At 64.5% G+C, this 52,848-nt stretch carries 60 protein-coding genes and 1 pseudogene; 49 read left to right on the top strand and 12 right to left on the bottom strand.

The window, feature by feature from the left end; translation table 11 throughout:
* Positions 1–330: 330 nt before the first annotated feature.
* A complete protein-coding gene (locus U1708_RS18560) occupies positions 331–576 on the top strand; it encodes a hydroxyisourate hydrolase (protein ID WP_254687249.1) in 246 nt (81 codons plus the stop codon).
* Positions 530–706 carry a hydroxyisourate hydrolase gene (locus U1708_RS18555; protein WP_254687248.1) on the top strand — a complete coding sequence of 59 codons (177 nt, stop codon included), beginning with the start codon at positions 530–532 and terminating at the stop codon, positions 704–706. Before U1708_RS18560 ends, U1708_RS18555 begins: the two co-directional genes overlap by 47 nt.
* A gap of 257 nt (positions 707–963) precedes the next feature.
* Here the strand turns inward: U1708_RS18555 and U1708_RS18550 are convergent, their stop codons facing one another.
* The 6 genes from U1708_RS18550 to U1708_RS18525 all read right to left on the bottom strand — a co-directional run bounded on the left by U1708_RS18550 (position 964) and on the right by U1708_RS18525 (position 6,331).
* Positions 964–1,512, bottom strand: a complete 549-nt coding sequence (locus U1708_RS18550; protein WP_151992012.1) for a GNAT family N-acetyltransferase — start codon at positions 1,510–1,512, stop codon at positions 964–966.
* Between the two features lie 210 nt (positions 1,513–1,722).
* Positions 1,723–2,778: a patatin-like phospholipase family protein gene (locus U1708_RS18545; protein ID WP_332747556.1), complete on the bottom strand. Its 1,056-nt coding sequence runs from the start codon at positions 2,776–2,778 to the stop codon at positions 1,723–1,725.
* Between the two features lie 104 nt (positions 2,779–2,882).
* A complete protein-coding gene (locus U1708_RS18540) occupies positions 2,883–3,329 on the bottom strand; it encodes an acyl-CoA thioesterase (RefSeq protein WP_165954596.1) in 447 nt (148 codons plus the stop codon).
* Between the two features lies 1 nt (position 3,330).
* Positions 3,331–4,476: a Dyp-type peroxidase gene (locus U1708_RS18535; RefSeq protein ID WP_332747553.1), complete on the bottom strand. Its 1,146-nt coding sequence runs from the start codon at positions 4,474–4,476 to the stop codon at positions 3,331–3,333.
* Positions 4,477–4,703: 227 nt separating this feature from the next.
* The gene (locus U1708_RS18530) at positions 4,704–5,399 is read right to left on the bottom strand and encodes a hypothetical protein (RefSeq protein WP_133192355.1); all 696 of its coding nucleotides are present in this window, start codon (positions 5,397–5,399) and stop codon (positions 4,704–4,706) included.
* Positions 5,400–5,422: 23 nt separating this feature from the next.
* Positions 5,423–6,331, bottom strand: coding sequence for a catalase family protein (locus U1708_RS18525; RefSeq protein ID WP_332747549.1), 909 nt, complete (start codon positions 6,329–6,331; stop codon positions 5,423–5,425).
* A gap of 18 nt (positions 6,332–6,349) precedes the next feature.
* Between U1708_RS18525 and U1708_RS18520 the strand changes: the two genes are divergently transcribed.
* The 3 genes from U1708_RS18520 (at position 6,350) to U1708_RS18510 (ending at position 8,247) form a co-directional block, all read left to right on the top strand.
* Positions 6,350–6,529: a hypothetical protein gene (locus U1708_RS18520; RefSeq protein WP_332747546.1), complete on the top strand. Its 180-nt coding sequence runs from the start codon at positions 6,350–6,352 to the stop codon at positions 6,527–6,529.
* A gap of 76 nt (positions 6,530–6,605) precedes the next feature.
* The gene (locus tag U1708_RS18515) at positions 6,606–7,247 is read left to right on the top strand and encodes a TetR/AcrR family transcriptional regulator (RefSeq protein ID WP_254687245.1); all 642 of its coding nucleotides are present in this window, start codon (positions 6,606–6,608) and stop codon (positions 7,245–7,247) included.
* 355 nt (positions 7,248–7,602) lie between these two features.
* A complete protein-coding gene (locus U1708_RS18510) occupies positions 7,603–8,247 on the top strand; it encodes a recombinase family protein (protein WP_133192378.1) in 645 nt (214 codons plus the stop codon).
* Between the two features lie 23 nt (positions 8,248–8,270).
* Here the strand turns inward: U1708_RS18510 and U1708_RS18505 are convergent, their stop codons facing one another.
* The gene (locus U1708_RS18505; RefSeq protein ID WP_240699135.1) at positions 8,271–9,704 is read right to left on the bottom strand and encodes a transposase; all 1,434 of its coding nucleotides are present in this window, start codon (positions 9,702–9,704) and stop codon (positions 8,271–8,273) included.
* A 345-nt stretch (positions 9,705–10,049) separates the two neighbouring features.
* Between U1708_RS18505 and U1708_RS18500 the strand changes: the two genes are divergently transcribed.
* From U1708_RS18500 to U1708_RS18485, 4 genes are all read left to right on the top strand, one after another.
* Positions 10,050–11,234 carry a tyrosine-type recombinase/integrase gene (locus U1708_RS18500; RefSeq protein ID WP_151992504.1) on the top strand — a complete coding sequence of 395 codons (1,185 nt, stop codon included), beginning with the start codon at positions 10,050–10,052 and terminating at the stop codon, positions 11,232–11,234.
* Between the two features lie 640 nt (positions 11,235–11,874).
* A complete protein-coding gene (repC, locus tag U1708_RS18495; protein ID WP_151992016.1) occupies positions 11,875–13,227 on the top strand; it encodes a plasmid replication protein RepC in 1,353 nt (450 codons plus the stop codon).
* A 240-nt stretch (positions 13,228–13,467) separates the two neighbouring features.
* Entirely contained in the window at positions 13,468–14,298 is an 831-nt protein-coding gene (locus U1708_RS18490) for a replication initiator protein A (RefSeq protein WP_332747538.1), read from the top strand.
* Between the two features lie 92 nt (positions 14,299–14,390).
* The gene (locus U1708_RS18485) at positions 14,391–14,666 is read left to right on the top strand and encodes a hypothetical protein (protein WP_151992018.1); all 276 of its coding nucleotides are present in this window, start codon (positions 14,391–14,393) and stop codon (positions 14,664–14,666) included.
* Here U1708_RS18485 and U1708_RS18480 read toward each other — a convergent pair.
* Positions 14,633–15,580, bottom strand: coding sequence for a lytic transglycosylase domain-containing protein (locus tag U1708_RS18480; protein ID WP_328799505.1), 948 nt, complete (start codon positions 15,578–15,580; stop codon positions 14,633–14,635). The two genes, U1708_RS18485 and U1708_RS18480, sit on opposite strands and share 34 nt — an antisense overlap.
* Before the next feature lie 188 nt (positions 15,581–15,768).
* Between U1708_RS18480 and U1708_RS18475 the strand changes: the two genes are divergently transcribed.
* The 12 genes from U1708_RS18475 to U1708_RS18420 all read left to right on the top strand — a co-directional run bounded on the left by U1708_RS18475 (position 15,769) and on the right by U1708_RS18420 (position 28,470).
* Entirely contained in the window at positions 15,769–16,446 is a 678-nt protein-coding gene (locus U1708_RS18475) for a ParA family protein (protein WP_151992019.1), read from the top strand.
* A gap of 351 nt (positions 16,447–16,797) precedes the next feature.
* A complete protein-coding gene (locus U1708_RS18470; RefSeq protein WP_151992020.1) occupies positions 16,798–17,634 on the top strand; it encodes a DUF7146 domain-containing protein in 837 nt (278 codons plus the stop codon).
* A gap of 59 nt (positions 17,635–17,693) precedes the next feature.
* Positions 17,694–21,935, top strand: a complete 4,242-nt coding sequence (locus U1708_RS18465; RefSeq protein WP_159513011.1) for a strawberry notch family protein — start codon at positions 17,694–17,696, stop codon at positions 21,933–21,935.
* A gap of 137 nt (positions 21,936–22,072) precedes the next feature.
* On the top strand, positions 22,073–24,154 hold the full coding sequence (locus U1708_RS18460; RefSeq protein WP_159513027.1) for a ParB/RepB/Spo0J family partition protein: 2,082 nt from the start codon (positions 22,073–22,075) through the stop codon (positions 24,152–24,154).
* A 101-nt stretch (positions 24,155–24,255) separates the two neighbouring features.
* Positions 24,256–25,218 (top strand): ArdC family protein, encoded by a 963-nt coding sequence (locus U1708_RS18455; RefSeq protein ID WP_159513010.1) that lies wholly within the window; start codon positions 24,256–24,258, stop codon positions 25,216–25,218.
* Between the two features lie 24 nt (positions 25,219–25,242).
* Entirely contained in the window at positions 25,243–25,731 is a 489-nt protein-coding gene (locus U1708_RS18450) for a hypothetical protein (protein WP_159513009.1), read from the top strand.
* Positions 25,728–25,922 (top strand): hypothetical protein, encoded by a 195-nt coding sequence (locus U1708_RS18445; protein WP_236559358.1) that lies wholly within the window; start codon positions 25,728–25,730, stop codon positions 25,920–25,922. The genes U1708_RS18450 and U1708_RS18445 overlap by 4 nt, the downstream gene beginning before the upstream one ends.
* 65 nt (positions 25,923–25,987) lie before the next feature.
* On the top strand, positions 25,988–26,632 hold the full coding sequence (locus tag U1708_RS18440; RefSeq protein ID WP_159513008.1) for a hypothetical protein: 645 nt from the start codon (positions 25,988–25,990) through the stop codon (positions 26,630–26,632).
* 5 nt (positions 26,633–26,637) lie between these two features.
* Positions 26,638–27,075: a hypothetical protein gene (locus U1708_RS18435; protein ID WP_159513007.1), complete on the top strand. Its 438-nt coding sequence runs from the start codon at positions 26,638–26,640 to the stop codon at positions 27,073–27,075.
* A 26-nt stretch (positions 27,076–27,101) separates the two neighbouring features.
* Positions 27,102–27,716 carry a DUF6927 domain-containing protein gene (locus U1708_RS18430; RefSeq protein ID WP_183937785.1) on the top strand — a complete coding sequence of 205 codons (615 nt, stop codon included), beginning with the start codon at positions 27,102–27,104 and terminating at the stop codon, positions 27,714–27,716.
* Complete coding sequence (locus U1708_RS18425) at positions 27,713–27,958, top strand: hypothetical protein (RefSeq protein ID WP_311725881.1); 246 nt, start codon at positions 27,713–27,715, stop codon at positions 27,956–27,958. The genes U1708_RS18430 and U1708_RS18425 overlap by 4 nt, the downstream gene beginning before the upstream one ends.
* Positions 27,955–28,470: a thermonuclease family protein gene (locus U1708_RS18420; RefSeq protein ID WP_159513400.1), complete on the top strand. Its 516-nt coding sequence runs from the start codon at positions 27,955–27,957 to the stop codon at positions 28,468–28,470. The genes U1708_RS18425 and U1708_RS18420 overlap by 4 nt, the downstream gene beginning before the upstream one ends.
* 66 nt (positions 28,471–28,536) lie before the next feature.
* Here U1708_RS18420 and U1708_RS18415 read toward each other — a convergent pair whose 3' ends face one another.
* The gene (locus tag U1708_RS18415) at positions 28,537–29,058 is read right to left on the bottom strand and encodes a hypothetical protein (RefSeq protein ID WP_159513399.1); all 522 of its coding nucleotides are present in this window, start codon (positions 29,056–29,058) and stop codon (positions 28,537–28,539) included.
* Between the two features lie 76 nt (positions 29,059–29,134).
* Here U1708_RS18415 and U1708_RS18410 point away from each other — a divergent pair, with 76 nt between their 5' ends.
* Positions 29,135–30,442 (top strand): DUF8535 domain-containing protein, encoded by a 1,308-nt coding sequence (locus U1708_RS18410; RefSeq protein ID WP_159513398.1) that lies wholly within the window; start codon positions 29,135–29,137, stop codon positions 30,440–30,442.
* Here U1708_RS18410 and U1708_RS18405 read toward each other — a convergent pair.
* A complete protein-coding gene (locus U1708_RS18405) occupies positions 30,417–30,671 on the bottom strand; it encodes a hypothetical protein (RefSeq protein ID WP_159513397.1) in 255 nt (84 codons plus the stop codon). The genes U1708_RS18410 and U1708_RS18405 overlap by 26 nt on opposite strands.
* 89 nt (positions 30,672–30,760) lie before the next feature.
* Between U1708_RS18405 and U1708_RS20755 the strand changes: the two are divergent.
* From U1708_RS20755 to U1708_RS18355, 11 genes and pseudogenes are all read left to right on the top strand, one after another.
* A pseudogene (locus tag U1708_RS20755) lies at positions 30,761–30,835 on the top strand (hypothetical protein); the annotation flags it as partial.
* A gap of 31 nt (positions 30,836–30,866) precedes the next feature.
* Complete coding sequence (locus U1708_RS18400; RefSeq protein WP_159513396.1) at positions 30,867–31,403, top strand: DUF7007 domain-containing protein; 537 nt, start codon at positions 30,867–30,869, stop codon at positions 31,401–31,403.
* A 71-nt stretch (positions 31,404–31,474) separates the two neighbouring features.
* Positions 31,475–32,053: a hypothetical protein gene (locus U1708_RS18395; protein ID WP_236559425.1), complete on the top strand. Its 579-nt coding sequence runs from the start codon at positions 31,475–31,477 to the stop codon at positions 32,051–32,053.
* Positions 32,054–32,077: 24 nt separating this feature from the next.
* Entirely contained in the window at positions 32,078–33,751 is a 1,674-nt protein-coding gene (locus U1708_RS18390; RefSeq protein ID WP_159513395.1) for an ATP-binding protein, read from the top strand.
* Positions 33,748–34,683 (top strand): hypothetical protein, encoded by a 936-nt coding sequence (locus U1708_RS18385; RefSeq protein WP_183937790.1) that lies wholly within the window; start codon positions 33,748–33,750, stop codon positions 34,681–34,683. Before U1708_RS18390 ends, U1708_RS18385 begins: the two co-directional genes overlap by 4 nt.
* Positions 34,684–34,714: 31 nt before the next feature.
* Positions 34,715–35,074 (top strand): DUF3768 domain-containing protein, encoded by a 360-nt coding sequence (locus U1708_RS18380; RefSeq protein ID WP_159513394.1) that lies wholly within the window; start codon positions 34,715–34,717, stop codon positions 35,072–35,074.
* Positions 35,074–36,129 carry a deazapurine DNA modification protein DpdA family protein gene (locus tag U1708_RS18375; protein ID WP_159513393.1) on the top strand — a complete coding sequence of 352 codons (1,056 nt, stop codon included), beginning with the start codon at positions 35,074–35,076 and terminating at the stop codon, positions 36,127–36,129. Before U1708_RS18380 ends, U1708_RS18375 begins: the two co-directional genes overlap by 1 nt.
* 68 nt (positions 36,130–36,197) lie before the next feature.
* Positions 36,198–38,597 carry a DNA cytosine methyltransferase gene (locus tag U1708_RS18370; RefSeq protein WP_159513392.1) on the top strand — a complete coding sequence of 800 codons (2,400 nt, stop codon included), beginning with the start codon at positions 36,198–36,200 and terminating at the stop codon, positions 38,595–38,597.
* Positions 38,585–38,884, top strand: coding sequence for a hypothetical protein (locus U1708_RS18365; RefSeq protein ID WP_159513391.1), 300 nt, complete (start codon positions 38,585–38,587; stop codon positions 38,882–38,884). Before U1708_RS18370 ends, U1708_RS18365 begins: the two co-directional genes overlap by 13 nt.
* Positions 38,878–39,684 carry a Mom family adenine methylcarbamoylation protein gene (locus tag U1708_RS18360; RefSeq protein WP_236559424.1) on the top strand — a complete coding sequence of 269 codons (807 nt, stop codon included), beginning with the start codon at positions 38,878–38,880 and terminating at the stop codon, positions 39,682–39,684. The genes U1708_RS18365 and U1708_RS18360 overlap by 7 nt, the downstream gene beginning before the upstream one ends.
* A 57-nt stretch (positions 39,685–39,741) precedes the next feature.
* On the top strand, positions 39,742–40,380 hold the full coding sequence (locus U1708_RS18355) for a hypothetical protein (protein WP_332747521.1): 639 nt from the start codon (positions 39,742–39,744) through the stop codon (positions 40,378–40,380).
* A 16-nt stretch (positions 40,381–40,396) separates the two neighbouring features.
* On the opposite strand, the gene U1708_RS18350 is transcribed toward U1708_RS18355, so the two are convergent.
* Positions 40,397–41,158, bottom strand: a complete 762-nt coding sequence (locus U1708_RS18350; protein WP_332747519.1) for a hypothetical protein — start codon at positions 41,156–41,158, stop codon at positions 40,397–40,399.
* Positions 41,159–41,161: 3 nt separating this feature from the next.
* Positions 41,162–42,886 carry a PDDEXK family nuclease gene (locus U1708_RS18345; RefSeq protein ID WP_332747517.1) on the bottom strand — a complete coding sequence of 575 codons (1,725 nt, stop codon included), beginning with the start codon at positions 42,884–42,886 and terminating at the stop codon, positions 41,162–41,164.
* A gap of 393 nt (positions 42,887–43,279) precedes the next feature.
* Here U1708_RS18345 and U1708_RS18340 point away from each other — a divergent pair, with 393 nt between their 5' ends.
* From U1708_RS18340 to U1708_RS18265, 16 genes are all read left to right on the top strand, one after another.
* Positions 43,280–43,570 (top strand): hypothetical protein, encoded by a 291-nt coding sequence (locus U1708_RS18340; protein ID WP_159513387.1) that lies wholly within the window; start codon positions 43,280–43,282, stop codon positions 43,568–43,570.
* 52 nt (positions 43,571–43,622) lie between these two features.
* The gene (locus tag U1708_RS18335) at positions 43,623–43,940 is read left to right on the top strand and encodes a hypothetical protein (protein WP_159513386.1); all 318 of its coding nucleotides are present in this window, start codon (positions 43,623–43,625) and stop codon (positions 43,938–43,940) included.
* 100 nt (positions 43,941–44,040) lie between these two features.
* Positions 44,041–44,550 (top strand): hypothetical protein, encoded by a 510-nt coding sequence (locus tag U1708_RS18330; RefSeq protein ID WP_159513385.1) that lies wholly within the window; start codon positions 44,041–44,043, stop codon positions 44,548–44,550.
* A 30-nt stretch (positions 44,551–44,580) separates the two neighbouring features.
* The gene (locus tag U1708_RS18325; protein WP_159513384.1) at positions 44,581–45,285 is read left to right on the top strand and encodes a hypothetical protein; all 705 of its coding nucleotides are present in this window, start codon (positions 44,581–44,583) and stop codon (positions 45,283–45,285) included.
* A 61-nt stretch (positions 45,286–45,346) separates the two neighbouring features.
* Positions 45,347–46,660 carry a hypothetical protein gene (locus tag U1708_RS18320; protein WP_159513402.1) on the top strand — a complete coding sequence of 438 codons (1,314 nt, stop codon included), beginning with the start codon at positions 45,347–45,349 and terminating at the stop codon, positions 46,658–46,660.
* Between the two features lie 133 nt (positions 46,661–46,793).
* A complete protein-coding gene (locus U1708_RS18315; RefSeq protein ID WP_159513383.1) occupies positions 46,794–47,078 on the top strand; it encodes a hypothetical protein in 285 nt (94 codons plus the stop codon).
* A 40-nt stretch (positions 47,079–47,118) separates the two neighbouring features.
* Positions 47,119–47,634: a hypothetical protein gene (locus U1708_RS18310; RefSeq protein WP_332747513.1), complete on the top strand. Its 516-nt coding sequence runs from the start codon at positions 47,119–47,121 to the stop codon at positions 47,632–47,634.
* 26 nt (positions 47,635–47,660) lie between these two features.
* A complete protein-coding gene (locus U1708_RS18305) occupies positions 47,661–48,248 on the top strand; it encodes a hypothetical protein (protein WP_159513381.1) in 588 nt (195 codons plus the stop codon).
* Positions 48,249–48,375: 127 nt separating this feature from the next.
* Positions 48,376–48,849: a hypothetical protein gene (locus U1708_RS18300; protein WP_159513380.1), complete on the top strand. Its 474-nt coding sequence runs from the start codon at positions 48,376–48,378 to the stop codon at positions 48,847–48,849.
* Between the two features lie 96 nt (positions 48,850–48,945).
* Entirely contained in the window at positions 48,946–49,464 is a 519-nt protein-coding gene (locus U1708_RS18295; protein ID WP_159513379.1) for a DUF736 domain-containing protein, read from the top strand.
* Positions 49,465–49,741: 277 nt separating this feature from the next.
* Positions 49,742–50,182 (top strand): hypothetical protein, encoded by a 441-nt coding sequence (locus U1708_RS18290; RefSeq protein WP_159513378.1) that lies wholly within the window; start codon positions 49,742–49,744, stop codon positions 50,180–50,182.
* Positions 50,179–50,565 carry a hypothetical protein gene (locus U1708_RS18285; RefSeq protein WP_159513377.1) on the top strand — a complete coding sequence of 129 codons (387 nt, stop codon included), beginning with the start codon at positions 50,179–50,181 and terminating at the stop codon, positions 50,563–50,565. The genes U1708_RS18290 and U1708_RS18285 overlap by 4 nt, the downstream gene beginning before the upstream one ends.
* Positions 50,565–50,696 carry a hypothetical protein gene (locus tag U1708_RS18280; protein WP_268893599.1) on the top strand — a complete coding sequence of 44 codons (132 nt, stop codon included), beginning with the start codon at positions 50,565–50,567 and terminating at the stop codon, positions 50,694–50,696. The genes U1708_RS18285 and U1708_RS18280 overlap by 1 nt, the downstream gene beginning before the upstream one ends.
* Before the next feature lie 46 nt (positions 50,697–50,742).
* Positions 50,743–51,060, top strand: coding sequence for a DUF7673 family protein (locus U1708_RS18275; RefSeq protein ID WP_159513376.1), 318 nt, complete (start codon positions 50,743–50,745; stop codon positions 51,058–51,060).
* A 446-nt stretch (positions 51,061–51,506) separates the two neighbouring features.
* On the top strand, positions 51,507–51,800 hold the full coding sequence (locus U1708_RS18270; RefSeq protein ID WP_159513375.1) for a hypothetical protein: 294 nt from the start codon (positions 51,507–51,509) through the stop codon (positions 51,798–51,800).
* Between the two features lie 54 nt (positions 51,801–51,854).
* On the top strand, positions 51,855–52,076 hold the full coding sequence (locus tag U1708_RS18265; protein WP_159513374.1) for a hypothetical protein: 222 nt from the start codon (positions 51,855–51,857) through the stop codon (positions 52,074–52,076).
* Positions 52,077–52,848: the final 772 nt, after the last annotated feature.

Raw genomic sequence — 52,848 nt, 5'->3', positions numbered from 1 at the left:
CTTCAGCTGCTGGCCCGGCAGGCCGCGCCGGCCTGATACGCGGCGCATCCTCCGGTGTCCGGCGTCACCAAACATCCGCCACGCCGATTTCGCGCAGGCCTTTTTCAACGGTCTCGATGAGTTTGGATACCGCCCCGCCACGAAACACAGGCGACGGAGCGGTACCAATTGCCGAAATACGCCGGCGTCCCCTTCTCGCAGACGAACCTTGGCAGCGTGCAAGTGCCTCAAGGGTGTCCCACCACCACCTTCGAGAGAGAAGGTGTTGATCGGGTGAGGTGTAAGCGGGCAGACGCCAAAAGCCAAGCTTCAGGCCCTTTGCGGCGCTCCGTGACTGCCGCGGAAATCTCGACACATGTGCTCGACCTCGCTAGCGTTATCGGAAAGCGTGACGTGCCGATGGTTCTGCTCAGGAAAAGCGACAAAGGCCGGTGGGATGAGACCAGGCTTAGCCGGACTGACGAGAACGGCCGCTCCCGCTCGTTCGGCGGGCCGTCGCGGTTCGCGCCCGGCACCTACAAGCTGCGATTTGAGATGTCGGGCTACCCGGACGCGAAGGCGGCGCCATTTTCTTAAGATAGATCTCGTATTTCGCGTCAACGACCCCGCCGCGCACTACCATGTGCCCGTCATGGTCAGCCCCTGCGGCTATTCCACCCTGGCAACCGACGAGCGATCACGCCTTGATCGCTGCTTCCGAACTTAGGCCCGATAAGTTCGTTCTCGAGCGAGCACAGGTAGTCGACCACGATGCCGGAATCGTAGCCGAGCATCGCAATGAAGTGAGCGCCCATGTCGCCGTATACGCGACCACTATCAGGAAGGGAGTGCCCATGATCACAGGACCGCAATGTAACGCGGCGCGTGTGCGGGTCGTTATCTGGCGCTCCAACGAATGGAACAATCAGGTATACGGGACGCCATGGGAGAGAGCGAGAGTAAGTCGGGGCAAATGTTACCGCATCAATTTGCAAGATTCTTGTCATGTTTCGGAGACAAGTCTGAGATGCTGCGGGTCATCCACCGCGCCTCGGGGCCATAGGTGGCGATCTTGAGGGATAGCTCGGGCGAGACGGGTTCTTCTGCAAAGCCGAGAGCGCGCCAATACCCAGCAGCCTTCTCTACGGCGATCAATTCCGCCTGAAGAAGTCCGTCGCGAGCCGCCGATGCGACCGCGTGCCAGACAAGGGCTCGCCCGATGTTCAAGCCCCGGCCGGCGACCGAGACTGCGAGGTCATGGACGAACAGCACCTCGCCAGCCGTATCGGAGAGGACGCTTCCAACCGGCGGAGGTGACTGGCGGATCCAACCATGAGCCAGAAGGTACGCGATGACTGCACCGTCACGCTCAGCCACAAAGCAGTAGGATGCACTTAGCCTGAGGCGACTGGCGAACGCTTCGGCGTCCTCGTGCAGAAACGCTGGGTACGAAATCGCTTGGAGGATCAGCCCGGCGGGCAGGTCGCTTGGCTCGAACCGTCGGATAGCTGGACGGGAAGGAATGCGCTGCATGCGTAATTGTACCTTCAGCGGCCATGTGAAAAGAAAGCAGGTAAAGCTTCAGGAAACGAGCCTTCCCGAGAGCGCAATTAGCAATGAATATCAGTCCTATTGGCGATGTCCCCTACTTCGCATTGCGGAGCCTATCTGGCGATTATCTTCACGCCTGCTATCTCGATCTTACGCTACTTCAGACGGACGATCCATACCGGCATAATGCCGCTAGCGATGATCGGGATGATCTGCGATGAGAAGATCGGCCGTTGTGGGCGGTGCTTTCAGCCACGTGCCGGCGCGTCCTCGCTCCACCCCATAAGCATACAGGCGGCGCATGTACCCCCTCTCGAATAACTTGTCGCTTGGCGCGACGTCGTTCCCGATGAACGTCACGTTCCAGTCGATGCCATGGCGATGCGCATAGACGTAGCTGGTATCCGCCAGCGTCAGCAGCGCCGCCTGCTGGTTGAGCGCGAAGGCGCGTTTCAGGATCGGGACGAGCCGGGGCTTCACCATCTGAAAATCGCCACCGAGCCGGCTGTTCATTAGCAGGTAGACATGCATGCGGGCGGCATCGTCGATGGGTACATCGCTTACCGCAAGGTGCGGCGGGATCGCAAGAATACCTGCGGTGGTCCCGCCATCGGCGTGAAGCTCGCGCACGTGTGCGCCACCTGCGGACGCGTCAATCACCACCGGCGGGAACACGACCGGGATGGACGATGAGGCAAGCAATACCTGGCGGAACAACGCCACCTTGTTCGGCAGCGCGCTGGAGGCGATGGCCCCCATGTCCCAGATAACGCTGCGTTGCGCATCGAGATTGGCGGTAGCGACAAACAGGCGTCGGCCCTTCGCCTGCTCCTCGGCGATGCGCGCCACAAGCTCCGGCGTCACCTCACGGGCGATCAGCTTCGCAAGCGGAGCGGTGGAAGCAACACTGGTAGAACCCGGGATCGCAAGCGGGAAACGGGGGTGAAATATGTCCTTGGCGGATACGCTAGTGTAGAAACGGGCGATCGAGGCATCGCCTTCCTTGCCCAAAAAGGCAAAGGGAGCGATCAGCGCGCCGGTGCTGACCCCGGTGACGATGCTGAACGCCGGACGCGTACCGCTCTGTGTCCAGCCGTTGAGCACGCCGGCGCCATAGGCACCCTCGTCCGCGCCGCCTGATAGTGCCAACATCGTCACTGGCTGCCCTGCCGACACGTCGGGTCGCATCCGCTGCGCGGCGTCCGGCGCATCCGCCCAGAACCGGGCTTGCGGCGCACCAGCGATCATGGCTGTGGCGCTTTGCGCTGCGGTGAATGGCGCACGGTCGAGTGTAGTGCACCCTGCGACGAACGCCAATGCGGTGATCGCGTTGGAGCGGAGGAACAGCCGTATCATGATGTGGCTCCAGCGGTCGCGACCGCTTCGTCTTTGAAAAGACGGAAATGGCGGGCAAGATCGGGGCGGATACACTTGAGTTGTCCCGACGCACGATCAACGCATATCATCGTGGATTTAATCATTGCCACGCATTTCCCGTGACGCTCGAAGCGAGTTTCCAACTGAGCGCAACAGCTTTGATAGCCGGTCACGCGCACCACAGCGATGAGCAGGTCGTGCAGCACAGCCGGCCGGTTGTATACCACGTCATGCCGGTGCGCGACCCAGGTCAGTGCTTTCACCTGCCCGAGAGGGGCCGTTTTGCGCCACAAAGCACCGATCGCCTCCTGCATCCACATGAGGTAAATGGCATTGTTCACATGAGCGAGATTATCGATTGCGCCTGGACCCGCCCGGATGGGATGGGGGTACTCGACATAGTGGCCGGTATCCTGCTCCATGTCAGTTCCACGATTCCGCAGCAATCCACCGCAAGGCGGTGAGCGAAGGCATGAACATATACTCGCCGCCACGCAGCCGGTTGAAGGTGGTAACGCCATCGATACGACTACGAGCCGGCTCGGCAGGAATGGTGAAGCGACCCGGCTCGTCGTGTAGGCCAACGATGGGATCGCGCTCATCGCCCAAGTCGATGAAATTACCGCGATTGATCCATTCCTGCTGCAGGAATTCGATCGTATCGAACGCACGGGCAGAGATGAAGATGAAGAAGATGCCGCGATCGTCCCGACTATCATCTGCGGCGGTCAAGTCGGCCGACCATCTCGGTCCGAAGGTCGAGGAACGGCGAATGATCCTGTGAATGTTTTCGTCTGTCAGAATCGTCAGCCGCTCGCCACGTGGATTAAGGCGTCGCATGTGCGCGCCGTGCGGGCACACAGTTCCGGACTTGTCGCCCGAAAAGTCGAATTCATTACGCCGCGATGGATCGGCACCCAGCACTTCGTCGTCGCGAGTCGGCGACAGGATCAGCGGTGCACCCGATCTCCAGCGGCCGAACATCTTGGCGGCCAACAGCTCCTGCGCCGCCTCATCCTTTGCGTGGCCGCGCACGAAATCGTTGAACGCCCCTGGGCGACTGTCGTACTTACGCAGCACGACATAGGAACCGTTTCGCCCCAGCGCGTCAGGATGAGGTATCTGCAGCGGCGCTCCCGTTTCGCTGTCCTCGCCGAGGATAAACTCGCCCGGCGCGATTGCGCGTTCCTGTCCCGGCTGTGGATCGACCCCGGCTCCCGCGACGGTCGGCTGTGACACTGAGTCACGAAAGCCGAATGGGTTCTTAGCATCTGCATCAGCTCCGAAGCGGTGCGTTCCGATCAGCGTCACGCCGCTCGACGCATGATATTCGGACATCGCCCGGTCGGTCGCTTCGTCGAGCCGGGCCTGATCGGACGCGAAGATGGTGAGCGCGATGTGGCACTGATCGTGGCGATAGGCTTCCTCCCACTGCTCGGGAGCATTTTCGCCCGCGTCGCGCAACTGGTCCGCGCGCGCCGCCATCCCTTGGCGGAACGACAGGGGAAAGCTGGCGAGCGAAGCATTGGGCACCCCAAGCGCCTTCAAACCGGCGTGGCTGATCGCCACGCCGGTCCATGCAGTAAGTTCTTCGGTCCAGTCTGCTGCAGCGGGGATATGCGGCGCGAGCCGTCGTAAGAGATCGCGACCACCCGCGGCGTCGTCGACGTGGAGCATCGCATGTATGCCGACATAAGGTTCAGGTCGCGCACGTAGGATCAACGCTTGGATGTCATCCAGTTGGAGCGTCACACGGTCAGGGCGGAAGCGGTCCTTGAGGTGCTGGAGGATACCCATCAGTAATCCACCCCGTGGGGCACCGACACCTGGTTCGACAGCAGGGCCAGCGCGTCCCGTGTCGCAGGATCCGCGGCGGTGTTGCTAGCCATAGAATCGAGGAAGGCATCAAGCGCCGTCTCCATACGCTGGAGGCGCCGCACGTCCACGACCGTCACCTGCGGGTTGGCAACGAACCAACCGGCTGCGTCGATCTGGTGATCGGCGATAAAATCCTTGACGGCGGCCGATGCAATACCGGGCCACCCTTCGATATTGGCGAACAACAGGTCCATCAACTCAGGGATCTTCGTCGCGAAGTCGTTGATATAGGTATCCCAATCACCGTCGTACGCCGTGGCGAACAGGATGCGCGTATCATCATCAAACAGGACGAAGCGCATGTCGTGAAGCGTGGACACCTTCTGCGCGCCGTCGAAATTGCCGCCGGTCAGGTTAAAGATGCGGCGCAGCCGGTCGGCGCCACCGGGCTTCAGCGTCGCGATTGCTGTCAGTTCGGACACGTTGCCCGATTGCCGCCCGGCTCTCCCCGCCGACCCGGCAGTACCCTTCAACAGCGGATTGTGATTGCGGATCATGCCCTCGATCGCAATTCGGGCGAGTGTCGGGGCATCGGCAGCTATTTCTGCAGCGACGCGACGAAACTCTGCAAGACGACTTTCGTCGTCGAGCCGGGGATCTGTGGTGTCGGCCATGGATGATGTCCTTTCGATACGAATCAATCCGGAATTTCATCGAGCGAACGCGGTTCGCGTCGAGCCACGGCATTCAGTCTGTGCCGCTGGCCCGAAGATGATTCGTACGCTGCCTTGCGGATCCGCATGATGCCGCCGAGCGGCCGGTGCGTTGCAACTCCGTTCCACGGATTGAAGGCGAGGTGATCGTCCCCGTGCACCTGCCTAGCCGGGGCGTAGGCATCCTGTGGAGGGAAGGTCAGTGTCGCGATGGCGCGATGCGGCGAGAGGGTAGCATCCCAAAGGACTGCCGCGTCCTCGACTGGCATCGTATTCGGATCGACGCAGAGTTGCGCGCGTAGTTCATAGGTGGCGCCGGCGTGGCGGAAATGGTCGACCACGGCGTCGCGCATGGTCGAAAAGCCCGCTTCGACTTGCCGTCCGGTCAGTTCGGCCACCGCTCCAACCGGTGCCAGCGACAGCTTCGCAACATAATCGCCGTAGCGAATAGCCGCCTGCGTGTGGAATGTCTCGCCCAGCATGTGCGCGTGGTCGCGCGCCAGTCCGTCGAGCGTGGCACCGGGGGAAGCACCCAGTGCTTCCAACGCGCCCTTTACGCCGCGGGCGGCAGCGGCGATCAGCCTCTGCGCCGCCTCAGGCGCATCCGCGTTCTTTTCGAGCAGGCCTAGCATGACCTTGTATTTGGCAATCGTACCGAAGGCGAGAGTCGGAAAATTGACCATCAGGAAATCCTGATTGGCTCCGCCGAGATCGGGCGTAAGGCGCTCGCCCCCAACGCCAATGACCTTGAGCGCGAAGCCACGTGGTGCTGGCACCGAATCGCTGTGAATATCGCCCGGTGCCGATGACAGCCGGGCCACGATCTCATGTTCGCAAGGGTGGGCGAAGATGCCTTGGGCCAGTTCGGCCGGGAGGTCCGGATGAACCGTCATCTGCCCTTTCAGGATTGCATGGCTCTTCGCATGTGCATCCCGATGCGCATGACGATGCCGCTCCGCATGGGCAGCCTGCGTCGCCGCCATCTGAGCCACGATCTCTCGCGTCAGCGCAGCCTCGTCCGGCTGCTCGACCTCAAGATCGTCGCGATAGGCAATGGGGCGGCTGGGTATCACGCGTGGCAGCTTTCCTAGACGAGAATGCCTGTAACATATCACCTGATATATTAGTTGCAATGCCGGCGCGGCTGTTGCCCTCGGACCTAACAGATTGCATTCCGGTCTGGTGGAATACGAGGCAACACTAACGACGCGGGGGATGCCAGGCCGCAGGAAGCGTCCCGAGATGCGGATGGAGACGCGGGCGCGACTGCTAGACGCCGCGATCGGGCTGATCGTCGCGAGCGGGGTCGCAGCCGCCTCGATCCGCGGCATCTGCGAACGCGCTGGCTTCTCGCAGGGCGCATTCTATTCGTATTTCGCCAGCAAGGACGATCTTCTCTTCACGCTGGTCGAAGAGCACATGGCGAGCCTGGCCCGAAAGCTCGACACGTTGGTGGCGGATACCCGTCATCAAACCGCAGAGTCCATCTTGGATACGATCGGGCGCAGCCTGGATGCCCTGTCCGTTGATGCGCGTCATTCCGTACTGATGGTTGAGCTTCACCTTCACGCACGACGCAATGCGCCATTCCGCACGCGCTTCGAACCGGTCAAGGTCGCGTACGAGGCCGCCTTCGCCGACGTCACCTCCCATCTGTTGAGGCGTACCGGCCTGACGCCAGCGATGCCGAGCATCCAACTGGCGCGCATCCTTCTCTCGCAGTGGTCCGGTTCGATCCTTCAAGAAGTGCACGATCCCTCTCCCTCGACCCAGATGCGTGAAGTGTTTGCCGCACTTGTGAGAAACTGACGCCGAACGTCCCCGGCCTGAAGGGCCGACAGGATATGACAACTTGTCACTCACGATCAGGGTCTGCCTCGTCCACGGTGCCACGGCAGGATGGCAGCAGGGCAACCCGCAGATCAAGCCGAAGCGGTTGGAGGCTGCTTCCGGTCCGGGTACGCACTCCCGAAGCAGACCCCAACCGCGCATTGCAATGACGCGCAGGCGCTCATCGTGATTGTCACTGGGCAACAAGAAAAACGACCGGTTTTCTGGCGGTAGCAGCTTTTGCCTCGATGGCGCCCCCTGGAGATCGGAAAACCCGTTGCGGAAACCACCAACACATTGCAGGGTGGTGGATATCTTTTCTGGCGGGGTAATGATGCTCATTGGATATGTGAGGGTGTCCAAGGCTGACGGATCGCAAACACTAGCGCCGCAGCGCGATGCGCTGCTCGCCGCTGGCGTCGATCCCTCACGCATCTATGAAGATCTCGCTTCGGGCCGCCATGATGCGCGTCCCGGCCTGACTGCCTGCCTCAAGTCGTTGCAGCCCGGTAATACACTGGTCCTCTGGAAACTGGATCGTCTCGGGCGCGACCTGCGGCATCTGGTCATCACTGCCGAGGCGCTGCGCGAGCGTGGCATTGGCTTGAAGGTCCTCACGGGTGCCGGCGCGCAGATCGACACTACTACCGCCAACGGTCGCCTCGCTTTCGGCATTTTCGCCGCCTTTGCCGAGTTCGAGCGCGAACTGATCGCCGAGCGCACACAGGCGGGCCTTGCCGCGGCGCGTGCCCGGGGGCGGATGGGTGGACGACCCCGCAAGATGGATAAGGCGACGCTGGCGATGGCGATGGCCGCAATGTCCGATCGCAATGCGATCGCAGCCGATGTCGCACGGCGTCTCGGGATGACGACGACGACGCTCTATATGTACGTAAATGGTGACGGCACTCCCAAGGCGCCGGGCCAGGCGCTGCTTGACGGTGTACCGTACCGCAAAGAACGACTGCGCGCCGCGTGATGAAGCGGATCGTGCCTCAGCAATCAGGAATATCGCCGAGCTGGCGGGACGATCACGTCGTGTTCGATCGATCGGGCCGAGATTGCAGCTGGGGTCAGGGCCGCGGGAACGCAGGCACCCCGGCGTGGCTTGCCCGTCAGCCGGTGTGGACGCGCCAGAATCATAAGGTTCATCACCGCCGCGCCGATCAGGAACTCTTCTTCCGCTCCGCGGATGCCGCGCAGGTGAAGCCGCCTCATGCCGTGCTTGCCCTTGGCGTCAGCGAAGAACCGTTCCACCCCGCGCCGCAACCGCATCGACCGCTTGTAGAGGCCGGTTTCTACCTCGGCTCTGGCAAGATCGCGGACGTCCTCATCATCCAGACGGACCAGAGTACGACGCCGCGCCGTTGTGCATTTCTTCCGAAGCACGCACGTCTCGCAGTCTCGGGCATCGGCGGCATAGCGATGCACGCCGGTGGGCAGATGGAAGGCGTGGTGCGGGAGCGGCTTGCCAGTCGGGCAGATAAAGCTGTCGGTATCCCGATCATAGGTGAAGGCTGTTCTTGGCAGCTTGCCCTTGGTCTGCTGCGTGCGGTCGATCACAGGGATGTGCGGGATTGCACCGTGGTCCCGCACGAAGCCGAGGAAGTGGGCGCTGCCATAGGCCTTGTCGGCCGCAACCCGCTTGGGGTGGTAATCGAAACGATCGGCGGACCGCCCGAGCATGACGCGGCCGGCATTGACCTCTTCCGCAAAGCGAGCGGGCGTGGCCTCGATATCGAGCGCTACGCCGCTCGGGGTGTCGACGAGCGCGTTCAGTGCATAGCCGAACCGCGCACGGCCCGGTCGCGCCGACCAAGCTGCAGCCGGGTCGGTCCGCGATACGCCGTCAAAGTCTTTGGAGCCGCGCGGCTTCGTAACAACACTGCTCTGATCGCTCAGCCACTCACGGACCGGGCGACCTGCGTTGGCCACGTAAGGCAAGTAGCCGGGAATCGTCTTGCGCTGCCAGCATGCGTCAGCCTCGATGAACGAGGCGTCGATTGCGGCATCCTTACCGCCAACAAGACCTTCGCCGATGCAGCGTCGAACCGTGCCCTCGAACAGGGTCCGGAACACGCCGGCGTCGCGGAAGCGACCGTGCCGGTTCTTGCTGAATGTCGAGTGGTGCGGAACCTTGTCTCCTGGTGCGAGGCGGCAGAACCAGCGGTAAGCCAGATTATAACGCAACTCCTCACACAGACGCCGCTCGGATGGGATCGCGTAGATACGACCGATCAGCGTTATCCGGATGAGGAGTTCCGGGTCGATCGATGGTCGTCCCCGCGTGCTGTAGTGACCAGCCAGCGCTTGCCTGAGTTCGCTCGTCTCAAGACATCGGTCTATGCGACGCAGCAGGTGGTCTGTGGGCAACATGGCTTCTATGGTGCGGCAGGACGCCCCTTCCCGCCCACCGCGACAGGTTGGTCCCATCATGGCGCTGCTCCTCTGAGTAGGGTCAAAACGAAGGAGCAACCCGGCATGTCCCGCATTTTTCAACAGGCCCGATCGTTTGCGAGAGATGCGGCTGCGCTCGCGCAAAGGGAGCCGCGCGGCTCAATCGGCGCCCATGGCTGACTGCGAGCATGTCACGAGTGGGTTAGATGGCTCCGTCGCCCACTATTTTAGGTGCAAGTCCACCGTCTCAGGTGACGATCGCACGGTGCAGAACGTCCACCCTATTAGGGAAACCGACAGCTGTTCGGCTACTGATTCAGGATCGAACCAGGACCGATCGACCAGAACGAGCGAGCCTGATCCACTTTGCGAGGCGGCGCAGTGATGGTCACAGATAGCGAGCCTGCGTACCACGACGATGAGATCGTCGCATCGTTCTTGGTCACGGCTGCGAACGAACCGGCAGGCCCAACACCCAAGGATGATCGTCCGGCCGATCTCGACGCGATCATCAACGGAGCACTCACTGTCCTCGACCGCGTCGAACCTCAGGACCTCTACCTTCCCGATCTTGCGCCCGACGACCAAGAGCGCGTCGACCAGTTCCTGCGCCGCGGCCGCGCCGAGGCGACGCTGCAATCCTATCGATCTGACTGGGACCTGTTCCTCGCCTGGTGCACTGAGCGCCGCTACCGTCCGCTACCGGCAACGCCGGCAACCGTCGCCGCATTCCTGACGGAGCTCGCCACGTCGGGCTTCGTGCCGGCAGCTGACCAGTTCACCAAGACGGGCAAGCTTCGTATGCGGCGGGTGCCGAAGCCGCTGACCAGGGCGACAATCGACCGCCGTCTGGCGGCGATCGTCTTCGCGCACCGGATGGCCAAGATCGAACCGCCGACGTCGCAGCCCGGCGCGGGCGACCTGGGATTGGTCGTCGGCGGCATCCGCCGAACCAAGAAGGACGACGAGATCAACAAGAAGCGCGCGGCCGATGGCGACATCCTACGCGACATGCTTCGCAGCATCACCGGCGACGATCTGCGCGCACACCGCGATCGCGCGCTGCTTGCGATCGGAATGGGCGGAGCGTTCCGCCGTTCGGAGTTGGTGGCGATCACCGTCGCCCGCGTAACACGCGACGCCGAGGGGCTGACGATCCAGGTAAAGTCGTCCAAGACCGACCAGTTCGGCGAAGGCCAAGGCGTCGCCGTGCTCGACGGACCGAGGCTCGAGCCGGTGCGACACTATGAAGCATGGCTCGAACAGGCCGGAATCACGTCCGGCCCGGTATTTCGCAAGCTCACCCCACAAGGTCGGCTCACCGATAAGCCGATGAGCACCAAAGGCGTGGCGCTGGTGGTCAAGGCGGCCGCGGCCGCTGCTGGTTATCCGGCCGAGCTCTTCTCAGGTCACTCGTTGCGGGCAGGCTTTCTTACCGAGGCGGGACGCCAGAACGCCAACCTATTCAAGATGAGGCAGCATAGCCGGCATGCCTCGATCGACATGGTGGCGGAATATGTTCGGGACACGGAACGCTACCGCGATCACGCTGGGAAAGGCTTCATGTGATGAGGGGCCGGAAGACCCGGGTGGTTGTTCGCCGGTACTGGCGTCGGATAGCCGAATTTACAGAAATCACTTTCTGCAGCCGATAGATGGTTGGATCATGGGCATCATGACGATGCTCGTGACGTGGTCGGGCTTCCTTCAACCTGCAGTACCGCTACTCGCGATGAGCCTAGCGAGATAGATGTACTGAAAGCACGAGCCACGCATAGCGCCCGCGAATCCGGAGCCGCAAACGCTCGCAACGGTGTGTAATCGGGTTACACGCCCCCTTTCAGCCCCCTTGCCCGTCCCTCGCGCCACATAGAAATACTGAAAGCACGAGCATTTCTGGGATAGATTAACTGAAAGCACGAGCCACCGTGCAGGACGAGCAGCGATCGCGCCGTTTACGCTGCTCACGTCGTCCGCGTCTGGTCAGTTCAGGCTCGCTGCGGCCCCGCGATCACCCGATCGCGTGTCACCAAAAAGGGGAAGCCGTGCAGAAAAGAAAAACCCGGCACTAGGCCGGGCTTTTCGGAACCTCGGAAAAGGTCGTGTTGCAACGTCCCCTTAGCCGAGTCCCAATGACGCAGCAATAAGAAAGCGCAGTTCGCGCCACGGACTTCTGCGTCCGCACGGCATCCCAAAGGGGATTTGCCGAATGAACTCCTATGCTTACGCTCCGGGCGCCGGCCATAGGCGTCTTGATGAACGCACAGCTGCAACAGACCAGCTTGCGCAGCAGTTCGAGGGACTGCCGGAGGACGTCAGCCACCGGCAGGTCCTTACCGTCTTCAAGCGCGCAGCGCCTTACATCGGCATCCCTCCCCGCCTAGTCCACGCTGTCGACACGCTGATGAGCTGGTCGCGCTCGATCGATTGGGCGGACGGTCAGCGCCCGATCGTCTTCCCGTCCAACGAGAAGTTGACGCAGAAGCTCGGCATAGGTGTGCGTCAGGTGCAAAAGATGCTCGGCGCTGCGGCACGCCTCGGCCTAATCACACACCGAGATAGCGCGAACGGCAACCGGGTCGGTGCTCGTGGGAAGGACGGCCGGCTAATCTACGCCTACGGCATCGACCTCAGCCCTCTTGGCTTGCGATACGAGGAGTTCATGGCGGCCGCTACCAAAGGCGCCGAGGCGGATCTCCGAATTAAGGTGCTTCGCCAAAGACTGGCTGCGGCGCGGCGTCGTATCAGGACGCTTGCTCAGCTCGTTGATGACGAGCGGATCGACAGCATCGACGCCAGAACGGCTGTCGAGATCTCGCTTCTCGCAACAAGCCAGATGCGCCGCGTCCGTGATGAGGAGCTGTTGAGCGCTTGCGTCGACCAGATGGAGGCCCGGGCCGATGATCTTGCGAAGGCCGTCGCAGTCGCAACGCAGGGCTTTCCTGACCCTTTGATTCCACAAAAAGATTCGCCCTCGGGCGACTCTGACGACGCCCCCATTACAACTACAAAACAACCTAAAACTGCTAAAGCAGCTTACAGTAATGGCTATCCGGAAAAAAGTAGCAGAACGGAGTACGACGTCCGTTACCAGCAACCTCAAACCGAAGTTGAGGCCGACTTGGCGAAACACGGTGTTGATCCCGAGTTCATCGCCGCCGTCATCCCGGAGTTCATGCTTACCACCACGTCGAGACCGACTTGGGGTGATCTGATCAACACAGCAGAGCGATTGGTCGATCAGGCGGCGATCCACCGAAACGTGTGGCACGAGGCCTGTCGCCTTATGGGTCAAAAGGGCGCTGCAGCGTCGGTGATTGCAACCGCCCACAAACACATGCGGGGAGATGTCGATCGCCCAGGCGCCTACCTTCGAGGGATGAACAAGCACGCTGCTTCCGGGCAGCTCAACCTTGGCAGAACCTATCACGGGCTGAAGGACAGCGTCCGATCCGAAGGAATGCGGTCACTTGCGACAGGGTCGGATTCACGCTCGATTGGACAGCTTGCCGCGGCGGCGCTGGGCCTCGCTCGGGCCGGCCGCACTCAACGCTTGCTATGAGAAGATAGAAATACTGATAGCACGAGACGTGCCCCCCTGCCCCACTCTCTTAAGAGGGCGCGGCGATGTTAGCCGGGGCCACGACCGTGCAATCCTCGTGCTTTCAGTATATCTATGTCCTTCTGGGGTGATCGATAGCGCGAGCCGGGGTATGATCCTTCAGGAACTTGGAAGGGAGCGACGATGGCCAGGTCGAAAGCCATGCCGCAGCAAATCTCGCTGTTCGACATGGATAGCCCGTTGCACGGCAAGGTCCGCGGCGAGCGCTCCATTATGCACTTTCCATTTTTCGTGCTGTCGAAGAACCCCCACATGGAGCGCATCGAGTACCGTCGCGATAACGTGACGATCGAGATCCGCCCGAGCGACACCGGCGTTGCCACCATGTGGGACAAGGAGATCCTGCTCTACGTTGCCTCGCTGATCGCGCAGTCGATCGCTGACGGTCAGCCAGCCCAGGAAGAGGTGACCTTCGCAGCGCACGACTTTTTCCGGATCACAGGGGTCGAGCGTCCTTCGACTCGCGACTATAAGCGGTTCGCGGAAGCCTTGGAGCGGCTGCAGGGGACGCAGATCAAGACGAATATCGAGACCGGTTCCAAGATCGACCGGGGCTGGTTCTCATGGCTCGCTGAGGCTCAGGTCGAGTACGAGAAACTAGCCAACGGTGAGGAGGCGTTGCGGTATGTCCGTATCCGCCCCTGTAACTGGCTTTTCCGTGCGATCCAGCGCGACCAGCGGATGTACCACTACCACCACGACTATTTCCGGCTCGGTCCAATTGAGCGGCGCATGTACGAGATTGCGCACTGCTCGGGCGAGCCGATCGAAATGACCATCGAGGAGTTGCATCAGCAGGTCGGCTCGATGGGGCCGATCTCGCGGCTGAAGAGCCTCGCAAAGGAAATCCAGGCGGAGAACCGGCTCCCGGATTACGACGTCACCGTTATCAATACGATCACGGGCGAGCGCGTCGATGCGGTCGGTCGAACCCGCAAGACCAAAGGCATGGTAATCCAGATGCGGCCCAAGCACCGCACCGCCACAAAGCCCCAAGCGCTGGTGGCCTAGGCCCCCTCTCCTGTCCCGCAGAACGTTACGCAACGGGAATCGCTTCTCCTCCGTTAAGCCGGTGCCAAGGGCGTTGACGTTAAGGAGCGCTTATGTCGCAAGCTACCCTCGACGCCTGGATCTCACTCTACGCCGCAGTCGGACTGCTCGTCGCGATGTGCGCGATCATTGCAGGGATCAAAACGGTCCACGACTATCGCTCGGGAACCAGGACCCTGGCCACGACCACGGTGATGGACAAGGTTCTCGCGGCTCCCCGCGTTTGGGTTCGTTGGCAGCTCAATTACCTGCTCGGTGCGCCGGCGATACTCGCGATCGCCATGCTTTACGCCAATCACCTCGGGTTCGCGACGCTCGTCGACGTGTAGTTGAAAAGCTGGGCGCCGCGGAAGGTCGGCACACTAGTCGATAGTGACGCCGTCTGGATCGTGGCCGTCCTGAACGCGCTCGCGCTCCAGCCCCGCGTGATCGCTGAGACGTAGCCGATCGTCTCGCGAAACGGCGGGATACGCCCGTTTAGACGAACCCGACCCGGTCCTGCGTTGTAGGCCGCGAGCGCCAAGTCCACCCTCTTGAACTCGTCCAGATGCTCGCGAAGGTAGCGGGCCCCTCCCCTCAGGTTCTGCAGCGGATCGCGGGAGTTGAATACGCCAAGGTAAGCCGCGGTGCCCGGCATCAGCTGCGTAAGGCCCACCGCACCTTTCGGCGAGACGATCTGCGGATTGTACTGGCTCTCCTGCGCAACGAGCGCATCGAACAGCCCGACGGGAACCCCTGCCTCGCAGGCGACGGCCGAGATCAGCGGGTAATAGCGTGCGCGCCGCTGCTCGAGGTACATGGGTAGGTCCCCCCGGGGACGGTACGGTGAAATCGAACACGCGGCCGGGCTGTAGAGATACGGTGCCACCGCAGCCGCAGCCGCGAGACCCGATGTCGTCACCTTTCCGGTCCTCATCCAAAGGGGCACCGGGATGGACGACCGCTCGACTGGAGCCATTGCGATCGCCGGCGCGAACGACGGAGGCGGCGCCATGCCCGCGAAGTCCTGAGCAAGCATTTCCGCCGAGAGCGCCGTCGCCTCGTTGGGAAGAGCAGCCGGGATCTCGATACCAATTGGCTTCTTGCCCACCTCGATTACGACACCGTCACCGACGTTTCTGAACGGCACCAGCTCGACCTGCTGAGCGGCAGCGCTGGTGATCGTCGCTGCGCCGGCAGCGACGCCGATCAGTAAGTTCGCAACAAAGGTCAGCCTGTTCGCCATGGCGGCAAGGGACCACACCCCTTCAGGCCTGACAACGTGGAATATTTTTACACCATTGCAGTGCAGAGCGCATTACACAGCGCGGCGCAAATCAATGTGTAGTGCGATTGTGCTTGCAAGGTGTAGCTCGCTTCGCCAATCACATGCAAAGACGCATGCAACGCGCATTGCACTGTAATGCTGGTTAGCAGTACAAAGGGACCGTCATGGCTGTCATTCTCGTGGGATCCATCAAAGGCGGAGTCGGCAAGTCCACCACCGCGCTCGCGCTAGCCTCCGAAATCAGGTCTGCGGGGCAGACGGTCTACGTCATCGACACGGACCCTCAGCTCTCCCTCTATCGCTGGTACGAGGACTGGAAGCTGAAGGATGGGATCGTGGTCGAGGACGGCCACAAGATGACGCAAAAGCAGCTGGAGACAGCCGTTTACGACGCATCGCAAGATTACCCGTTCGTGATCCTCGACGTGAAGGGCGCGATCAACGAGCAGGTGATGTACGCCACCCTGCAGGCGAACATGCTCATCATTCCTCAGCGCGCGTCGGCCGCGGACCTTGAGCGCTCGATCGAGTTCCTGGACCGCCTCGAGTTCATTGAGCGCGCCCGGCAGAGGCCCCTCCCCCATCGCATCCTGTTCACCCAGCGCACGACCGCGATCACCTCGCGAGCCGAGCGCGAGATCATGGAGCAGACGCGCCAGGCGGCGCCGGTCTTCTCATCAGAGTTGTTCCTGGGCGACGCCTATCGCGCGATGTTTCTCTACCGAATGACGTTGGAGGAACTGGACGCCCATAACCTCGCGCGGACCGAGCGCGCCCGCCAGAATGTTCAAAGCCTCCTTCGGGAGATCGTTGCAATCATCACATCCGAGGTCAAAGCATGAGCGAAGCACCAGAACCCAAGAAGTTCGGCCGCGCCGCTCGTGAGCCCGCTGCTAGCGGTCTCGATCTTTCAGCAATGCGCCCTACTCCCGCCCCTCGCCCCAGCGCTGCCCCAATGGAGTTGCCCGACGAATATCAATCAGCGCCGACGGCGCGACGCCGTAGGGTGCGCGAGACGAAGAGCAAGTCCGTGACCATGAGGATTACCCCAACCACCTACACCCGCTTCAACGAATATTGCGACCGCGAGCAGCTATCCTACCCTGACGCGCTCGATCGGCTTCTGGCGCTGGCTGAAGGCGCCAAGGACTAGGAGGGAAGGGGGTGAGGTGCATCATGAGAAAGGATGCACCATGACCCTAGTCGCCCTCAAACCCACTCAGCAGGTAGTCAATATCGTAGGTGCCCTGGGCGGCACCTGGCGCGGCTATCTCGCGATGTGCCCCTGCCCTGCCCACCAGGACAAGACGCCGAGCCTCTCGGTCCGGCAGGGCAATGAAGGGATCCTCGTTCACTGCTTCGCAGGCTGCGACGCGGACGATGTCCTAAGAGAGATCTCCCGGCTGAGGCCCGGCCAACGTTACGAGCCGCCAAAGGCGGCACCGCTCGGCCGACAGCCGAATGTCGAGCGGCTTTGGAGCGAGGCCGTCCCGGTCGCCAGCACGCCTGCGGAGGCGTACCTGAGGCGGCGCGGGATCCGCGACGGGTTCGACGACCTCCGGTTTCACCCCCGATGCCCTTGGGGACCGAAGCCTACCACCCGGTTCCTCCCCGCGCTGATAGTCGCCGCCAGAGAAGGTCGAGCCCTACACGCCGTCCAGCGGGTCTTCCTCGACCTCGAACACGGAGGGTATCTCGAAAAGGTGATGCTGGGGACCCCGGCTGGCGCGAGTTGGCAGGGCATGCGCGTGACGGACACGCTGGCGCTTGCCGAGGGTTTCGAGACGGCAGCAATGTTCACGCAGCATAACGGCATCCCGTGCTGGGCGACGCTTGGCGCCGCGAGGCTCGACCGCGTCCACATCCCGGACTCAGTCAGGACGTTGATCTTCGCCGAAGACAACGATCCAGAGGGACGCCGCGCCCGTCGGAAAGCGTGGGCAGCTTACCGTCCGCGTGGCTTGAATCTCCGGCGAATGCCGCCTCCGAGGCAATTCGGCGACTGGGCCGACGTCAGAACCGGAGCATAGAGGGGAGGGGGACTGGTCTGGTGAGCTGCGTCGTGCAGCCACAGAGCCAGGAGATCCCCATGAACGACCTGTTCGACGCCGCACGCGATCGTGCGTCATGTTGCACCGCTGCGGCGATGCGGCTCGTTCCCAGCCTTGAGGGCCAGGACAAGATCACGCGCGCCTTGCTCAACGAGGCGATGACGACCGCCTTCGGCGGTTCCGACGCCGACGGCCGCTGGACCCAGCGCGAGAGCTTCGAGGTACTTGAGCTTGCACTTGCACTTGCAATGCGAAATCGCAGTACAGATCGCTTGCACGTTGCACATGATGATGTGCTGCAAGCTGCAGTGCTGCTCGATCGGCTTCCAACGCAAACCGTGAGAAGCGAGGAGCAGATCGAGTGGCAACAGTTCTCGACACCCCTCGACCTAGCTGCTGTCGCCCTGATCCTGGCGGCTCCCATGCCCTCCGACATCGTCCTCGAGCCGAGCGCTGGCAACGGCTTGCTGGTGGCCCAGCTTCCCACGGTCACGGCCCTCCAGCTCAACGAGATCGACCCTGCCCGGCGCGCCCGGTTGCAGGCGGTCTTTCCAGAAGCGCCAATCTCGGCTCATGACGGCGCAACGATCGGCAGCGCGATGGCAGCGTCGACCCGCCCGACACTGATCATCATGAACCCGCCATTCTCGCGCTCGATCGGGCACGGGACGGACTCGCTTGCCGCGGTTCGACATCTCCAGGCAGCGATCCGGCGCGTCCGCCCGAACGGCCGCGTGGTGGCGATCATGCCCGACTGGTTCACGAACTCCGCGCGCATGGGCCAGATCTGGACGACCACGCTGGAGCAGGTGACGGTCAGGACCTCGATCCGCCTCACCGACGCATACGGCAAGCACGGCACCGGCGTCGCGGTCCGCCTCTACGTTCTCGACAAAGCGGTCGGCCAGAGCAACAACGTGACGATCCAGCGAGGGACCGTGCGCGAACTCCTCCCGGAGATCAGCGTACCCGAACGCCTGGAGTTCTCGGACGAGGTCGAGAAGCCTGCCGCTGCGAGGGGAGGGGCCGTGTCCCTCTTCCGAAGCGTCCGATCGAAGCCCGCGACCGCGCCTCGCGTCTTCCGCGCGCGCGCCCGGAACGAGGTCGCGCCCGTGACGTACCAGGTCCTGGAAACCCCGGCACCGCTTGCGGAGCAGACGGGCGTCTATCTGCCATACCGGCCGAGCCGCATCGTCTTCGACAGTGCCGGCGAGCACCCGACCGCACTCGTTGAATCGGTCGCTATGGGCTCGATCCCCGCGCCGATCCCCACCCACGTCCCGGCGTTGCCGGAGCGGACGGTCAAGGACCGCCTCCTGTCCTCCTCGCAGCTGGAAACCGTGGTGTACGCCGGTCACGCGTGGACGCAGTTCATTCCCGGCCGTTTCCGTCCCGATCCCGAAGGCGTCGGCCTCATCATTGACGAGAACGGCAGCCGGTATCGCAAGGGCTTCTTCTTGGGAGACGGCACCGGCGCGGGCAAAGGCCGCCAGGTCGCGGCCGTGATCCTCGACAGCTGGCTCGCCGGGCGTCGCCGCGCCATCTGGGTGTCGAAGAACGAGGCCCTGCATGCCGACGCGATCCGTGACTGGACCGCACTTGGCGGGCTCGCAGCCGATGTCCAGCCGCTCTCCCGCTGGAAGATCGACGAGCCGATCGCGATGAGCGAAGGTGTTCTCTTCGTCACCTACCCGACTCTGCGCTCCACACGGGGTGATGCGAGCCGGCTCGAGCAGATCATCGCTTGGGCTGGCGACGACTTCGAGGGCGTGATCGCATGGGACGAGGCCCACGAGATGGGCGGCGTCGCGGGCGGCGAGGGGAGCATGATCGCTAAAAAGGGCTCCCAGCAGGGGATTGCCGGCGTCGTGCTGCAGAACCGCTTGCCCGGAGCGCGTGTCCTGTACGCGTCCGCAACCGGCGCCTCCGAGGTGAATAACCTCGCCTATGCCGTGCGGCTCGGCCTGTGGGGTCCCGAGACGTCGTTCGCTAACCGCGAGGCGTTCATCACCGAGATCAGGCAGGGCGGGATCGCCGCGATGGAGCTCGTCGCCCGCGACCTCAAGGCCACCGGCCTCTACACCGCCCGCGCGCTCAGCTTTGCCGGCGTCGAGTACGACATCCTGCGACATGAACTGACCCCTGAGCAGGTGGAGGTGTACGACGCCTACGCTGACGCCTGGGGCATTATCCACCGCAACATGGAGAAAGCCCTGGAGCTCACTGGCGTAGTGGATCCTTTGAAGGGCGACACGCTGAACTCCGGTGCCAAGGCGGCTGCGCGCTCGCGGTTTGAGAGCTGCAAACAGCGTTTCTTCGGTGCGGTGCTTCTATCGTGCAAGCTGCCGACCGTGATCGCTGCAGTGCGCCAGCACCTGGAGGCCGGTCAGTCCGTCGTACTCCAATTGGTCAGCACCGCCGAGGCGATCCTGGACAGGCGCCTAGGCGAACTCTCGCCGGACGAACGGGCCGAGCTCGACCTCGACCTTTCCCCGCGAGAAGCGATCATCGACTATCTGCAGCGTGCATTTCCCGTTCAGCAGATGACGCCGTACCGTGACGACACCGGTGAGATCCGGTCCCGGCCGATGTTCGACGAACGTGGCACGCCCGTCACCAATCCCGAAGCAGAAGCGGCCCGCGACGATCTGATCGAGCAGCTCTGCGCGCTCCCACCGATAGCGGCCGTGCTCGATGGCGTGCTCGAGCATTTCGGTCACGACAACGTCGCCGAGGTTACCGGGCGGACCAAGCGGCTCGTCAGCACCGCGAACGGCACCCAAAGGCTGGAGTCCCGTTCGGCCCGCGCGACCCAGGCGGATGCCGCTGCCTTCATGGCAGGGACCAAGCGCGTACTCGTGTTCAGCGACGCCGGAGGCACCGGCCGTTCCTACCACGCAAGCCTCGACGTCAAGAACCAGGAACAGCGGGTACACCTGTTGCTGGAGCCGGGTTGGCGCGCCGATCGCGCTATCCAGGGGCTGGGCCGCACACACCGTACCCATCAGGCCTGTACGCCGCTCTTCCGGCCCGTCACGACGGACTGCAAAGGCGAATTGCGGTTCACGTCGACGATCGCGCGGCGTCTGGACAGCTTGGGCGCGCTGACGCGCGGGCAGCGCCAGACAGGCGGCCAGAACCTCTTCGACCCGGCCGACAATCTCGAATCCGAGTACGCCAAGGCGGCCCTGATCACCTGGTATCACCTCTTGATCGCCGGCAAGCTCACCAGCACGAACCTCGTAGACTTTACGCACCGGACCGGGCTCGAACTGCAAGACAAGGACGGCGTCCTGAAGGACGACCTGCCACCCATTCAGCGCTGGCTCAATCGCCTCCTCGCGCTTCCGATCGGCTTGCAGAACCTCATCTTCGACGAGTTCCTAGCGCTCGTCGAAACCCGTGTCGCGGCAGCCCGGGATGCCGGCACGCTCGACGTAGGTGTCGAAACGATGGCCGTCGACACCGCGACCGTGCTCGACGACACGATCCTGCGGACCGATGCCGTTACGGGTGCAACCTCGCACCTCCTTACCATCGAGGTGACCCGACGGCGCCAGCCGGCGTCGCTCGACCTGGTGCTGCGCATCGCCGACAGCGACGGCACCGCCGTGTTCCTGCACAACGGCCGATCGGGGAAAGTCGCGCTGCGGACCGCCTCCAGGTCGGGGATGACCGACGAAGGTGTCGCGGTCGAACGGGTCGAGCTGATGCGGCCGACGCGTCGAGAATATCTAACGATGGACGACATGTACGAGACGGCTTGGGAGGAGTGCTCACGCGAGACCTTCCAGAGGGCTTGGGAGGTGGAGACTGAGGAAGCCCGCACCAAGGTCGACACCGAGACGATCCGGCTGGCCACCGGCTTGCTCCTCCCGATCTGGTCGGCGCTACCGAGCGATCACCTGGCGGTGAACCGCGTCGTAGACGGAGAAGGCCGTTCCTGGCTTGGCCGAATGGTCTTCCCCCGGGATCTTCACGGGTTGTTCAACAAACTCGGCCTGGACGAACCCCAGGTCCTCAGCCCGGACGAAATTACGAAGGCCGCGCTGGAAGGCGGCTCGATCGTCCTCAAGCGACCATTCGCATGCGAGGTGAAGCGCGCTCGGGTCAACGGCAAGCCTCGGATCGAGGTTGTCGGTGCTCCCGCCGCGCAACTGCCGTGGCTGAAGTCGATCGGCTGCTACACGGAAATCGTCTCGTACAAGACGAGGCTCTTTGTACCCAACGAGGGTGCCTCGGAGGTGATCGCCCGCCTGACGGCACAATCGGACGGCTGACGCCGCCACATTGCAAAGCGCGGTACAAGGCGCAGTGCATGTCGCTGCGCGAGCTACGGAGCAGAAGGGAAGGGGGAGCGGGGAGGGTGTTCGGCGAGGGATTTCGTCGGACACCAACCACGCTCAGGAGACTGGCAATGACCCAGACCGTCAAACTCGCGAAGCTGAAGCAGTCCGAGAAGAACGTCCGCACGACGCAGCCCAAGAACATCCCCGCTATGGCCGCCAGCATCCGGGCGCGCGGCATCATCCAGAACCTGCTGGTCACGCCGTCGAAGCCCCGCGGCTCGTTCGAGGTGATCGCCGGCGAACGCCGTTTCCTCGGAGCCATGATGCTCGCCGAGGCGGGTGAAATCGTCGCGGCCGACTACGACGTGCCCGTCAAGATCGTCGTCGGTGACGACAACGACCTGCGCGAGCTCTCACTGACTGAGAACTTCCAGCGCGAGGTGATGACGCCGGCGGAGGAGTGCCGCGCGTTCCAGCACTTCCTGCAATCGGACGGCGACATCGATGCTGTCGCCAAGCGCTTCGGCCAGACCCGCCGCTTCATCGAGGGTCGCCTCCGGCTCGCCAACCTCGCGGAACCGGTATTCGAGGCGCTGGCGAACGGCGAAATCACCCTGGACATGGCGAAGGCCTATGGTTCGACCGAGGACCGCGCGAAGCAGGAGCGCGTCTTCGCCCAGTATCGGCACAGCGCCTACATCAACGCCGACCAGATCCGCCGCGCCATCTCGAACGACACCATGAAGGCGACTGACCCTGTCGCGATCCTGGTCGGCGCTGACGCCTATGTCGCCGCTGGCGGGCGCATCGAGCGCGAACTGTTCAACGAGGACGGCGACCGCTGGTCGGATCCCGAGATCGCGCAGTCGCTCGCCGGCACGATCATGGAAGCCGAGGCCAAGCGTCTCGGTGAGGAACAGGGGCTCGCCTGGATCCGGCCGATCGTCACGACCAACCTTTATGGTGCAACAGCGGACCTCCACCGGGTTCCACTGGCGGCCGCACCGCTCAGCGAAGCCGAAGAAGTCCGCGCTTTTGAGATCTCCGAGCGGATCGAGGCCATCTCCGAAGAGATGAACGACGAGAGCCTCGACGATGCCGCCTACGGCGCGCTCGAAACCGAGACGGAGCAGCTCCAGCAGGAATACGAGAACATCCACAACAAGCCGCCCGTGCTGCCCGACGAGATCAAGGGGCAGGTCGGCACGTTCCTGATGCTCGACCGGACCGGCAAGCTCGTGCTCGAGACCACCTACTACAGCGAAGCGCCGCTGCGCGCGCCGGGCGACGAGGCGGACACCAAGCCGGCAGGATCGAGCCGCGACACCACCTCTCTGCCGCCCGAGGCCGTCGCGCCGGGCGGAAAGCCGCTCAGCGCCCGCCTCCACGACGAGCTCGCGGTCCAGCGACGCGACATCCTCGCCGCCTCGATCCTGGGCGATCCCGGGCTCGCGCTCGACTATGCGCTGTTCGCCATGGTCGACCGCACCCGCAACTACGGGCGTTCCGGCACGACCATCACTGCGGGCCGGCCGAACGATCCGCAGATGCCGGCAGAGTTCGCGCCCACGCAGGCTCGGATCGCGATCGCCGAGGCGCGCGAAGCGCTCGATACCAGCTGGACCGAGCTGGGCTCTCCGGTCGAGCGGTTCGAGGCGTTCCGCGCGCTTTCCGACGATGCCAAGGCGGCCTGGCTCGCCATCATGGTCGCGGACTCGCTTGAGGCGAAGCAGGAATACGGCGCGGTCACGACCAACCCGCTTCACGCCCGTCTCGCCTCCATCTTGGAGATCGACGTCGCCAAGTGGTGGCGGCCGACCTGCGAGAACTTCTTCGACCGCGTCTCGAAGGGCACGCTGCTGGCGACCCTCACCGAGGTGGGGGGCTCCACTCTCGCGGCCCGCTATCTTGGCTCCAAGAAGGGCGAGATCTCGACGAGCTGCGAAAGGCTGTTCGCGGGCGAGGCGATCACCGAGGCGGAGACCAAGGAGGCGGCGCTCGCATGGGTGCCCGACGCCATGCGCTTCGACGCCGTCGGTACGGCCGAGCTGGTCGAAGACACCGGGCCCGGTGACGACGACAGTGGCACCGGATCGGACGACCACGACCCGTCCGGCGACGAGGTCAATGACGACACCGACGACACCGGCGACACCGACGCGGATGCCGGCGCGGTGAACGACGAGAACGAGCTCGTCGCAGCCGAATAACCCCTGCCCGACTGTCTCCTGGGCAACCTTGCGGCCGCTCCGATGGGGCGGCCGCTCTTTTTTCGCGAGGGCGCAACGCCGCCCCTTGGGGAGTTATCGCCATGACCTTTCGCCGCAAGCCCGACGCGCCACGCCGCGACGTCGCCGCCGAAATTACCAACCTGATCATCGAGAAGCTCGAAGCCGGCGTTCTGCCTTGGTCACGTCCTTGGGGACTGACCGGAGCAGGCGGCCGACCGCTGCGTCACTGCGGTACGCCCTACACGGGGATCAACACCCTCTACCTGTGGGCAATCGGCGACGCTCGTGGCTACAACAGCCGCACCTGGATGACCTATCGCCAGGCCGAAGAGCTGGGCGGCCAGGTCCGGCGCGGCGAGCGCGGGTCGCTGAGCGTGTACTTCTCCAGCTTCTCAAAGACCGAGACGGACCGCGTCACCGGCACCGAGGCGACCAAGAACATTCGCTTCCTGCGGTCCTACATCGTCTTCAACGTCGATCAGATCGACGGGCTGCCGACCTACTACTATCCAACCGTCGCGCCGCCACAGCCGCGGGTCGAGTCCGAACACCGCGCGTCGATCGATGCCTTTTTCGGGGCTTTGCCGGGCACAGTCCGGCATGGCGGCGACCAGGCGTATTTCTCGCCCATCGGCGACTACATCCAGATGCCGAACCGCGGCGCGTTCCGGTCGGACGATCATTACGCCAGCACCCTGGGGCACGAATACACCCACTGGTCGGGTGCGGCGTCGCGTCTCGCACGCGAGTTCGGCAAGAAGTTTGGCGACAGCGCTTATGCGTTCGAGGAACTGGTAGCGTCGATCGGGCAATGCCTCGTCTGCGCCGAGCTGAGCTTGCCCGGCGACCTGCATGACAACCACGCCAGCTACATCGAGCACTGGCTTCGCATCCTGAAATCGGACTCGAGCGCGATCATCAAGGCCGCGTCGAAGGCCGAGCAGGCATTCAACTACCTGAGGGACCTTGCGCGGCCTGCCAGCGCGTCCCCGGCCGACGGCGAGATGGCAGAGTGGCACGAGCCCGAGGCGCTCGCCGCATGATCCCCCGTGCAAGGAGACGCAACCATGCGTATCGAGCTGAAGAAGCTGAAGGTCGTCAACGCCCTCTCCGAGGAGACGACCTGCTATACCGCCGAGATCTGGGTAGATGGGGCGCGCGCGTTCCTGGCGTCCAACCGAGGCCATGGCGCCGCGGACGACTTTCATCAGGTCGGCGTTGTCAGCGAGCCGTCGGTCAACGCCTGGCTCGCCGCAAATCGGCAGCCCACGCGCTTCGGCGACACCGTTCTCGAGCACACGCTCGAGTTCGAGGTCGCGGCGCTGATCACGAAGACCGAGGAGGCAAAGCGGCTCCGTCGCTCTTTCAAGAAACAGCTTGTCGTGATCGATGACGGCAAGGTGTTCGGCTACCCGCTGAAAGGGCGTTCAATGAGCGCCGTGGCCGACGCCGTGCGCCGCACCCGACCGGGCATTCGTGTCGTGAACGACGATGAGACGGCTGTGGAGCAAGCGGTCGATCTGCTGATCGCGCAATCCGAACAGGCCCAATCGTGAAGCTCGACCTCATGCAGCTGCTCGGCCCGACCCGACCCGACCCGGTTTGGCAGGCCGAGCGGGCGGGCTGGCGTTGCTACGTCTTTGGTAACGGCTGCGGCTACCGAGCAGGAACCCGGCTTGCGGCCGCCTGGGAGCGGGGGTTCGCGGCAGCGGCGCGATCCTCCGATCCGATGGGCCTGATGCTCTGAAGGCGGGAAGGGGAGGGGGAAGCGGGATGGTGAGCGCGAGACGCGCTCAGGACCCGGAGACCGCCATGCCCTACGACGTGCCTTTCCGCCACCAGCAGGCGCTCGATCCCAGCGCACTCACCACGATCACAACCGGCCTTCACGCGCTGTCGCGCGCGATCGACGACTGCCGCAACGCGGGCGTCAGCCTTGAGGCAGACGCTGCGGTAATCCTGCTGGCTCGCCATCTCGGCACCCTCACACAGACCATGCCCGACGACGCCGTACTGCGGCGCCGTGCCACGGAGAGCATCGCCGAGCTGCAGCGCTTCCCGGCGCTGCTGACGCTGGCAATCCGGGGCGTCGCATATGATGCGGCCGCCAAGGATCTCTTCCACGCCGATGGGCGACGCGCGATGCTCAAGCTGGCCGCTGCTCTCTGCCTTCCCGACGGCAGCTATTCCATTCGGTCAAACCGATCGGGTCCGGCTGTCTCCGGCGAGATCACGCTTCACGGCGAGGAGGTCTGGGTTCAGCTCTCGCTTGGAGCGCTTGGACCCGACTACGAAGTTTCGTTCCGACGCGTCAAGAGCCGCGACGACCATCTTGGCGATCGACGCCGGTTCGCAGCGATCCGCGAACTCCTCAACCCCGAGCGCTTTGCCGAACGGGTGCGCCGCGAGTTGCGGCTGGCACCCGCTTCGGCCGAACGCGTCACCCTGTTCGGCTGACCCGGATGGAACTGCTCGCCACCCGAGCCCGCGTGACGGGGATTCACCCTCAATACCAGTACCGGCTCTACGCCTCGTTCGCCACCCTCTCGCCGGAACGCGTGTTCCAGATCCACTACCATAGCGACTTCGGCCACGGGCGAGGTCTGTTGGCCAAGATGAGCGAGGTGATCGCTCCGATCGCGTGGCTGGCCATGCCGCCCGGCCGGGAGAAGTCCCTGCAGGCAAGGGCAATTCATCTGATGGCCGCGAGGATCGAGACGGCCGTCCTGTCGACAGTGTTCCCCGAGGCCATGGTCGACCCGATCCCGCTCTTGCTCGAAATTACCAACGAACTGCCGGACGAGCGAGTGTCCGTCGAGATCGCTGACATCATGGGCCGATACCAGCCGCTCGCCGACGATCCGGCGTTGGCCGACCGTCTTGACCCCCGCCGCCTCTGACGCGGCCCAACTGGAAAGGATTTACCATGGGCTGGCTCACCATGCCGTTGTCGTCGATGCACCCGCACACGACCCCGAAAGCCTATCTCGACGCCCAATTCACCTATGACCGACGGGATGACGCCGGAAAGGGCAGGGCGCTTCGGATCGTCGCGTCCTCCTGGCTCCGCAACCAGGTCTATTACGCGGCCGCGGTGCCGAGCACCGATGGGGTCGATGAGCCGACCTTCGCCGTCGTCTGCCTGGTCAAGTGGAACCCTCGCGACAAGGAGGGCTACGTCTTCGGCTTCAAGGATATGACGGAGCACATGGGACCGTCCGAAGCCGAATGCCCGGAGCGCATCCTGGCGCTGCTCGGCGACACCGACGATCCCTCCGCGCTCAACTGGCGCCGGCGCTGCATCGATAACCTTGCGCGCGCGTCGCGACCGCTGGAGCACGGGATGCGTATCCGTCTTCCCTCCCCGGTGAAGTTCACCGACGGCTACGAAGGCGACGAGTTCATCGTCCACAGGCGGGGCCGCAAGATCGAGCTCGCAAAGCCCGGCTGCAGCTACCCCGGCTACAGGCTCAGTGGCCTCCGCCAGATGGCCTGGATCATCGTCCCCGAGACGAAGGTTCACAAGACCGTGTTCGCTTGATCAACAAGCTCACCCAAACCAGGATCATCGCCATGATCGCCCTCCACGACCATTCGCCCTTGAGCCCGAAGCGCCGAACGCTCTGCAGCCGCGAGAACGCCCAGCGCGTGGCAGCACGCATGATGGACGACGGCTTGGATTGTGTCTCCATCCTTCGGACCAGCAACCCCCTCCAGCCCCTCCGGGTCATCGCCGAAAGCGTCGACGGGCCCGAGGTCGAGCTCGAGATGCGCCTCGCATGAGGCCGCTCCTGCTACTCCTCTCGGTGACCGTATCAGCGTGCAGCGCCAGCCCCGGGCAGGAGGTCGCCCAACCGGAGGTCCGCGGCGATGCCCGCGCGCTCGACGGCGACACCGTTTCGATAGACTTCCGCTTCTCGGGCGCGGATTCGGTTGAGAAAAAGCAGCAGTGCGAGCGATCGGGGTCCTGCTACCCGTGCGGCAAGGTCGCCCAGGACGCGACCGCACGCATGCTCAGGAGCGGAGAGGCAACGATCAGCCTTGTCGGGAGCAGCAGCTACGGCCGTCCCGTCGCGATCGTCAGCGTGAACGGGTCGGATCTTGGAGAGCAACTGATCTCCCAAGGGTTCGCCGTGCCGGCCACGAAATACCTGAAGAACGATCCCGAGCGGGCGACCCGCTACGTCGAGGTGTTCGAGGATGCGCGTCGCCACCGACGAGGCATTCACTCAGGCGAATGGATCGAGCCGGAGAAATGGCGTCGCGGGGAACGCCTCGCCTGCGAGCGGCGTTGAACCTACACCCCCCCCGAACAAGACGGGCGGCCCCGGCTCAAGCCAGGGCCGCCTTTCTTTTTGCCGTCAGAGCGACAGCTTCGGGTCGACGACCCGATCGAAGGCCTCGTAATCCGGGCCGGGGTCGAACGACCACGACGGACCGATCTCGAAGTCGACGTCGAACCTCCCCACGGGACCGTCAGGCTCAGAGGCGACATAGGGCGACACCAGCGGCAGCATCGGACGCTTGCCGCGCAGCAACTCGCCGGCGAGCTTGCCACGCGCCTGCAGCACCCCTTCCAGCCACTGCAGATCGTCTAGGACGAGAACAATGCCCTTGCCCGCGAGCGCGTAGTAGATGCAGCGCTGAAAGTCGTCGCACTGGTTCGAGAGGATTGTGGTGAGCTTGCGCTTTCCGGCAGGCTCGCCCTCGTGGATCCACTCCACTGCCTCGCGCAACTCACGCACCGAGTAATAGGCGTCCTCCGGACCGAGACCGATACATGCGGCCGCGATCATCCGCCGAGTGGGCCGGATGCTCGGATCGCTCGACGCGTCCTTGAGGGTTAGATCGAGGTCGAAGGCTTCGATGCAATCGGTCTTCATGGCGCACTTCTCCTTGCGGGTGAACGTACCGTGAACAACGTGGACCTTGCAAGTACAATATCGTATAGAGTTCCCCATGTGGTTGGTCCCGCGAGATACCCGTGGACTGCAGCAACGCACGCCCGTTCCGGACGTCGTGCGCGAGGCCCTTGTTCGCTGGTACACCGGCGAGGGCGAGGACAGCGACCATCGTGCGTCGGTCATCATGGTTGTGAAGGCCCGGGACCATCACCAATGGATCGCCTGCAGCTGCCTCGGCGATACTGAACCGCCGCCCTTGCTGTCGCCCGCCTACCTGTCGGAGGCGGAGACCTACTATCTGCGCCGCTTGACCAGCGTCCGCCAGCGCCGTCCAGAACACGACCTCGACTGCCCGTTTTACCGGGAACAGGCACCGCCTCGCATCCGCAAAAAGGCCACGGCGACCCCGCGCACGATCAACGAGCCCGACGGCATGTTCTCCGCCCACCGGCTGGCGCCCGAGAAGCTCGCACAACTGCCCGAGGAAACCGAGCCTGACGATCGGACCCGCGGTGTCGCCATTCCGCGTCTGGCGCGCCTGCTGTGGCTCTTGATGGAGATGGCTCACGTCAATACCGTCGAGCCACTCGAAGCCGGCGAGCCGCGTACCACGTCCATGGCGAGCGAGTTCGCCGCAATGCGTCGCGCAGCCGAGCGCGTCGAAATAGCGCCGGGTGTCCCGCTTGCCCGGCACTTCTACACGCACATCGACCCCTATGATCGGGGGATCGTCTTCGCCAAGCTGAGAGATGCGGCCAAGAAATGGCCCAGCGGCCACGCGCCGCAGGCGTTCCTGCTCCTCTACGCCGTCGATATATCGGGAACGACGATCACGCTCGCCGAAGGCCGCGAACTCGAGGTCAAGAACCGAATCCGCCATATTGGGATCCACCAGCGCCAGATCGGCGCCCCGTACCTCGTTCTGGCCGTGGTCGGCGAGCACAACCCGCGCGAGGGCTACGCCGCGCTGCGCGCCTACGCCCAGCCGATCGCACGCCCCTCAAACTTCGTCGCCATCCACAACGCCGCCGAGCGCCAGACGATCGTCGGCCTGCTCGACCTGCAATACCGGCTGCGACGCCGTGGCATCGGGGTCGGCTTCAAGCGGCTCCTCTTCGACGTCGCCACGCCTGCCGGCGACATGCGCCCGGACATGCTTCTCGATTTGCGCGATTTCACGACCGGCGAGGTGATGGAGGCCGCCCTGGAGATCGTCACAGCGAGTGATGCCGACAGCCTTGGGCTCAAACTCCGCCAAGTCGAGAAGCTGCGGAGCATCGCCCCCGTCGTGACTATCCATGGCGAGGACCTCGAGGCCGACGGCTTGGAGGCGGCGATCATGGATCAGCTTCGCATCGGATAGCATCCTCCGCCTTGCTGGGACTCGCGTCGAAGCAGCAGAAGCCATGTTCCCGGATAAGCGCGCGAGCCTCGGCCTCGTCTGCATGATCCAGCGTCACCGGCCGGATCCTCACCCACGGCCCGTGTTCGCCCGGCAGCCCTTCGCCATCACGGTCGACGCTGAGCGCCATGATGGCAGACGAACCGGCGAACAGCCAGACGTCCATCGGATGCTCGGTCTTGTCGTTCATGGACCCGCACAACGCGCCCGCGGCCCGAGATTTTCCTGAAGCTGGAAGGAGAGGAGGAGGGATTCGTCGTTCCTTGAAGGAGACGACAGATGACCCGCTTCGCCGCCACTGCTGCGCCCCTCGACACCAAATGGGGGGCGCCCGTCACGACCAACCAGGTCCTGCCTGGGGTCTGGCACGTCACAACAGCCGATCATGGCGGCTACGTCCCTCTCGGACGAGCGCCAGGCGGCAGTCCCCGAGGCGCTCCGCCGAGACGACCCTTTCTACGAAGAGGATGTCGACTGGGCGCTCGTCCTCCTCGCATTCGCGGCCGAGTTCCGCCGCCTGCCGACTGCCGGCATTGAACTGCAGGTCGAGAACGCACGGCGATCGGTCCGGGCCTGGCATCCCGACCGCTACGCCGCCTTCACGGGTGAGGAGGTTCCGCAGACGGAAAGCCACGTTCTGCGCCGCCGCGCCGCCTATCAGGCCGTGATCGGAGAATACGCCTCGACCAGCGCTTCCGGGGATTGGGCCGACTGGGTGCCCACGGGCATGGTGGGTGTCGTCTTCCGGCGAGTAGCGAGCGTCGATGCCCTCGGCTTCGCCCGCTATGCCGGCAACCCGATCTACGGGCTCGTGACCAAGGATCGGTACGCCGACCGGTCAGACGTCGAGACGTTTGACAGCCTTGGTGCGACGCAGGTCGAAAGCACCGCCCCGATCACCAAGGAAGTCGCGGTCCTCTGACCGACAGCCGCTCGCGGTGCAAATGCACTGCGCCTTGCGCTCGCGCGCGTCCCCTCTGCGGAGTTCATGCCATGAGCCTCTATCTCTACCTCTTCCACGGCCGCGCCACGCCCGATCAGGACATGAGCGATTGGGGCGCTGCCGGTCCGACGATCGGCCCGCTTAGCTACGTCCACACGACCTATGGCAGCGAGGTGAAGATCCGCGGCTCGAAAGCGGTGCTGGAAAAGTTCTTCCCCCAGGCGGAAATCCATTTCCACGACGGGGTCGGCGAACATGCCATCCAACTCGCCGGCGATTGCTTGCCGCATGACGGCAAGTTCTATGGCGACTGGAGCGTCTGCACCGCCGATGCCATGGAACCCGTGAACCGGAACCCTGTCACGCCGATCTGTGACGTTTGCGGGAGCGCGGACCTGGTCAAGAACGCGGCCGCGGTCTGGGATCGCGACCGGCAGGAATGGTCGCTGCTGTCGACCTACGACTCCACCACCTGTCAGCGCTGCGAACGCGAGGGCGATGCAATCGAACGATGGGTTCCCAACGCGGATGCGCCCCCGGCCGACGACCAGCAACCTGAACTCGATCTGGAACTGCCCGTCACGACCAAGGCCGAAGGGGAGGGGGAGCGGGAAGGCGGGCGTGGATGATCACGCCAGCTTCAGGAGCCTGCCATGATCCCCGCCATGATCGCGACGGCCGTCGCGCCCGAGACCATCACCAAGGTCACTCGGCTGTTCAACAACACCGCCTATGACGTCGTCTGCGAGCTGTTCCAGAACGCACGCAGGGCCGGCGCGACCCTGGTCGCCGTGACCGTCATCACGGCAAGCGACGCCACCTACCTGCAAGTTGTCGACGACGGCCATGGAATCGCAGATCCCGCGTCGATCGTCACCCTCGGCCGATCCGGATGGTCGGATGACACGCGCCGCGCCGAGGACCCGGCCGGAATGGGCGTCTTCAGCCTCGCCGGCAGAGACGTGATCATCCGCTCTTATTCCCAGCCCGACCGCCAAGGCTGGATGGCCCACATCCCGGCGATGGCCTGGGAGACGAGCCGGCCGATCGCGATCTCCTCCGACCCGATCCCTTACGGGACATCGATCACCGTCCGCATGCCCGAGGCATGGGTGAAGACGATCGAGAGCGACGTCGCCAAGGCGTCCCGCCATTTTCCCGTCGCCGTGACCCTGAACGATACCGCTCAGGAACAGAACGACTGGCTGGCCGATGCCGTCCACGTCGAAACCTGGAACGGCACCCGCATCGGGATCTTCAACGTCGCCACCAACCACCACTCGGTGACGGACCCGAACCTCAACTTCCATGGGGTGACCATACCCTGCAGGCTGCCGCACCTGCACGAAGTCGACCGGGGCGGCCGCTGGATCGCCCGCGTCGACATCGTCAACGCTCCCGGCATCCAGCTGGTGCTCCCCGCTCGCAAGGAAGTCGTCGAGAACGACGGGATCGCAGCGCTCCGACTTGCGGTGCATTGCGCTTTGTACCGCGCGATTGCGGCCAGAGGATGCCACCGCCTGGCATTCGACCAATGGTGTGAGGCCCGCGACCTCGGGATCGTGCTCCCGGAGGCGGAGCCGTACCTGTTCGCCTGGGTAGCACCGGCTGCGGACACCTCGCGCAATTACGAGACCGGCGAACGGAAGGCCGGAGCGTCGATGGTGCTGATGCCCGACTTCGACGCGCTGATCGCCCAGCCCGCCGAACGCGCGATCACCGCCCACAACCCGTTCGGGGGCCCGCTGGTCGAGGCTAAGGACGCCTTCGCCGGCTATGGCTGGTACGACACCCTGGCGCGCATCGAGACGCTGGCCTTCGACATCGTACAGGGTGAACACCGCTTCACCGTATCCGACACGATCGAGCCGCCGTGCGAGGCCGAAAACGGCTGGGCGGACTCGATCACCCTCAACGCCACCCTCTCGCACGCTGGCGCGTCAGTCGAGGTCGCGTGCGATGCCGACGTCGCGTTCGGGACCAGCTCGGAGTTCTACTACCCCGCCCTGGACACCGCGGTGTTCGTCCGCCGCGGCTGCGACGTTTCGGCGCTCGACGTCGCCGACCTGCTGGAAAGCGCCGCTTTCTCGGCGAACGAGGACAGCGACGCCGACAGCTACGACACCCAGCAGGAACGCTTCCAGCGCGACGCCGCGCAGCGCATGGTTCGGCTGCTTGAGGGTCAGGATGCCGCGCTCGAACGACGCCTCCGCGACCTCCTCTCGGGCTATTCGCTCCTGGTTCCGGACGATCGCGCCGTCACGATAACCGTCACCAGCGGCGAATTGACTATCGCGATCACGCCCATCCTGGCAGACGCATTGTGATCCCGCCGCCGCCCGTCGTGCTCGCCTACGGGATCGGGGTCGATAGCACCGCACTGCTGATCGAGAAGCACGCCCGGGGCGAAGCGCCGGACCTGTGCCTGAGCGCGGACACCGGCGTCGAGAAGCCGGCGACCTACGCCTATCTCGACGTGATCCGGCCGTGGATGCGCGACCGCGGCATCCCGTTCGAGCTCGTGTCCTACACCCCGAAGCGGTTCAAGCACTGGCCCCCGTATTACGGGATCCTCGAGATGTGCCTGACCAACGCGACGCTCCCGAGCAAGTCACTGGGCGGGTCGAGCTGCAGCCTCAAATACAAGAAGGCGCCGCAGGACGCCTATCTCGCCAAGTGGAAACCGGCGATCGAGGCATGGGAGCGCGGACAGCGCGTTGTGCGGCTGATCGGTTATGATGCCGGCCCGCGCGACACCAAGAGGGCGAACCACGCGCTCTCGATCACCGACCCTCTCTACGACTGCCAGTCGCCGCTGCGCGAATGGCAGTGGGACCGGAACGACTGCATCCGCCGGATCGAGGCCGAGGGCCTTCCCGTGCCGCCCAAAAGCGCGTGCTGGATCTGTATCGCGAACAGTCCGCAGGAGATCCGCGAACTCCCGGCGTGGTGCCTTCGCCTGATCGTTCTGGTCGAAGCGCGGGCAGCACCGCGCCTTCACACCGTTGAGGGCCTCTGGCGGCGCGGTACGCGCGCGCGCCCTGGGTCGATGACACAGTTCATCCGACAGGAGCGCCTGCTGCCGGCCGATGAGATCGACCGCATCATGCGCGACGCGCCGACCGAACTGATCCGGTTCCAGGACGTCGCCGGCGCCATCCCGATCGGCGAGCGGCCGACGCTCGCCAGCTGGCTGGATCGCTTCCACGCTGCCTTCCCCGATCGAGGCCGCAGCGCGCCGGACGCGCTGGCCGCCTGACCATCAACATCCAAGGCGAAAGGACATCGCCATGATCGACACCCGCACGGAAACCCGCAGCGAAATCATCGGCCGCCTGAACGACCGATGCCGGCAGGGCCTCGACCGAACCGCACGCGTCACCGTGACGCGAGCCTGCCTCGCGTCGCTCTCGACCGACAGCCTCGCCTCCCAGGCTGTCGCGCAAGCCCGCCTCCTGCAGGAGCTGCGCCGGCACAAGTTCGCCGAGGGCGACGTGCTGCGCGAGCGCGGCGAGTTCACGATCGACGACACGCGCGTCTATTTCACGATCGACTATTACGACCAGTCTCTCGAATGGGGCTCGGAAGACCCGGCCGACGCCAGCATTACCCGCCGGGTGCTCACCATGATGTTGCGGGAAGACTTGTGATGGGCACGGTCGCCAACCGCTGCGCGCCCATCGTGCCGCCGGGCATCGAGATCATCGTCGGACTGCCGCATCTCGCGAGAGGGGCGCTCCTCGCCCGAGCCATCGCATTGCAAGCCCCGGTCCTGATATCGGCCAACTGCCTGTCCAGGTGGCGCAAGGCCGATGGCTGGCGCGACTGGACGGGCTGGCGGACAGGCACGCTCGCGAGCGCGGCCGACTTGGCCAGCATCGATCTCGATTCGGCCGGTTACACCATGACGGTCGCGTACAACGGCATGCCCTGGTCGATCGACGACTACATGGCGCTGGCCGCCTCTTACCCCTTCAGGCGCGTGGCCAGCGCCGATTACTGCTGCGAAGTCCAGGTCGCCCATGATCGAGAGGAGGTCCGGGACCGGATCTCCAGGACGATCGCCACCAACCGGGAATGCCACGCCCGAGCCCTCGACCTTGGCATCCGAGAGCGTTTCATGCCGGTCCTGCAGGGCCGCACCCCGGATGACTACCTGCGGTGCCTCGACAAGCTCGACGGTCTGATCCTCCCCGGCACCGTGGTCGGCATCGGCAGCATGTGCCGCCGTCCGATCCACGGACCGGAGGGCCTGATCGCGGTTGTCGAGCGGCTCAGCCGCGACTTCCCCATCGGCGCCAGAATGCACGCCTTCGGCGTGAAGGGCGACGCCCTCCCGTACCTCGCCCCCTTCGCGCACTGGGTCGCCTCCATCGATTCCCAAGCTTACGGGATCGCAGCACGCCACGACGCCCATCGGCGTGGCGTCCGAAAGACAGACTTCCTCGTCGCCGACCATCTGGAGCGCTGGTATCGCCAGCAATGCGCCCGCACGGCCTCTCCCTCGCGGCTCCTGCCCGAGGCCGATGAGGCGGTTCCGCCATCGCCGGGCCCGGTCGACCCATGGGAAGATGCGATCACGCTCGCCCGCCAGCAGATTCGCGACCTGATCGAGAGCGGCGACCTCGACCACGACGAAATCACCGCCGGATGGGTCGAGGCATGGGCGGCCGATCTCTTCAACGAGCGCCGCGAAGCGGCCTGAGAGGGAAGGGGGATCGAGGAGGTGAGCGGCGCGGGCGACCTGCGCCCAGACAACCATCCGGAGGCCCCATGCTTCAGTCTACCATCACCCGAGTTTACCGCCACGGGCACCTCTTTGCGGGCATCGGTGCCGGCGCGAAGGGCTTCAACCAGGCCCGCCCGCGCGTGGGCAACATGGTCGCGCGCTGGGGGTGCGCCGGGGGAATCGACGTCGATCCCGGCGCCATCCGCAACTTCGAGCGGCTCACCGGCGTGCCCGGCACGGTCATGGACCTCTTCAGCCGCGACCAGTATCGCGCCTTCCACGGACGCGAACCCGACTGGGACTGGCGCGAGGCCGTCCCCGCAGACATCCGCGCCGCCCTAGGCGCGCTCACCTGCATGCTGCTCAGCCCGCCCTGCAAGGGCTTCAGCGGTCTCCTGTCACAGGCCAAGAGCCTGACGGACAAGTACCAGGCGCTGAACGCACTAACGCTTCGCGGCATCTGGCTCACCCTCGAGGCCTACAAGGACGATCCGATCCGGATCATTCTCATCGAGAACGTCCCCCGGATCCAGACCCGAGGCCGCTGGCTTCTCGACCAGATCATCGCGCTGCTGCGTGCCTATGGCTACTCGGTCAACGAGGATCGCCATGATTGCGGCGAGCTCGGCCACCTTGCGCAGAGCCGCAAGCGCTTCATCCTCATCGCGCGCCACGCCGAACGCGTGCCTCCCTTCATCTACCAGCCGCGTAAATACCCGCTGCGGGGCGTGGGCGAGGTCATCGGCCAAATGCCGCTGCCCGGAGATCCGCTTGCAGGGCCGATGCACCGGGTGCCGTCGCTCCAGTGGCAGACCTGGGTGAGGCTCGCGTTTGTCGAGGCCGGATCGGACTGGCGATCGCTCAACAAGCTCGCGGTCGAGAACGGCGTGCTGCGCGATTACGGGATACGACCCGAGGCGCCGTTGCGCGACAACGCCTACGGCGTCTGCCGCTGGGAAGACCGCAGCCCGCTGGTCACGAGCGCACGCGCACCGGGCCAAGGTCGCTTCTCCGTTGCCGATCCCCGTGCCTTCTGCTCGCGCGACGGGAGCGGCTATCTCGGGGTGCGCCACTGGATCGACCATGTCGGCGTAGTCAGCAGCCGTGGGGGCCCGACCAACGGTAGCTTCTCGGTCGCCGACCCGCGGCCGGGATACCGCGAAGGCACGCACACCAACCTCCTGTCGGTCGCATCTTACGATGCCGCCGCCCGGGTCGTAAGCGGTGCCGCACACGTCGCTGGCGGAGCGCTCAGCGTGGCCGACCCGTGCGACCGAGCACAAGGCCGAGGCAGCGCCACGGCAGGCGCCCACAGTCTCACCTTCACGGTTGCCGACCCGACGCCCGGCTACGGCCCGGCCACGCACCGCCACGTGCTAGGTGTCGTCAGCTGGGCTGCCGCCACCGGCGTCGTCACCGGCTCCCCGAAGCCCACCACAGGCGCGCACTCGGTCGCGGATCCACGCGTCAACGGTCACCCCGCCAGCGTGCAGCTCGGCGTCCGAACATGGGACCGACCAACCGGCGTCGTCACCGCCAACATGTGGGTCGGATCGGGTCCGAATGCCGTCTCCGATCCGCGCGCGCACCGCTCCCCCACAGCCGCGGCCTTCCGCATCGTTGCTATCGCCGAACAGGCCGGCGCCGTCGCCGACCCGCGGGCACGAGAAGGACGCCACCCCAACGGCAAGTACAGGGTCTGCCGCTACGATAGCCCGACAAACGCCGTGATCGGGGCGTCGACCACCGGCATGGGCGCCTTCGTCGTCGCCGACCCGGTCTACTGCGCAGGCGAGATGGGCCAGTACGCGAACAAGATGCGAGTGGTGCCGGCGACAGCCGCTGCGCCGACCGTCACCGGCTCCGACCGCGTCGGCTCGGGAGCGCTGTCGGTTGCGGACCCGAGGCCGCGGGGGCTGACGCGCGGCGACCGGCAGAACTACCTCTCGCAGAGCCACTACGGCATCGTGGGCTGGACCCAGCACACCAAGGCGATCCCCGGCCACGTCAAGGACAACAACGGCAGCTGGTCGATCGCCGACCCTCGCGAAGCCGATGAACCGACCGAGGGCAACCCCACGGCGCTCCCCGCCAAAGACGATCGCCTGGTCGCGCGCATCGTCGCGCTCGACGGTACATGGCACCGCCCGTTCACCTCGGCCGAACTCCTCGTCATCCAGGGGATTCTCGATCCCACCGAATATGTCGACCTGATCGGCACGTCCGACGCCGAAAAGCGCGAATGGGTCGGAAACGCCATCCCGCCGCCCGCGTCCTGCAGCATTGCCACGACCGTCGGCGAAACGCTGCTCCTTGCGGATTCCGGTGAGCGGTTCACGCTTTCGCCTCGCGAGATCTGGGTGAAGCCCGGCGCGCTGGCCCTCACTATCGACAACCGCCAGGCGGCGTTCGATCTCGACGGGATCGACACATGGTTCATGTGATCGATCGCTCGGCACGCGCCGACGTCCGCAATCCGATCCTCAGCCTGCCGGCGATCGCCGCGCTTCGCGATCTCGAACCGGCCGCCCAGGAGGCGCTCCGCCTCGTGCTGCTCGACCTGCAGCTGGACGCGCGTCAACGTGCCGAGAAAAGCTGGCGGACGCACAAGCCGCCACTCGCAGCCTATTGGTCGGCCGTCGGAGTCTATGCAGGCCACATCGCCCGGTGTCTCAACCGTCCCCGCCCACGAACGAGGCCGCAGACGCGACGGTGCGACCCGTCATGCTGACCGACCGAACCCAGCGCTGGCGGGACCGGCGCAGCCTGTTCGTCTCCGACCACCACTATCTTCCGCGCTACCCCGCGGCACAGGTCGCGGTAGGGCTGTTCGGCCCAGGCGCAGCCGGAAGGCCTGCTCTAGCTGGCCTCATCGTCTTCGGGGTGCCGGCGACAGGAGCCGTGATCACCCGCCACACCGGGTTCACCGATCCTGCCCAAGGCTGCGTCCTGCAGCGGCTGTTATGCCTGCCCAGCGTCGCGGCGAACGGCGAAAGTTTCTTCGCCTCACGAGCCTTCCGTCTCCTGCGCTTCATGCGACCCCGGATCGAAGCCGTCGTCAGCTTTTCGGACCCAGCCTTCGGCCATTGTGGCGGCGTCTATGCCGCCCTGTCAGGCGCCTATCGCGGGCGAACGAGGCCGCGGCAGGTGCTCCGCATTGCCGGGGAGACCATCTCGGACCGGACGCTGTCCAAGATCCGCAACCTGGAAAGCGGCCATGCCGGCGCGATCGATCAGCTTGTGCGCCTCGGAGCGCCGCGCCCGAGGCCGATGGAGCATCCCCGCGCTTGGCTCGATCGATGCCGCGAGGCTCATATCCTGACCAGCGCCCGGCAAAGCCCGCTCTTTACCTACTGTTTCGAACTCACCCGCAATGCACGCCGCACGGGCGGGGCATTGCCCAGAATGGCCTATCCGGTTCGCTCCGACGTCCTGCGCGAGCAACTGGAAGCGTGTGCCGCGCCACTTTCCGACGGGAGCGTCCCGCTCGATTGCTCGCATCTAATCCTCGACATCGCCGGTCACTCATGACGACCATTCCCGAAACCGCTGACCTACGCTAACCAGCAGGCCAAGGGAGGCTTATCCATGTTGAACCGCTATAGCATCGCTGCCGTATCGTTGGCGATCGTCGCAACCGCTCCGGTGCAGGCGGGATTGTTCGGCCTGGGTAAGTTCAAAGTCGATCAGAGCGACGATCGGTTTTCGGCCAATGGGCTGACGACCTACAGCGGCCTGAATAACCGCATCAGCAAAAAGAGCCTCGCGGGCGGCACGCACATCGACGGATCGGGCGTGTTCGTCGAGCCGGTCGCGATCAAGAAGAAGGACGACGGGTCGATCGTCGCGCTCAGCTTCTTCATCCACAACGATGTTTCGGACGGCACCGGGCCCGGCGCTGCGCTGACGCTGGGCGAGCCCACGCGCATCAACTTCATCACCGGAGAAGGTGCGCCCATCAACCTGACGATCGAGCGCGGCAAGCGTCAGTGGAGCGACATCACGGCCTATAACTCGGTCACGCGAACAGCCAGCACGGCGATCACCGAGACCGGCTTCGCGGACGTGACGCCCGAGCAGTACCAGCGGATCATGAACGCGCCTCAACTGCTCGCAAAGATCGAGGGCGAGAAGCGCAGCATGACTTACGAGGTAAAGGACATCAGCAAGTCCTTTCAGATGAATTTGAAGACGTTCTGGAACGACTACGCGGCCAAACGCGCGTAAAATACGTGCGCCGACTTTAAGATGCCATTTCCGCGACTCTCGCAGCCCCCTTGTCGGACAGCGAGAACACGTCTCCCTCCGGATCGTAACGGAGGAACCCGAGCGAAGCGAGACGCGAGACGGCACCGAGGTCCAGTGCTGTAGGACGACAAGGATCAAACGAGCGATCGTTGCCGTTCGCCCGGGCGGCGATCGTCTTCAGCCAGGTGCCATCGCGCTCGGTTTCAGACTTCGCGCGTTGCACCGGGCTGAGAATGCGTGACGCAACGTCCGCGCGATAGCCACCCGGACCCGCCCCGCCCGTTGCGCCTACCGGGGCGGCGTTCTCGGCAGCGGCCGGACCGGTCCGGTCAAGATCGACCTCAAACTTGTGACCGCATTTGGAGCAATACCACTGGCGATCATATCGCGCCTGCCCGACAGCGCGTTGCTCCTTCTGTGAAACGCCTACGGCGAACGCGGCGATGCCAGCGACGACGAACGCGATCGGAACCGCCATCACGAACGAGCCGATGCTATCAGCGGTGAAGAAGCCGATTAGAAGAGCAGCAGCGAAAACACCGACGAAGGTGAATGCCTCCAGCTCGAAACCCGTGGGCGCGTTGCGCGCAGCGGCGCCGCTGATCCGTTCGCTACTGCTACGTCCGCTCCATACACCGGGGCCACCCCGCGAGTACCAGACACCGCCGCTCCGCCCCTGTGATCGGGAGATGCCCTGCTCGTAGATAGCCGAGCTCTTTTTGACGCTGCCCGATCCGCACTGTGGACACCTGACCATGTGTTACCGCACTCCAGCTTTGGATCGACACGAACCGGCAATTTGACGGAGCCGATCGTCAACAGGTTCATCGTACCTGATGCACTCCAGCGTGATGCCCGCAAGTTTGCAGATGCGACGCTTCCGCTCGTCTCGCTCTAGGGTCGCCGCGAACCCCGCCTCACCGCCGAATATGTCGATCGGATAATAGTGTTGTTCTCCCTGATACTCGATCGCGATACCGTGTTCCGGCAGAAAGATGTCCAGGTGCTGGGGCGAAAGCCAGCTTGGTCGCGCGTGACGCTCGATCAGGGCGTCGGGCAACAGCAGCTTGAGCGTAAGATACGCAGCCTCCTCCGCTTTCCAGCGGACTTCGTTGAAATCGCGCGCCCAAGCGGCCTCCAGCACATCGATCACCTCGTCACACAGCGCACCGTATGCCGGAAGACGCCGCGGATCGGAGCGGGTGTTGGGATCAGTGGTCGCGCAAACCTTCGTCCAATGCTTGGTCAGGCATCCTTCCGAGGCCCAGCGCGCTACTACAGCTTCCGCCCACGTTGGTTGACTCCGGATTTGCTCCATGTTCCGCGCCTTGGCGTCGAGCTTCTCGAAATCGAGTTCGAACGGCGATGCCGAATGTTGGATCGCACAGGAAAGCAAAACGGCAGGGCTGGGTTCGTTTTGTCCGCTGATGAGGTCGCTGAGCAGTTCGCGGATGCAGGCGCGCGTCAGCCAGGCATGGGACACATAGAAGTCGATATTGGTAGGACGCGGATCGATCCACGCATCGAGGTCGCACCTGAGGCGAAACAGCAAGGTCTGGAACAGATCATAGCTGCCGAGGTATGTCAGCCAGTAAATCGCGCGATCCAGCTCGCTTGCGACGCCGGATTTTTGCCATGAGCGGATATCGGCGAGGGCTTTCCGGTAGCCGGCATCAACGTCATTCAGAAACGCGACGATCTTATTTGACAGCGGCGTGGCCCCTTCCCGCAGAACGTCCACCGACGTGCTAGGCTTGACCTTCAGGAGCCCAGGATTTGCGAGTTTCGTCACATCGCGCTCGAATGCGCCGCTGGCGGCGTTCGCAAATATGACCTTCAGCTCAGACTCGGTCATTGCGAACAGACGAGGCATGTCCGCTAGGATCGATGCGTCTCCCAGTTTCCACGAAGCATGAGCGCACAACTTTACGAGTGGCCCCTTCGCTCTATTGCCGCCGCCAAATATCACGTCACTTTTTCCGAGGGGATCAGGTTGCCCCTGTCGCACCAGGTCGAGCGTGGTCCGCCAATCTCCGCGACGCACGGCAAGAGCAATGAGCCTGTCGAGGTCGGGACCGGCGCGAAAGGCGGCATATTCCTTGCCCGCTACCTTGTTCTCGCCACGTTCGTAGCTGCTCCTCGCAGCATCGACATCCCCCAAGGCAAGTTGTGCATCTCCGATTTTACGCCAGTGCGAGAAGGTCTCGAATATCGGGATCGCTTCGCGGTAGCAGCCTGCGGCCATCAGCAGATCGACCCGCTCGCGGGACCGAATGGTTTCCCAACTCGATGTGCGATGGAGGACGGCGATCTTCTCCGCTGGCGATAGCCAGCCGTTCGTTCGAGCTAGAGATGACGCGAGATCGCCCCGGAGAGTATCGATGCTGCGAGCGAGGGACTTCACCTCGCGGTCCGCGCGTTCCGTTTCAACGATGCCTTTCAACGCCTCCTGCAACTCGTCAGGTGTCATCATCCTGCGTTTCATCTACCCCCCTGCTACCGACATCCCAACAGCTCGGCACAAATATAACCCGCCGTAGTGTTGCACATCTCGATACCTGCGGCCTCATAGCGGGCAAATAGCTCATATCGACCAGCTCGTCCGCCCCGGAGCACCGCGCCCGAGGCCGATGGAGCATCCCCGCGCTTGGCTAGATCGATGCCGCGAGGCGCATATCCTGACCAGCGCCCGCCAGAGCCCGCTCTTCACCTACTGTTTCGAGCTCACCCGGAATGCACGCCGCACTGGCGGAGCGCTGCCCAGACTGGCCTATCCGATCCGCTCCGACGTCCTGCGGGAGCAGCTAGGAGCCTGACCCGTCGTGCCGACGGGTAGGAGAGGGGGAGGGCAGCTCGTGTCCATTGGAGGAGACGAGCCATGCGTATCGAACAGGCCATTGCCATCGCCAAGCACGACGAACACCGGTTGGTCCGCTTCATCGAGCGGCGCAACCGGTTCCTTGACGCACTGGACTGGGACGCACTGCCCGAGCAGACCGCACGCGAGGCCTCGATGCTGGACGATCTCCTAGACGCCGACCTCGCGGAGTCTGCATCCTACATCACGTGGCTGGAGGGATGCGTCGCGATGGGCGTCGAGGACATCGTGGGTGTGGTCCGGTTCGAGCCCGGGCCTCGGCCGTGGCAATTGGCCTGGGTAACCCTCTGACCGTATCAACGAACTGGACGACGCAGTTATCGCCCGAGCGGGAGTGACTTTCATGAGCAGACACGTCTTCACCGGCCTTCAAGGCGAGAACACCGTCGCCATCGGATGGGATCGACCCCTGGACACCTTCTTCGTCCAGGTCATGCGACCCGACCCGGAGATGGACGGCGAGGACGAGATCCTCTTCTGGAGGGGCACCGATCTCCGCGAGCTCCCGACCGCGGCCGACGCGATCGCGGCCGCCCGCCCTTGGGCGAGCCTGCCGGCAGACCTGGGAGCGACCCTCGAGACCGATCGCATGAAGACACTCGGCAGATCCGACGGCCAGCACCAGGCCGAGGTCAAGCGCCGGCTGTTCCCCAAGGGGTAGAACGAGGCCGACGCACCGCAGACGCACCACCTGGACGGGGAGCGGGCGAAGGAGAGGGGGAAGGGATCGAGCGGTCCAAGCGGGACCGCTGGAGATCCCCATGCCCTACTTCGTCGACATTGGCGGCACACCCGCCAACGAACCGTGCGCGCAGCTCGGCCAGACGCCGAACTTCGAGACCCTCAACAAGCTCGAAGTGCTCGCGTACAAATACGCGATAATCGCCCGCTACGGCGCTCCGCCTCCTGGGTGCCGGCTGACCGGCCTGTCGAACAATCATGACTTCGGCCGCTATGTCTCGCTGGTCCTCCACGTCGAGAACGAGCTGGATGAAGCCGTCCGCGAATATGCGGTAGCCGTCGAAGAAGCGCTGGGAACCTGGCTCGAAGCCGGGTTTTGCGCGCCCGTCGACTATGACGACGCCAGCCCCACCATGGTCCGGAGCGACCCTGTCGAGATCCTGATCAGCGCCTTTCACGTTACCCGGCCGGGGCCTGACGGACGGTTCCCGATCCCCGATTTCGAGACGCTGCACAGCAATCTCGCCGCTGCCTTCCCCGACGAGGCGGCGATCGCAGCTGCGCGACTGACCGAGGCCGCGAACGCCTGACGGCAACCCCCGACATCATCGGAGAGCACCATGTCCAACAGCTTCACCAAGGCGGCATTCGCCCTGCTCATGTCCCGCGAGGACGCCGCGCTTCTGCGCGAGGCGGAAAAGGCCGTCGACCTCCTCGACACCAACGTAGAGGACGCCGACCTCGCGGCCGCGTATGAAACGCTCGACGAACGGTTCCGCGCCGTCTTCCCGCCGAAGGGCGATAGCCGGTTCGAAAGCTTCCTCGAGCTTTTTGACGATCGCAACTTCCCGTATCTCGACGCCCATATCGACATCGAGGACGCCGAGATCGCTGACCATGTCCGCGTAACCTTCAGCGGCGATCAATTCGGCATCGATCAAGTCGCCAACCTCATTTTCCGGGCCTGCAAGTCTGCGCTGCCCTGCGGGTTTTCCTGGTCCTACGACTGCGACCGGCTTCGGGTGGGCGAGTTCGGGGGCGGCTGCGTCATCATCACCGCGGCCGGCATCCAGTGGCACAGCACCCAGTCGATCCTTGAACACGCCTTCAAGCGGATCGAGGCCGGTCCACACGAGGGCGTGGACGGCTTCGTCCTGGCGACACGAGACCGGGAGCACGGACTATCCTTCTGGAACAACACCGATGGGTTCGGCTCACTCGCGACCGCGACCGTGTTCTCGGAAGCCGACGCCGCAACGCTCGACAAGCCGATCGCCAACGACGAGCCCGAATGGCTCGCCGTGCCGGCGCCGCTCAGCCTTTAATCCGGTAATGGCGCCCGGGCCGCGAGAAGCGGGCGCTCCGCCACCATCCGCGAGGCCGCCCATGTCTCAGGACTTCGACCCGACCGACCCCAGCACCTGGCGAGGCAGGGGCAGATCCGCCGAACACGCCGAAGCGATCGCCGCCGCATGGCGGAGCTTCCCCGACCTGCCCGCAGACGCACCGCTCGCAGAGCGCATGAACCGAGGCCGCGAACGCATCGCCGCGATGCGCCCGATCAACGACGCGATCCGGGACGCTGCCGAAAGAGAGCGCCAAGCGACCAACTTCGCCTTCACCGAAGATCAGGTCCGCCACGGCAAGGGCAACGACCGCGACATCGCGGTCCTGCGCGGCCGCAGCCAATACGGCTACAGCTGGGACGTCGCCAACCGGTACGCCGATGGCTGGTATGCCGCCCACGTCGGTTGGTTCCATCACTATCCCGACGGCATCCCCTCGACCGAGCCGATCGCCGTCCGACGCAGAGCATATGATCAGGGCTTCACCGATGGTGGGGGTGACCGGACGGACCTGTTCGACGCCGCGCGTCGCACCAACCTCGCCTTGCTTCGAGAGAGCAACTTCCCGCCCGCGGCCCCGTCGATATCACCCCAGGGTCGCCCATTGCCGAGCACATGGCCGAAGCCGAGCGACGAACCACGCCCAACACGCTGGTCGCGCCGCCTCGTGATCCTCGACGAGGCCGACACGATCGGCGAAGCCGGTGCAACCCGGAACTTCCTGGACATGATCCATGGCCGGCCGGGCGCCGAGACGGCGACCATCATTATCCTCGCCAATGGCGGCTTCATACTCGCCGACACCGAACGCCGATCGGACCTGCACGAGCCAGAGGCTGCCCTCGACGTCGTGCGAGCCAGACGACAACTCCGCGAAGCTCTTGCTGGCCGCGAGTTCGACGACATCTTGATAGCGCTTCAGCAGGGCTCCCTCGACCTTCTCGACCAGGTGGCCGACGCCCTCCCGCTCTGCCGAACCATGGAGAGGACCCGCAACACGCGGCTCCAGCAGCGCGCACACCTGCGGACATGGCTCGATCGAGGCCACGGAGCCGATGCGAACATGGCAGCAGGACATATCCGTTGGAGCAAGGTCATCCAAGGGCTGCGAGGAAGTCTCGGCGAGTTCAGCGCGCGGCACGTCGGACCGGCCCCGGGCGGGGGTCACCTGATCCGGGTCGAAACCGCTGCCGGTCTTCTCGCGACGGGATACGCCAGCGCCGACGGCTCGCCTCTCTGCCCGGAGATCGTCGTCTCGAGCAAGGCTCGCCTACGCTCGACTATTGCAACGACCCTTCGGACTTTCGGGGCTGCCACGGCATTGATGGGCACGCTCGATCTGCAGGCCGCATAGCGGCTTCGTACCACTCGCAATGCACTTGCAGTGCAATGCGCGGTACAGTGCACGATACGTCCAGGGCCGAAGGAGAGGGGGAGCGGGAAAGGCGATACCGGCTGCTCTGGCCGGAGGAATTGAGGAGCCTCCCATGCGAACGATCCTGGCCTTCTACGACACCGACCGGGAATATGGCGGCCCCGAGGAGGGCGGCTGGTGGTACAATACCGGCACGTTCGTGCGCGTGATCGGGCTCTACTTCGACGAGGCCGATGCAATCCGTGCGCAGCAGCGCGCCAATCGCCTTCTCGAGCGCCTGCAGCGCCACCGCACGCCGGTTTCGTCGGTGACCTACACGGGCGGTCGCCACCGCGCGCTGGCCTTCACCGGCCTGCCGCCGGCGAGCTTTCCGGAGGTCCGGCCGACCTACTCGTGACGCGCTGGCGTCGCCCACATCTGAACCGAAAGGAACGGTCATGCACCGCGTCCACCACTTCCGCACGAGCCTGCTCGCCTACAACGCCTGCTTCGACGACCCGCATGTTCGCGAAGGCGACATCCTCGTGGTCGCCCCGGAACGCGTCGTAGGCATCGCCTCCGACGACCCGATCGCCATCACAACCGCGCACGGCGAACTGAAGCCGATCCCCGCGCTGACGCGCGAGGGGTTGCTTGCGGAGCTCGCACATGACGCCGCCCAGATAAGCCACGCCGTGAAGGAAGCTCTTCGCTTCCAATTCGACGTGGCGCCCCATTTCCTAGGCTTCGCCGGTCCGACCCACACGCTGTTCGCTTCGGAGACGACTGTCGTCCTGACCTTCGACGATCTCCTCGTGACGTCCGATGCCATCGATCACCGGATCACGGCGCTGCAACAGCGTCTCGACACGGCCGAACCTGGAAGCTCCATGGCCTTGTTCACCCAGCACGCGATCGTGCGCCTGCGCGCCGCCCGCGAGAAGCTGGCCAGCTACGCGCTCGGCCGGGGCTGATAACCGGTTACGGCTGGAAGGGACCCATGCCCTACAACCCCATCGTCGCGAACATTTCGGAAGCCGAGTTCGGCGAGCTCATGGCCATCGTTCGCTCCGCCCCCGAGGCGGCACGCCCGCTCACCGAAGACGATCACTGGCGCCGCGACTACCAGCGCGAACAGGCGTCCATCCGTATCACGGGATTCCAGGCGGACCTCTTCGGCGCGCCGACCGTAACGCACTACCACCGACATGCGCCAGGACCGAAGGTGGACCGCGAACCCGAGCCGATCGCCGTAAAGCTGGAACGCATCAAAGGCGACCCGCACGCCACCTTCGGCCCTCCTCGCGCCGACCGCCCAGCCTTCCTGTCCCACGAAGAGCGCGGCGCGATCATACGCGCCGCCGCGAACTGGCTCCGGGTACGACAGCGCGTCCGCATTGTGGATGCGCCCGGCGCCGTCGACCCTCAGTTCGGCCCGGAGCGATTCCTTGGGCGGACCGGCGTCGTCTGGCGCCTCTGCAGCAGCAGCTTCGCGGACCGATGTTACGTCTTCCTCGACCCCGTTGGAGGCGAGCGCACCCAGAAGATCGAGATGGTCGAGCTACGCGACATCGAACCGATCGCCTGACGGCGCTCACCTCCCGGTGCCATGTCTCGATCTTTGAACACCACCCTGCGACGCCGCGTGATCATCCGCGTGCCGCTTTGCCCCAACCCCACCGCGATGCGGCCAAGACGACGGAGCGCTTTCAGCCATGTCAGACGACATCCACGCCGCCGAGCCCACCGCAGCACTGCTACTGGCCAACGCTCGCGGCTTCCTACGGGCACCATTTCATAGCTCCGATCGGGACGTTTCTGATGAACAGCTCCATATGGTCGCGATATCCGTCGAGTTGGCGCTAAAAGCGGCGCTGATCGCCGCTGGCGTTAGCGACCGCTGGAATCGCGACTACATCGGTCACGATCTGGCAAAGGCCGCAGATCATGCAGCCGATTACGGCTTTGCCGTGCGAGAACGGGTGCGTGCTCTGATCGGCATCGTCCACCCCCACTTCATGAATGGCGGGTTCCATCACTGCCGTCGACACGATTGCCCAAAACTCGCCCGCTATGCGCGCACCATAGCGGCCGGGCTGATTGACGACGTAGACCGAGCAATCGGCAACGGTCTGACCCGCCCTAATCGCCCATCGCCGCGCGAAGAGCGCGCCGATGATGGGCGCTGACGCGCCCTGCTCGGCCCTGAAAGGGGCCGAGGAGAGGAGTGGGATGGAGAAAGGTGTCCAGGACAAGGGGTCCAGAGACGCACAGGAGACGTCGTCATGAACATCGGTTCGATCAAGCAGAACGCGGCTGGCATCTACATGGGCCGGGTTTCCACCCTGGCGGTTGCGATGACCATCGCGCTGAAGCCGGTCCAGTCCACCAACCCGCGCGCACCGCGCTACGAGATTCACGCGCTGACCGCCAACAAGACCTGGGTGCAGGTCGGCGCGCTGTTCGAGCTGGTTTCGAACAACACCGGCGAGGCGTTCCTCAACGGCCGCATCGACGACCCGTCGCTGCCCGCGCCGCTGCAGATCTCGGCCTTCCGGCAGGAGGACGAGTCCTACAACCTGGTGTGGCAGCGCGCGCAGAAGCGCCGCGACGTGGGCACCGCGCTCGGCGTCAAGGCGAGCGAGGACGATCTCGCCCCGCCGTTCGGCGCCGACGGCAGCCCCGCCGCAGGCGATCTCGCCGGTGCCGGTGCGGGTGCCGAGGACGGCCTGGGTGAAACCACCGCTCCATTCGACGCCCCGCCTGCCCGCGGCCGTCGTCGCCGTGAACCGGTCGACGCCTAACAAGTTCGGCCGGCGCGCTAGCGCCGGCCCCGCTTCACCCGGTGCGCTACTCCCCCGCGACCGGGCAGGCTCATGGGTAACAGCCTCCGCCCATGTGCCATCCTGGGGCGACGCTGACGCGTCGTCCCTTTTTTTTGCAGAAATGGCTTGCAGCCCCCGACATGCCCCGCAAGACTCGGAGATAAAAGAGAAGGGGGTACGCGGTATGACGTGCTGGCAAGGGGACGATCAGTTCGCGCCCGGGACCAGTTCGCCACTTCCCGCTGGAGATAATCCCATGGGCGACCGCGTCTCCGTATCGATAACCATAGGCGGGCACCTGCCCGCCAAACTGGTCGACGACTTCGTTTCCGTGCTGCAGGTCGAACGTCTCTCCACGGAGTGGGGCGGCGAACTCTTTGATCATAATCAGTTCCCAAAAGACGAACCGCTTCGACTGTTCGCTCAGGAAGTTCTCAACGGCGAGGTTGTCGACGTCGAGGACTTCTGCTGCGCAAATGACCTACCCTACATTCGCTGGTCCGGCGCATCAGCATCCTTCGATGCAGAAGTCGTCGTGTGGACCGGACAGGGTGAGCGCCACAGTTTTACCGCAGACGACAACCAAAACGTCGTGCTCGGCGCCGATGAAGCCCGCGAACTCGGAAGCTATGAGGCGATCCTCGAGCACTTCCGTAACGGCGCTTACGAACCGCCGGCCTTCTTGGTCGTGTCATGAGCGGCCATACCCACTCCGGCGTCGATGCCATCTGTCGAGTGATCAATTCGTCTAGGGAGCGGATGGCACTCACGGAGGGCGACGACTTGGACGTCGACACCGTCATCTGCCTGCTCCACGACTACGGTTCCACCGCAAGCCTGATTGCAGATCTTCCGCTTCCGGCCGATGACCAGGGCCTTCGCAGCATCGGCGCCACAGGCGCCGTCCTTATGCAACTGTCCGAGACGCTTTCATCGCTGATCGCCCGAGAGCGCTCCCAAGCCGCTGACGCCGCCGCCCAGCTCGCGGCCTGCCAGCGGAGCACTCGCAACGTCCTCGCCTCGCTGCTGGGCCTCTCGGTCTTGTTGAACGCCATGCTGGCGTTCGTCGCGCTCCGCTGATGGCCATGATCGACTTCGAGGATCGCGCTCCAGCCCGGCCGCTCTCTTGGGGCGAAAAGCTCCTCGCTACGATCGTCACCGTCCTGTCGGTCTACGGCATCGCCGCAACCGCCTGGTCGCTGCTGACCTGAACCCCACACCGGACGCACGCCGTCCGGTTACCCAAAGGATCACGCCATGGCGGCTCCCGCCTCTCGACCGGCTATCCGCGCCGTCTCTTTCCACGACGCCGGCGAAGCCCTCACCCGCCTGCTGGTTGTCGCCGGCAGCGACACCGGCCAAGCCGGTCGCGCCGCGGACTTCCTGCTCGCCTGGTGGAACGGCGCCGACAACGGCCACTTTCCGATCCTCCACCTGTGCAACTGCGACGCCACCATCGCCGAGGACATGATCATCGTCATGGCGTACCTTGCTCAGGAACCAACCGTGTACCCCGACGCCTGGGGCTATCGCGACGCGATGGTCGAGCTGGTCGAACGATGGCGCTCAACCTGACCCAGCAAGGGAGGGTGACGCATCCCGCCTATGGCGGGCCCGGGCTCTACTCGGCTTTGCCTCCCGGAGCCCCGCAGGCGGGTCTCCGCCCTTCGGGTAACGATCCCTTGCGGGCGCCGTCCGTCTCCGTTCGACCATCCTCGCCGTGCCTGTCGGCACGACATCGGGGTCTCACTCCGGCCGGACGGCGTCGGGGCAATGCTTCTCTCTCATGTCGTCCAAGTCTGGCATGCGGGGTTGGCGGGTCGTCAAGGACGAGCGGTGCCCCCAATTTTCACGACCCCGGCACTCCGCTGCGCTCCGCTCTGGGGCCGAGAAAATCGGCTCCCCCACTCGCGAGCGTTAACCGGGGTCCACGCCTTCGGCGCGGCTTCCCGGTTAACGTCCCTGACGACCCTGACCGCCGCATGCCGAGACGGAACCGCCATCGAGCAATGGAGGTTGAAATGGCGAGCTTTCAAATCACTTTCTTCCGCACCGCGCTGAAGGCGGGTATAGATCCCCGCGAGGCTCAGGAGCTGACCGAAACCACGGAGGACTTCATCGTGAGGACCGTCGACACCGCAAACCGCGACTTGGTGGCGCAGCTCAAGACCATGAACGGCAAGCTCGATAACATCGACGGCAAGTTCGAAAACAAGGTCACGCTCACGCGTGTCCAGCTGGCCGCGGTGCTGGTCATCGGAGCCCTCGGGGGAGCCTTCGGGCCGATGATCACGAAGCTGATCGGCCTCGGCTGATACGGAAGGGGGCTTCGGCCCCCTTTTTTGATCGCTCGCTTCAAGGGGATCGCCATGCAACGCTTCCATTCCCGCGATCTGCTCCTCGCCGGTCCGGTCCTTGCCGCCTGCCTCTCCTATGTGCTCGCGTACCTGAGCTGGGACGACTTTCCGATCGGACCGAACCCGCAGGATTACATGATCGCCGCAGGCACGGTCGCCCTGCTCAGCCTGCTGCCATTCGGCTATCTCTGGGTCCGCGATCGCCGCGAGAACCCGCAATCGCGACACGATTGAGGGCCGCCAGGCGGAGCCACCACGGGACGTCGACGGGGACGGGCGCCCGCCCAATGGGCGGGAACGGGCTCTAGTCGGCTTCGCCTCCCGGAGCCCCTGACGGGTCTCCGCCCTTCGGGTAACGATCCCTCGCTGACGTATTCGTGGCACGTCCCGCCGGGGACGGCGGGACCGGCCTAGTCGGCCCTGCGGGCCTCCCGGAGCCCCATGGGGAGGGGCTCCGCCCTTCGGGTGACGGCCTCGCGCAAGGGGCGTCTCCAGGGAATTTGCTGTTAACCCGGCCCGGAGCGGGCCGGGGCAAATCCATGGCGACGATCCCGCTGTTAACCCGACCGCGAAGAAGCGGCCGGGGCGGGATCGATCAACTCTCTCTCATTTCGGCATCGGACCCAGCCTCATCGCCATATTCTGACGGGCCTCCACGGCTTTCTCAAGGACGGCGGGGCCCCACCATTTTCTTCGGCGCCGCGCCGGCAGTCCTGCTTTGTCAGCGGAGGCGCGACGCCGAAGAAAATCGTGACCCCCACCGCCGCTCCGCGGCGCGATGCTTTGCATCGCGTCCCTGACAAAGCCGCTCCAGCCCGTCCGATGAGATTTCATCTTATCCAATACCGGATGAGAGAGCGTAAGCATTGGAGGCTTCAATGGCTACTTTCACCAACTTCTCCGACCTGGCCCGCACGATGGCGGACACGCGCGCAACGCAGATCGCCGACGAGACCCGCCAGGACGAGCGCACGCTGCGCACCTATGACGGCGCGTTCATCGAAGG

The sequence above is a fragment of the Sphingomonas arabinosi genome, assembly GCF_036663715.1.
Classification (GTDB): domain Bacteria; phylum Pseudomonadota; class Alphaproteobacteria; order Sphingomonadales; family Sphingomonadaceae; genus Sphingomonas.
Note: the sequence above shows the minus strand (reverse complement) of the source record. Positions and strands in the feature narration are given on the sequence as shown.

Excerpts from the sequence above, each read along its gene's own strand:
- U1708_RS18550 (WP_151992012.1), bottom strand. The coding sequence starts at position 1,512 with ATGCAGCGCATTCCTTCCCGTCCAGCTATCCGACGGTTCGAGCCAAGC.
- U1708_RS18545 (WP_332747556.1), bottom strand. The coding sequence starts at position 2,778 with ATGATCGCTGGTGCGCCGCAAGCCCGGTTCTGGGCGGATGCGCCGGAC.
- U1708_RS18540 (WP_165954596.1), bottom strand. The coding sequence starts at position 3,329 with ATGGAGCAGGATACCGGCCACTATGTCGAGTACCCCCATCCCATCCGG.
- U1708_RS18530 (WP_133192355.1), bottom strand. The coding sequence starts at position 5,399 with ATGGCCGACACCACAGATCCCCGGCTCGACGACGAAAGTCGTCTTGCA.
- U1708_RS18525 (WP_332747549.1), bottom strand. The coding sequence starts at position 6,331 with ATGACGGTTCATCCGGACCTCCCGGCCGAACTGGCCCAAGGCATCTTC.
- U1708_RS18520 (WP_332747546.1), top strand. The coding sequence starts at position 6,350 with ATGGCTCTTCGCATGTGCATCCCGATGCGCATGACGATGCCGCTCCGC.
- U1708_RS18510 (WP_133192378.1), top strand. The coding sequence starts at position 7,603 with ATGCTCATTGGATATGTGAGGGTGTCCAAGGCTGACGGATCGCAAACA.
- U1708_RS18505 (WP_240699135.1), bottom strand. The coding sequence starts at position 9,704 with ATGATGGGACCAACCTGTCGCGGTGGGCGGGAAGGGGCGTCCTGCCGC.
- U1708_RS18500 (WP_151992504.1), top strand. The coding sequence starts at position 10,050 with ATGGTCACAGATAGCGAGCCTGCGTACCACGACGATGAGATCGTCGCA.
- repC (WP_151992016.1), top strand. The coding sequence starts at position 11,875 with ATGAACTCCTATGCTTACGCTCCGGGCGCCGGCCATAGGCGTCTTGAT.
- U1708_RS18485 (WP_151992018.1), top strand. The coding sequence starts at position 14,391 with ATGTCGCAAGCTACCCTCGACGCCTGGATCTCACTCTACGCCGCAGTC.
- U1708_RS18475 (WP_151992019.1), top strand. The coding sequence starts at position 15,769 with ATGGCTGTCATTCTCGTGGGATCCATCAAAGGCGGAGTCGGCAAGTCC.
- U1708_RS18470 (WP_151992020.1), top strand. The coding sequence starts at position 16,798 with ATGACCCTAGTCGCCCTCAAACCCACTCAGCAGGTAGTCAATATCGTA.
- U1708_RS18465 (WP_159513011.1), top strand. The coding sequence starts at position 17,694 with ATGAACGACCTGTTCGACGCCGCACGCGATCGTGCGTCATGTTGCACC.
- U1708_RS18460 (WP_159513027.1), top strand. The coding sequence starts at position 22,073 with ATGACCCAGACCGTCAAACTCGCGAAGCTGAAGCAGTCCGAGAAGAAC.
- U1708_RS18455 (WP_159513010.1), top strand. The coding sequence starts at position 24,256 with ATGACCTTTCGCCGCAAGCCCGACGCGCCACGCCGCGACGTCGCCGCC.
- U1708_RS18450 (WP_159513009.1), top strand. The coding sequence starts at position 25,243 with ATGCGTATCGAGCTGAAGAAGCTGAAGGTCGTCAACGCCCTCTCCGAG.
- U1708_RS18440 (WP_159513008.1), top strand. The coding sequence starts at position 25,988 with ATGCCCTACGACGTGCCTTTCCGCCACCAGCAGGCGCTCGATCCCAGC.
- U1708_RS18435 (WP_159513007.1), top strand. The coding sequence starts at position 26,638 with ATGGAACTGCTCGCCACCCGAGCCCGCGTGACGGGGATTCACCCTCAA.
- U1708_RS18430 (WP_183937785.1), top strand. The coding sequence starts at position 27,102 with ATGGGCTGGCTCACCATGCCGTTGTCGTCGATGCACCCGCACACGACC.
- U1708_RS18420 (WP_159513400.1), top strand. The coding sequence starts at position 27,955 with ATGAGGCCGCTCCTGCTACTCCTCTCGGTGACCGTATCAGCGTGCAGC.
- U1708_RS18415 (WP_159513399.1), bottom strand. The coding sequence starts at position 29,058 with ATGAAGACCGATTGCATCGAAGCCTTCGACCTCGATCTAACCCTCAAG.
- U1708_RS18410 (WP_159513398.1), top strand. The coding sequence starts at position 29,135 with ATGTGGTTGGTCCCGCGAGATACCCGTGGACTGCAGCAACGCACGCCC.
- U1708_RS18405 (WP_159513397.1), bottom strand. The coding sequence starts at position 30,671 with ATGAACGACAAGACCGAGCATCCGATGGACGTCTGGCTGTTCGCCGGT.
- U1708_RS18400 (WP_159513396.1), top strand. The coding sequence starts at position 30,867 with ATGGCGGCTACGTCCCTCTCGGACGAGCGCCAGGCGGCAGTCCCCGAG.
- U1708_RS18395 (WP_236559425.1), top strand. The coding sequence starts at position 31,475 with ATGAGCCTCTATCTCTACCTCTTCCACGGCCGCGCCACGCCCGATCAG.
- U1708_RS18390 (WP_159513395.1), top strand. The coding sequence starts at position 32,078 with ATGATCCCCGCCATGATCGCGACGGCCGTCGCGCCCGAGACCATCACC.
- U1708_RS18380 (WP_159513394.1), top strand. The coding sequence starts at position 34,715 with ATGATCGACACCCGCACGGAAACCCGCAGCGAAATCATCGGCCGCCTG.
- U1708_RS18375 (WP_159513393.1), top strand. The coding sequence starts at position 35,074 with ATGGGCACGGTCGCCAACCGCTGCGCGCCCATCGTGCCGCCGGGCATC.
- U1708_RS18370 (WP_159513392.1), top strand. The coding sequence starts at position 36,198 with ATGCTTCAGTCTACCATCACCCGAGTTTACCGCCACGGGCACCTCTTT.
- U1708_RS18365 (WP_159513391.1), top strand. The coding sequence starts at position 38,585 with ATGGTTCATGTGATCGATCGCTCGGCACGCGCCGACGTCCGCAATCCG.
- U1708_RS18360 (WP_236559424.1), top strand. The coding sequence starts at position 38,878 with ATGCTGACCGACCGAACCCAGCGCTGGCGGGACCGGCGCAGCCTGTTC.
- U1708_RS18355 (WP_332747521.1), top strand. The coding sequence starts at position 39,742 with ATGTTGAACCGCTATAGCATCGCTGCCGTATCGTTGGCGATCGTCGCA.
- U1708_RS18350 (WP_332747519.1), bottom strand. The coding sequence starts at position 41,158 with ATGGTCAGGTGTCCACAGTGCGGATCGGGCAGCGTCAAAAAGAGCTCG.
- U1708_RS18345 (WP_332747517.1), bottom strand. The coding sequence starts at position 42,886 with ATGAAACGCAGGATGATGACACCTGACGAGTTGCAGGAGGCGTTGAAA.
- U1708_RS18340 (WP_159513387.1), top strand. The coding sequence starts at position 43,280 with ATGCGTATCGAACAGGCCATTGCCATCGCCAAGCACGACGAACACCGG.
- U1708_RS18335 (WP_159513386.1), top strand. The coding sequence starts at position 43,623 with ATGAGCAGACACGTCTTCACCGGCCTTCAAGGCGAGAACACCGTCGCC.
- U1708_RS18330 (WP_159513385.1), top strand. The coding sequence starts at position 44,041 with ATGCCCTACTTCGTCGACATTGGCGGCACACCCGCCAACGAACCGTGC.
- U1708_RS18325 (WP_159513384.1), top strand. The coding sequence starts at position 44,581 with ATGTCCAACAGCTTCACCAAGGCGGCATTCGCCCTGCTCATGTCCCGC.
- U1708_RS18320 (WP_159513402.1), top strand. The coding sequence starts at position 45,347 with ATGTCTCAGGACTTCGACCCGACCGACCCCAGCACCTGGCGAGGCAGG.
- U1708_RS18315 (WP_159513383.1), top strand. The coding sequence starts at position 46,794 with ATGCGAACGATCCTGGCCTTCTACGACACCGACCGGGAATATGGCGGC.
- U1708_RS18310 (WP_332747513.1), top strand. The coding sequence starts at position 47,119 with ATGCACCGCGTCCACCACTTCCGCACGAGCCTGCTCGCCTACAACGCC.
- U1708_RS18305 (WP_159513381.1), top strand. The coding sequence starts at position 47,661 with ATGCCCTACAACCCCATCGTCGCGAACATTTCGGAAGCCGAGTTCGGC.
- U1708_RS18300 (WP_159513380.1), top strand. The coding sequence starts at position 48,376 with ATGTCAGACGACATCCACGCCGCCGAGCCCACCGCAGCACTGCTACTG.
- U1708_RS18295 (WP_159513379.1), top strand. The coding sequence starts at position 48,946 with ATGAACATCGGTTCGATCAAGCAGAACGCGGCTGGCATCTACATGGGC.
- U1708_RS18290 (WP_159513378.1), top strand. The coding sequence starts at position 49,742 with ATGGGCGACCGCGTCTCCGTATCGATAACCATAGGCGGGCACCTGCCC.
- U1708_RS18285 (WP_159513377.1), top strand. The coding sequence starts at position 50,179 with ATGAGCGGCCATACCCACTCCGGCGTCGATGCCATCTGTCGAGTGATC.
- U1708_RS18280 (WP_268893599.1), top strand. The coding sequence starts at position 50,565 with ATGGCCATGATCGACTTCGAGGATCGCGCTCCAGCCCGGCCGCTCTCT.
- U1708_RS18275 (WP_159513376.1), top strand. The coding sequence starts at position 50,743 with ATGGCGGCTCCCGCCTCTCGACCGGCTATCCGCGCCGTCTCTTTCCAC.
- U1708_RS18270 (WP_159513375.1), top strand. The coding sequence starts at position 51,507 with ATGGCGAGCTTTCAAATCACTTTCTTCCGCACCGCGCTGAAGGCGGGT.
- U1708_RS18265 (WP_159513374.1), top strand. The coding sequence starts at position 51,855 with ATGCAACGCTTCCATTCCCGCGATCTGCTCCTCGCCGGTCCGGTCCTT.